We start from the raw sequence: 55,690 nt of genomic DNA on the forward strand, positions 1-55,690 counted from the left end.
GCGGACGAGTCGATCGTCCTGGACGGGATCCCGTCGCCCTGGCCTGGCCAGGGCGTGCGGATCGACGGCTCGATCACCTACGTCCGGCGTACCCCGGCCACCCGAGGGGGCGCCGAACCGGCGCTCTACGTGCACGGGCTGGGCGGCTCGGCGCAGAACTGGACCGACCTGGCCGGCCTGCTGTCCGACCGGCTCGACGGGCACGCCATCGACCTGCCCGGATTCGGGCTCAGCGACCCGGGGCGGAAGTACACGATCGCGGCCTTCGCCGACCGGGTCGTCCGGTACCTCGAGCACTCCGGCCGGGGGCCGGTGCACCTGTTCGGCAACTCCCTCGGCGGAGCGATCTCGGTACGGGTCGCCGGTCTCCGCCCCGACCTGGTCCGTACGCTTACCCTCATCTCCCCGGCGATGCCGTTCCTCGATCCGCGCCGCTCGTTGCAGGGCCGGGTGCTGCCGCTGCTCGCGGTGCCCCGGGCGGAGCGCCTGGCCGCCCGCTGGCTGACCCAGTTGCCACCGGAGGAGATGGCCCGGCAGGTGATGGAGGCGTGCGTGGCCGACACCCGCCGGATCTGTGACCAGCGGCGGATGGAGGCGATCGAGGAGATCCGGATCAGGTACACCGCCGAGCACTACGCGGCGGCCTACGTGCGTACGCTGCGCGGCCTGGTCGGCAGCTTCGTCCGGGCGTACCTGCCGGGCCCCGGTTCGCTGTGGCGGATCGCCGGGCAGATAACCGCGCCGACGCTGGTGATCGGCGGCGGGCTGGACCGGCTGGTCGACATCCGGGTGCCGGCCCAGGTGGCCCGGTTGGTCCCGGACAGCCGGCTCCTGCTGCTGGCCGGCGTCGGGCACGTCCCACAGTTGGAGGTGCCCCGCACGGTCGCCCGGGCGGTGCTCGCCCTGCTGGACGAGACCAGCCCGCAGCCGGCCGCCCGCTGATCTCCAGCCCGCAGCCGGCCGCCCGCTGATCTCCAGCCCGCAGCCGGCCGCTCGCTGATCTCCAGCCCGCCCTGTGCAAGCGTTGCCTGCTGATCTCACAGCCCGGCCCTCCGTGGGCGTTGCCTGCTGATCTCGTGACCCGCCCGCTGCGGGCGTTGCCAGCCGGGGCGTGGCGACACCTGTGGGGTGACCCCGGGGAGCGGATGCAACCAAATGATCGGGTCGGGCGTACTAAGTAAGCGTGCGTACCAACAGGCAGCGCCAACCTCAGGTAAGCGGCTCCGATGATCCGGAGCCCGGCACGCGGCCCCGGCGGCGGATGCGGTCGCTGCGGCACGCTCCGACGCTGGCGGTGCTGCTGTTGAGCGTGGCCGGCGCGGTAGCGGTGATCGGGTTGCTGGTGCCGCCCGCCGACCGGTTGGCGGCGGAGCAGTCGGTCGCCGCCCAGGCGGCCGGACCGACGACGCCGGCGACCGTCGCGCCGCCAACCCCCGCCACACCCACACCGAGCCGACCGCCCGCACCCGTGCTGCGGCTGGCCGGGCCGGTGCCGTCGACCGGGCCGGGCAGTTTCACGTACGCGAGCGGCCGGGGCGAGCTGGCGGGCCGGGCCGGAGCGGTACGACGCTACCGGGTGGCGGTGGAGCGGAACGTCGACGAGCACCTCCAGGAGTTCGTCGCCGAGGTCGACGCCGCGCTGGCCGACTCCCGGAGTTGGACCGGCAGCGGACGGTTGCGGCTGCAGCGGGTCCCGGACGGCACCGGCCACGACTTCACGATCTACCTGGTGACCGCCGGTACGGCCCGCACGATGTGCGCCGCCTCCGGCGTGGACATCCGAGTCGGCGGCAAGCCGTACACCTCCTGCCGGGGCTCCGGCCGGGTGATCATAAATCTGGACCGCTGGATGTTCTCGGTGCCGCACTACGTCGCCGGCAAGGTGCCGCTGGACCGCTACCGGACGTACGTGGTCAACCACGAGGTGGGGCACGAACTCGGCCACGGCCACGAGCGGTGTCCCCGGGACGACCGGCCCGCCCCGGTGATGATGCAGCAGACGCTCTTTCTCGACGGCTGCGTGGCGAACCCTTGGCCGTACCTGGACGGGAAGCGCTACGCCGGTCCGGCCCGGTAGCTCCCGGTCGTCGCCGTGGCCCCGACCCGGGCACACACCACCGCTGCCCGAGCTGCGCCGTTCCGTCTCCGGCGGTTATTCCCACTCCCGCATGTCGGGCAGGTGTTCCAGCTCATGGTCGAGCGCGGCTCCGGCGAGGAACAATGGCCGGACATGCCATTGTCGATGCGCTCAGCCGCCGGCTGAGCGGTGATCGGAACCGGGGAGTCCACCGTGTCACTGCCCCCGCTCGTCGAACCCGCCGCCGAGCTCTCCGTTGACGAGATTCGCCGCTACTCGCGCCACCTGATCATCCCGGACGTCGGGGTGGAGGGGCAGAAGCGGCTCAAGAACGCCCGGGTGCTCTGTGTCGGTGCCGGCGGTCTCGGCTCGCCCGCCCTGATGTACCTCGCCGCGGCCGGGGTCGGGACGCTCGGCATCATCGACTTCGACACCGTCGACGAGTCCAACCTCCAGCGGCAGATCATCCACGGCCAGTCGGACGTCGGCCGGTCGAAGGCCGAGTCCGCGGCGGCGAGCATCCGCGAGATCAACCCGCTGGTGCAGGTGGAGATTCACAACACCGCGCTGGACCGGGACAACGTGCTGGAGATTTTCGGCCAGTACGACCTGATCGTCGACGGTACGGACAACTTCGCCACCCGCTACATGGTCAACGACGCGGCGGTGCTGCTCGGCAAGCCGTACGTCTGGGGGTCGATCTACCGGTTCGACGGGCAGGCGTCGGTCTTCTGGGCCGAGCACGGCCCCTGCTACCGCTGCCTCTACCCGGAGCCGCCGCCGCCCGGCATGGTGCCGTCCTGCGCCGAGGGCGGCGTGCTCGGCGTGCTCTGCGCGTCGATCGGCTCGATCCAGGTCACCGAGGCGATCAAGCTGCTCACCGGGATCGGCGAGCCTCTGGTCGGGCGGCTGACGGTCTACGACGCGCTGGAGATGTCGTACCGGAAGATCAAGGTCCGCAAGGATCCGAACTGCGCGCTCTGCGGGGAGAACCCGACCGTCACGGAGCTGCTGGAGGACTACGAGGACTTCTGCGGTGCCGTCTCGCCGGAGGCGGAGGCGGCGGTGGCGGACGCCACCATCACGGCCCGCGAGCTGAAGGAGTGGCAGGACGCCGGCAAGGACATCTTCCTGGTCGACGTCCGGGAGCCGGCCGAGTACGAGATCGTCCGCATCCCCGGCGCGACGCTGATCCCGAAGGGCGACATCCTCTCCGGCGCCGCGCTCGCCTCGCTGCCGCAGGACAGGCAGATCGTGCTGCACTGCAAGTCCGGCGTACGCTCCGCCGAGGCACTGGCGGCGGTGAAGGCCGCCGGCTTCCGCGACGCGGTGCACGTGCAGGGCGGCGTGCTCTCCTGGATCAAGCAGATCGACCCGTCCCTGCCCGCCTACTGATCCGAGGTCGACGCCCGCGTCGACCGATCCCGCGTCGACGGCCGCGTCGACGTCCACTCCGACCCGATCTCCCGGCGCGGGGCGGCTCCATTCCGGAGCCGCCCCGCGCCGCGTCTCCGGCGGACCGCCCTCGCCCGGTGATCGTTCTTGCGCTAGCGTGATGTAGTAGATGTACTATCTGCTCGCGCAGGAGTTAGACGAGGGGGTGTAGATCTATGACCGTTGCCGAGACCCCGGGCCGGACCGCCGAGCCCGCCGGGACGCCGGTCGAGCGGCCGGTGCTGGAGGTCCGTGATCTGCGGATGCGCTACGGCAGCACCGACGTGCTGACCGGCGTCGACTTCACGGCCCGGGCCGGCGAGGTGCTGGCACTGCTCGGCCCCAACGGTGCCGGCAAGACGACCACCATCGAGATCCTGGAGGGGTTCCGGATGCGCTCGGCCGGCGAGGTGGCTGTGCTCGGGGTGGATCCGGCCCACGCTGACGAGCGGTGGCGCGCCCGGCTCGGCGTGGTGTTGCAGTCCTGGCGCGACCACGCCAAGTGGCGGGTCCGCGAGCTGCTCGAACACCTCGGCTCCTACTACCGCCCCTACTCGAGCGACCGGATCCGGCGGCCCTGGGACACCGACGACCTGATCGACGCCGTCGGGCTCAACCCGCACGCCGGCAAGCGGGTCGGCCAGCTCTCCGGCGGGCAGCGGCGGCGGCTGGACGTCGCGATCGGCATCGTCGGCCGCCCCGAGGTGCTCTTCCTCGACGAGCCCACCGCCGGCTTCGACCCGGAGGCGCGGCGCGAGTTCCACGACCTGGTGCACCGGCTCACCGACCTGGAGCAGACCACGATCCTGCTGACCACCCACGACCTGGACGAGGCCGAGAAGCTTGCCGACCGGATCCTGATCCTGGCCGGCGGGTCGATCATCGCCGACGGCTCGGCCGACGAACTCTCCCGGCGGATGTCCGGGGAGGCCGAGGTCAGGTGGAGCAGGGACGGCCAGCGCTTCGTACACGCCACCGCCGATGCCACCGGCTTCGTCCGGCAGTTGTTTCAGCAGTACGGCGACGGCATCGCCGACCTGGAGGTGCGGCGGGCCAGCCTGGAGGAGACCTACATGGCGTTGGTCCGGGAGTCCGAGTCCGGCCGGAGCCTGGCCGCGCTCCGCGAGTTCGAGGAGGCGAGCCGGTGAACCCGATCGTGATGGCGATGCGGGCCGGTCTGCGGCGGGGCGGGATCGAGGTGCGGCAGACCCTCACCAATCCGCAGGACCTGTGGAACTACCTCTTCCCCAACTTCTCGTTCCTGCTCGTGCTCTTCTTCATGCGTAACGCCACGGTGCCCGGCACGGACTTCTCGCTCGGCGCCCGTACGCTGCCCAGCGTGCTCGGTGGCGGCATGGCGTTCGGGGCCCTGACCACCATGATGATGACCCTGACGGTCGAGCGGGAGGACGGCACGCTACTGCGGGCCAAGGCGATCCCGAACGGCATGCTCGGCTATCTGGTCGGCAAGGTCGTGCAGGTCGCCGGGATGAGCCTGATCGGCGCGGCCATCCTGGTGGTGCCCGGGGCGCTCCTGGTGGGCGGCGTGGAGGTGGACGGTGCCCGCTCCTGGCTGACCCTGGCCTGGGTGGTGCCGTTGGGCCTCTTCGCCTGCCTGCCCCTCGGGGCGATCTTCGGCTCGATCTTCGACAACCCCCGCAACATCGGCATCATCATGCTGCCCATCATGGGCCTGGTCGCGACCTCGGGAATCTTCTATCCGATCACCAACTTCCCGGTGTGGTTGCAGTGGATCGGCCAGGCGTTCCCGATCTACTGGCTGGGTCTGGGCACGCGCTCGGCACTGTTGCCGGACGAGCTGGCGGCGGTGGAGATCGGTGGCTCCTGGCAGCATCTGGAGACGTTCGGCATGCTGGCCGGCTGGGCAGTACTGGGCCTGGTGGTGGCACCGATCGTGTTACGCCGGATGGCCCGCCGGGAGTCCGGCTCGAGCGTCGCCGCCCGGAAGGAGAAGGCGATGCAGAGGGTCACCTGATGAGCGAGGCCATATACAACCGCATCGCGGTGCTGCGGGCGGAGCGCGGGATCTCCCGGCGGGAGCTCGCCGACGCGCTCGGGGTGCACTACCAGACCGTCGGTTACCTGGAGCGGGGCGAATACAACCCGAGCCTGCACCTGGCGTTGCGGATAGCGCAGTACTTCGAGGTCTCGGTGGAGGTCGTCTTCTCCACCGAGCCCTTTCCCCGGATCGGCGCCCCTGAGCGCGCCAGCGCCTGAGCGCGCCAGCGCCTGAGCGCGCCAGCGCCTGAGCGCGCCAGCGCCTGAGCGCGCCAGCGCCTGAGCGCGCCGGCCGGGTCGGGATGCGCGTGGGGTGCCGTCGGGATCAGACCAGCAGGACCAGGTCGTCGCGGTGCACGACCTCCCGTTCGTAGCCGGGACCGAGGGCGGCGGCGAGCTCCGAGGTGGAGCGGCCGAGCAGGCCGGGCAGCTCCACCGCGTCATAGTTGACCAGCCCACGGGCGACCGCCGCGCCCGCGCCGTCCACCAGGTCCACCGGGTCGCCGGCGGTGAACGCGCCGTCGACGGCGGTGATCCCGGCCGGCAGCAGGGACTTGCGCCGGGCCACCACCGCCTGCACCGCGCCGGGGTCGAGGTGCAGCCGCCCCCGGGGCGAGGTGGCGTGGGCCAGCCAGAAGAGCCGGGCCGCCGGCCGCTGCCGTACCCGGTGGAAGAGCGTGCCGACCGGCTCGCCGGCGAGCGCCGCCGGAGCCAGCGGGGTCGCGGTCAGCACCACCGGGATGCCGAACCCGGTGGCGATCCGGGCCGCCTCGACCTTGGTGACCATGCCGCCGGTGCCGACCCCGGCCCGGCCGGCGCGCCCGATCGCCACGCCGGCCAGATCCTGCTCGTCGCGGACCTCCTCGATCCGTACGGTGCCGGGCCGGGCCGGGTCACCGGTGTAGAGGGCGTCCACGTCGGAGAGGAGCACCAGCAGGTCGGCGTGAACCAGCGCGGCCACCAGGGCGGCCAGCCGGTCGTTGTCGCCGAACCGGATCTCGTCGGTGGCGACCGTGTCGTTCTCGTTGACGATCGGCACCGCGCCCAGGTCGAGCAGCTTCCGCAGCGTCCGGTAGGCGTTGCGGTAGTGCGCCCGCCGGGTCACGTCGTCCACGGTCAGCAGCACCTGGCCGACCGTGCGGCCGTGCCGGGCGAACCCGGCCGAGTAGCGCCCGATCAGCAGCCCCTGCCCGACGCTGGCGGCGGCCTGCTGGGTGGCGAGGTCGCGGGGCCGGGCCGGCAACCCGAGCGGGGCGAGCCCGGCGGCGATCGCCCCGGACGAGACCAGCACCAGTTCCCGCCGCTCCGCCGCTGGGCCGCCCCGCCGGCGCCCCGCCCCGGACGGCCGCTGGCCGGGCTCGGTGGCGGGGCCGGCGGCCGGACCACCCGCCAGCCAGCCGGCGAGTACGTCGGCCAGCGCGTCGACCCGCTCCGCGTCGAGTCCACCGGCGGCGGTGGTCAGCGACGACGAGCCGACCTTGACCACGATCCGGTGTGCTGTGGTGACTGCTTCCCGCACCCGCCCATTCTGCTCGGCCGGCCCGTGTTGCCCCGCCCTGCCGCCCCGCCCTCCCATATCGTGGCAGCTCATGACACCTGAGGAGTACGTCGAAGAGGTGCTCGCGCTGGTCGAGCGGATCCCGCCCGGCCGGGTGATGTCGTACGGCTCGATCGCCGACCACCTCGCCGACCGCTCCGGCCGGTCGTCGGCCCGGCTGGTCGGCTCGATCATGGCCCGGCACGGTGGCGGGGTGCCGTGGTACCGGGTGGTCACCTCGGCGGGCCGGCTGCCACCAGGGCACGAAACCGAGGCACGGACCCGGCTGCGCGCCGAGGGCACCCCGCTGCGCGGCACCGGCGTCGACATGGCGGTCGCCGACTGGCATCCGGCCGACTGACTCACCAAGCGCCCAGCGGCCGTGCCGGCGGGTGTGTTCAGGTCGCCAGCGGAAACCGCTCGGCGCTGCGCCGCAGGACGCGCTCCCGGTCCGGACCGCCCGGCACGGTCACCAGCAGGCAACCCGAGCGCGGTGCGACCGAGGCCGCCGAGCCGAGCAGGTTGGCGCTGCGCACCAGCACGGCGGCGAGTTCGGTGTCGCGGATCCGTACCCCGAGGATGGTGGTGCGGACGTGCCGGCCGGCGGCGAGCAGCGCGGCGCGCCAGGCGGCGGCGGCCAGCGCCTGCCGACGGGCGTGCCGGGGCGCCGAGGCGCCGACGGCGGCCGGGTCGAGCAGGGCGGTACGCCCCTGCCGCCAGCCCATCGACAGCACGACCGGCTGCCCCGGCTCGGCCACGTGCAGGCGGTGCAGCTCGTAGCGGCGCCGGACACCGGCGGTGACCCGCTCCGACCGGGCGGGTGTGCCGAGCCGGGCCAGCAGTTCCGCGAGGCGGGTCGCGGCAGCCTCCGAGCTGAACTCGGCCACCAGGGTGGTCGGCTGCCGCACCTCCTCCGCTCGGATGCACCTGACCAGGCACGCCGCCTCGAAGGCATCCGCCAGCGAGGCTCGGTCCAGCAGGCTGGTTCTGCCGGACGGCCGTGGGGGCGGTGGCGTCAAGGCGTACGCCCCGGTGCTCCGGACCATCTGTCGCCCCCCGTACTCGCGACAACCAACTACCGTCAACGGTGGCCGTTGGCGCTGCGGGACGGTAGACATCGCTCGAAGGCTTGAGCAAAATTTGCGGTGAGTGTCGATCATCGCCGGGGTGGTGACGGGGTGGCCGGGAGAGCGCCGGGCCGGAGCGGACCCGGCTGGAGAGGAGCCCGCCGGCCGTTCGGCGTGCTCACCGTGGCGCTGGTCGCGGTCGCCACCGCCCTGCCGGCCGTCGCCGGCTGCACTCCGACGTCGGCGGAGCCGACCAGACTGCGCATCGCGACCGGCAGCGCGACCGCCGTCTACTATGCCGTCGGTCAGTCCCTGGCCACCATCCTCAACCGGGAGTTGCCGGACGTGACGGCCAGTGTCGTGGTGACCGCCGCCTCCGCGGAGAACGTCAGGCTGGTCCGCGCCGGCGAGGCCGAGCTGGCCTTCACCCAGGCCGACATCCTGGCCACCGAGCCGGTGCCCGGTGAGGGGCTGAGCGCGATCGCCCGGGTCTACGACGACCTGCTGCACCTGGTGACCCGGGCGCAGGGACCGATCCGCCACCTGGCGGACCTGAAGGGTCGGCGGGTGGCGATCGGCGCACCGGGGTCGGGGACGGCGATCACGGCGGAACGCCTGCTCAAGGTGGCCGAGGTCGACGACGACCTGGCCGAGCCGCTCCCACTCGGCATCGACGACTCGGTGGCCGCACTGCGGGCCGGCACCATCGACGCGTTCTTCTTCTCCGGCGGGCTGCCGGTGAAGGCGGTCGCCGACTTCGCCGCCGAGACCCCGGCCCGCTTCGTCGACCTGGGACAGTGGGTCGAGCCGCTGCGCCGATCCCATGAGGAGGTGTACGTCGCCCGGGACATCCCGGCCTCGGCGTACGGGACGGAGCCGGTGACCACCGTGGCTGTGCCCAACTACCTGGTCGTGGCGACGAGCATGCCGGAGCAGCTGGTCTACGACGTGACCCGGCTGTTGATGCAGCGCCGCGACGAGCTCAGCGGCGCGCATCCGGCCGCCGCCCGGCTGAACCCGCAGTCGGCGATCACCACCACCCCGCTCGCCCTGCACCCCGGCGCCGCCCGCTACTACCAGACCCACAAGCCCTGACCCGCCCGGTCCAGGGTGCAAGGCGGGGGCCCTTCTACAACAGAAAGCGATAAGCGGGGGCCCTTCCTTACGCCTCGGCTGCGCGGAACCAGGCTTCGGCGGTCAGTCCGGTCGGGGCGGCCGGGTGCATGGTGAGCCGGCCGCCGGAGGCGTCGACGAGAACCGCGACGATGGTCAGGCCCAGGCCGGCGCCGTCGATGTTCTGGGTGTCCGGGGCCCGCCAGAAGCGCTCGGTGGACGATTCGAGTTGTGCACCGGTCATTCCCGGACCGTCGTCGGTGACCCGGACGGCGACGCCGCCGTCGAGCCGGTGCACCGAGACCTCGACCCGGCCACCGGGGCGGCCGAACTTGATGGCGTTGTCGACGAGCGCGTCGAGGACCTGGTCGATCGCGGTACGAACCGCGTGCGCGTACGCCGGGCCGGCGGTCGGGGCCAGGGTCAGGGTGATGCCCCGGTGGTTCGCCAGCGGCTGCCACGCGGCGACCCGGGAGGCGGCCACCGCCGCCGCGTCGACCCGCACCATCGTGTGCCGGGCCCGCTCGGTACGGGCCAGCGTGAGCAGGCCGTCGAGGACCTGGGCCAGCCGGTCGGTCTCCTCCAGCGCCAGCCGGTGTTCGTCCCGGCCGGAGGAGTCGGTGAGGCTCGGGCCGAGTTCCTCGACCCGCAGCCGTAGCGCGGTCAGCGGGTTGCGGAGCTGGTGGCTGGCGTGTGCGACGAAGGCCCGCTGCCGGTCCAGGGCGTCGGCGACCGCGTCGGCCATCTCGTTGAAACTGGTGGCGAGCCGGCGCAGTTCCGGTGGCCCCTGCTGGGTCGGCACCCGGGCCTTGCCGTCGCCGGCCGCGATGTCGTGGGTCACCACGTCGAGTACGGTCACCGGGCGCAGCACCCAGCCGGCGAGCCGGAACGCCGTCATCACCCCGGCGGAGACGGCGAGCAGTCCGATGGCGGCCAGCGCCACCCACCAGACGGTGACGGTGCGGCGTACCCGGGTGGTGGCCGAGACCGTGACGACGGCGCCGATCACCTCGCCGCCGTCGTTCACCGGCACCGCCACCACCAGCGGGCCGGTCTGCCAGGGCCAGAGCACCTCCGGCACGGTCATCTGCCGGCCGGCGAGGGCGCCGAAGATCGCGGCGGCGGTCGGTTCGGAGTCCAGTGGGGTGCCGGCCGCTGCTACCACCGGACGTCGTTCCCGGTCGATGACCGCCGCGCCGATCCCGTACAGCTCGTGGTAGCGACGCAGTTCGTCGGTGATCGCGCTGACCGTGCCGGTCCGCAGTGCGGGCCCGGAGAGCGAGGCGAACCGGTTGGCGTCGGCGAGCCGGTCGGCCCGGATCCGCTCGGTCTCCCGGTTGGCGAGGGTCACCGCCAGCGGGGTTTCCAGGGCGAGCAGGACCAGGATCATGAGCAGCGAGTAGCTGAACACCAGGCGGCGGCGCACGGCGGGACTCCGGCTCTACTCGGCCCGGAGCCGGTAGCCGATGCCGCGTACCGTCTGCACCAGGTCGGGGTCGCCGAGCTTTCCGCGCAACGAGCCGACGTGCACCTCGACGGTGTGCCGGGCGGCGCCGGTGGTGGGCCAGACGTCGAGGACGATCCGCTCGTGCGGCACCACCACCCCGACCTGCCGGGCCAGCGAGACCAGGATGTCGAACTCCTTGCGGGTCAACGAGATCTCGGCACCGCGCACCGTGACCAGCCGGGCGGCGACGTCGATCCAGATCGGACCGACCTCGACGGACTCCGGGCGGGGCGCGCCGACCCGGGCCCGGCGCAGCACCGCGACGATCCGGGCCTCCAGCTCGGCCATGGAGAAGGGCTTCACCACGTAGTCGTCGGCGCCCATCCGTAGCCCGATGACCCGGTCGCGTTCCTCACCCCGGGCGGTGACCGCGATGATGCCGAGCTGCGCGCTGCGCTGCCGCAGGGCGCGGCAGACCTCGACCCCGTCGCCGTCGGGCAGCGTGAGGTCGAGCAGCACGAGGTCGCAGGGGGCGGCGGCGAGCGCCGCGGCGGCCGTGCCGGCCCGCTCCACGTCGTAGCCGCGCCGGGAGAGGGCGGCGGCCATCGCGCCGGCCACCCGGGCGTCGTCCTCGACCAACAGGATGCGCATGCCGGCCCGCTCCTCGTCTGTCGTAGGCAGCCGGTGCGATCATCCCGCATCGGCGCCACCGGACACAGCGGTGCGGAATGCCAGGATTCTCAAGATTGCCGCAAATTCGCACCGGCGTGGCGGTGGCCGATCGGTGGCAGGTAGCGCACGAAAGCGGGAGCCCAGAAACAAGATCGGGACCGCTACCATCCCAGCGCATGGACGCCGTGCCCGGCACCCACGCCGACAGGCCCGCCGGATCCCCTCTCCCGCCGGATTCCGCCACAGCGCCCTCCGGATCCGTGCTGCCGCGCCGGGTGCATGCCGGCTACGCGCTCGGCTCGCTCGCCACCGGCGCCTTCGGCACGGTGCCCGGCCTGGTGCTGCTGCCGTACCTGACCGACACCCTCGGGGTGGCCGCCGGGGTCGCCGCGCTGCTGGTGCTGCTGCCGAAGGCCTGGGACGTGCTGGTGAACCCGGTCGCCGGCCGGATCTCCGACCGGACCCGTTCGCGCTGGGGTGCCCGCCGGCCGTACCTGCTCGGCGGCGGGCTCGGCCTGGCCGTGCTCTTCGCCGGCATCTTCGCCGCGCCGTTTCCGCCCGGTCCGGCCGCCGCCGGCTACGTCGCGCTGGCCTTCCTGCTCACCGCGACCGCGTTCGCCTTCTTCCAGGTGCCGTACGTGGCGATGCCGGCCGAGCTGACCGACGACTACGCCGAGCGGACCCGCCTGATGACCTGGCGGATCGCGGTGCTGGCGCTCGCCATCCTGGTCTCCGGCGCGCTGGCCCCGATGGTGGTCCGGGCCGGTGGCGACGGGGTGGCCGGGCACCGCTGGCTGGGGCTCTTCGTGGCGGTGCTGATCGCGGTCGGCGCGGTCGGCACCTTCCTCGGCACCCGTTCCGCGCCGACCGGCGACGTGGTGGAGAGCGAGCCGAGCCTGCGGCGCCAGTTCGCCGTGGTGGCGGCCAACCGGCCGTTCCGGCTGCTGCTTGTCTGTTTCGTGGTCCAGGCCGCCGGCATCGCGACCGTGCTGGCCGGGGTCAACTACTTCGCCGAGCACGTGCTGCGGGACCGGCAGACCGGGCCGACGCTGCTCTTCGCCTGCTTCGTCGGGCCGGCGCTGCTGGTGATGCCGCTCTGGAGCCGGGCCGGCGCCCGGCTCGGCAAGCCCCGGGCCTTCGGGTACGCCTCGCTGCTCTTCGCCGGTGGCGCGCTGGCACTGGTCGCGGCGCCGGTGCTGCCGGCCCCGGCGGTCTACCTGGTGGTCGCGGCGATCGGCTGCGGCTACGCCGGCCAGCAGGTCTTCGGGATGGCGATGCTGCCGGACTGCATCGCCTACGACACCGCCCGCACCGGCCGGCGCCAGGCAGGCGTCTTCACCGGGGTCTGGACGGCCGGCGAGACGTTCGGGCTGGCGCTCGGGCCGGGCATCTACGGCCTGGTGCTGCAACTCTCCGGCTACGTCTCGTCGTCGACCGGTACGGCGGCGGCGCAGTCCGGCACCGCCCGGCTCGGGGTGCTGGTCGGCTTCAGCGTGCTCCCCGCCCTGCTGGTCGGGCTCGCCCTGCTGAGCATGCGCGGCTACGACCTCACCCCGGAGCGGCTGGCGGCGGCCTCCGCCGACGATCCGGAGCGCCGCGGGGCGCCGGCCGGCTGATCTCGGCCGGGCCGGCCGAGGGTACGCCGCCCGCCGCGCTCCGCCTTAACGGATCGAGGCGGGCGAGTTTCCGCCCGGCTCCAGATTGCCGAGCCGGCGGGAGCTGACCGAGCACTACGGCGTGACGGAGCCGGTGATCGACCGGGCCATGCAGAACCTCCGGGCCAAGGGCATCACGGAGACGCTGCCCGGCGTCGGGGTCTACGTCCGAGAGCGCTGATCCCGGCACCACGGCAGGGAATCGTGCCGTGGTGGCCGGTCGCGGGAGGGTCGACGGGGCGGTTCCGGCTGTTACGGTGGCCGCCATGATCGACGCGTTGCCGCCGGTGGGCGTACCTGCGGACAAGGTGCTGGCCGAGCTCGGCGACCTGCGCGCCGCGGACCTGCCGACGCACGGCGGCCGGCTCTTCGCCTACGTCTACGACCCGGCGGTGCCGGGCCTGGACGAGCTGGCGAATTCGGCGTACGCACTGGCGGCGCACGTCAACGGGCTGGACCCGACCGCCTTCCCCTCCCTGCTGGCGCTGGAGAACGCGCTGGTGGGCGCGGCCGCGCGGCTGCTCGGCGCCGGGCCGGGCACGGCGGCGCCGGAGGTCGTCGGCAGTGTCACCGGCGGCGGCACCGAGTCGCTGATCCTGGCCGTCAAGGCCGCCCGGGACGCCCGGCCCGAGGTGACCCGGCCCCGGCTGGTGGTGCCGGCCACCGGGCACGCCGCCTTCGCCAAGGCGGCCCACTATCTCGGGCTCGCCCTCGACCAGGTGCCGGTCTCGGCGGAGACGTTCCGGCCGGCGCCGGAGGAGGTGGCGGCGGCGATCGGCCCGGAGACGGTCCTGGTCGCCTGTTCGGCGCCGTCGTACCCGCACGGGGTGGTGGACCCGGTCGCCGAGATCGCCGAGGTCGCCGCCATCGCCGGGGTGCGCTGCCACGTGGACGCCTGTTTCGGCGGCTGGACCCTGCCCTACCTGCGCCGGCTCGGCGTGCCGGTGCCGCCGTTCGACTTCGCGCTGCCGGGGGTCACCTCGATCTCGGTGGACCTGCACAAGTACGCGTACGCCCCGAAGGGGGTCTCGGTGCTGCTGCACCGGGATGCCGGGCTGCGCCGCTCGCAGTACTACGCCTTCGCCGGCTGGCCCGGGTACACGCTGGTGAATCCGGTGCTCTCCTCGACCCGGTCGGGTGGGCCGATCGCCGCCGCGTACGCCACGCTGCGGCACCTCGGCGACGCCGGCTACCTGGCGCTGGCCGAGCGGACCCTGACGGCGGTACGGGGGCTCGCCGACGCGGTGTCCGCAGTGGATGGTCTGCGGCTGGTCGCCGAGGCGGAGTCGACGGTGGTCTGCTTCGCCGGTACCGAGCCGGGGCTCGACCTCTTCGTCCTCGCCGACGAGCTGACCCGACGCGGCTGGCACACCCAGCCCCAGCTCTCGTACGCCGGCCTGCCGGCCACCATCCACCTGTCGGTGACCGCCTCGGTGGCGCCGAGGGTGGCGGACTTCGCTGCCGACCTGGCGGCGGCGGTGGCGGACGCCCGGCTCGCCGGCCCGGTGCGGCTTCCGGCCGAGCTGCTGGGCATGCTCGACGCGCTGGCGCCGGAGCAGCTCACCCCGGAACTGGTTGCCCAGATGGCGGCTGGGCTGGGCCTGGATCCGACCGCCGCCGGACGGCCGCTGGAGCGGATGGCGCTGGTCAACACGCTGCTGGAGGCGTCGCCGGTCCCGGTCCGGGAACGGCTGCTCACCGAGTTTCTCGGCCTGCTCCAGCGCCCCGGTTGGTGAGTCCCGGTGGCGCCGGCCGGGAGCGTCCCGGTCGGGCCGCACCGGGGGCGATCCTCGCACCCATCGACGAATGTTGCCGTGCGGTATTTACTGTTAACAATCTTACCTTTATGTTGAGGAGACCTTCCCGTTGAAGTAAGGAGCCCACGATGCGAAGAACCGTGGTCCTGGCGGTCACGACGGTGGCGACCGTCCTCTCCGCCCTCCTCGTGGCCCCGCAGGCCGCCCAGGCACATGGCTACATCTCCTCACCGCCGAGCCGGCAGGCGCTCTGCGCCCAGCGGGCGGTGTCGTTCGACTGCGGTCAGATCCAGTGGGAGCCGCAGAGCGTCGAGGGTCCGAAGGGGCTGCGCAACTGCCACGCCAACATCGGACACTTCGCGATCCTCAACGACGACAGCCGGCCGTGGCCGGCCACCTCGGTCGGACAGTCGGTCAACTTCAACTGGGTCATCACCGCCCGGCACTCGACCAGCACCTGGGAGTACTACATCGGCGGCTCCAGGATCGCCGTCTTCAACGACGGCGGCCGGCAACCGGGCGCCACCGTCTCGCACAACGTCAACATGGGCGGCCGGAGCGGCCGGCAGAAGCTGCTGGCCATCTGGAACATCGCGGACACCGCGAACGCCTTCTACGTCTGCGTCGACCTCCAGATCGGCGGCGGGGGAGGCAACCCGCCTCCGCCGCCCACCACCGCCCCGCCGCCGCCGCCTCCGCCGCCCACCACCGCCCCGCCGCCGCCGGCCGGCGGCACCTGGCGGGCCGGCACGGCATACCAGGTCGGCAGCCAGGTGACCTACGGCGGAGCGACGTACCGCTGCCTCCAGGCGCACACCGCGATCGCCGGCTGGGAGCCGCCGAACGTCCCGGCGCTCTGGCAGCGCATCTGACCGCCCCCGGCGGGACGTTCCCCGTCGCGGATACGGACCCGTACCCCCTGCGGGTCCGTATCCGCCGCCGGAGCGCTCGCGCCGCCCGCACCTGGAGACGGAGAGCATGAGTCGCTGTCGCCGTACCCTGATCGTCACCAGCCTGGTGTTGCTCGGCGGCTGCGGGCCGGCTCCGGCCGGGACCGGTGCCCCGGTCGCGGCGCCCGCACCGGGCCCGAATGGATCCCCGTCCGCCCAGGCCGCCCCGGCCGCTTCCCGGCCGGCACAGGCCGCGCTGAGCGGCGCTTTCAACGAGACCGACGTCATGTTCCTGCAGATGATGGTGACCTCCCATGGCCAGGGGTTGGCGCTGGTCCGGCTGGCCTCCGGGCGGGCGGAGCGTGAAGAACTCAAGATCCTGGCTGCCGCGATAGACGTCACCCAGGAGGCCGAGCAGCAGAGCATGCGGGACTGGCTGCGCGGCTGGGGGCGGGCCACCGCGGCAGACCCGGACTCCGACGTGCACGCCGAACACGGCGGACTGCCGGTGCTCGGACCGGGGCAGCTTGCGGCGCTGGCCAAGACCCGAGGGACGGCGTTCGAGACCGATTTCCTCAACCTGCTGATCGGCCACCAGCACAACGCCGTGGAGCTGGCCCGAATGGAGACGAAGTCCGGCGCCCACCCGGAGGTGCGCGAACTCGCCCGGCGGATCGACCTTTCCCGGACCGCCCAGATCGACCAGATGTTGAAGATGCTGTCCCGGCCCGGCTAGTGCGTTGTCCATGAACGTTCACCGGATCGGCGACACACCGGGACATGTCCGTCGGTAGTCGTCTTCGAAGCCTCACTCTCAACGGCGGTGATATTGGCTGTTGAGAGTGAGGTGACGGCTTGGCTGAGCCGGTCAGGGCACGGCGGCTGACGCAGGAAGAGGGCCGCAAGCTGCAACAACTGGTCCGCCGGGGTAAGCATGATTCGGTCCGGGTGCGCCGGGCGCTGATCATCATGGCGTCGGCGTCCGGGACACCGGTGCCGGCGATCGCGAACCTGATCGCCGGGCACGAGGACACCGTCCGTGACGTGATCCACGCGTTCAACGAGATCGGTCTTCGCGCACTGGACCCTCAGTGGGCGGGAGGCCGTCCCCGCCTGATCAGTGACGACGACATCGCGTTCATCGTCGCGACGGCCAAGGCCCGCCCGAGCACGCTCGGGCGGCCCTTCACCTGCTGGAGCCTGCGCAAACTCGCCGACTACCTCGCCACCGACGCTGCCCGGACCGTGAACGTAGGCAGGGAACGGCTGCGGCAGATCCTGCGCCGTAACGAGGTCAGCTGGCAGCGGACCCGCACCTGGAAGGAATCCAAGGACCCGGACTTCGATGCCAAACTCGACCGGATCGAGGAAGTGACCACCAGGTTCCCGAACCGGTGTTTCGCCTTCGACCAGTTCGGGCCGCTGTCGATCCGCCCGCACCACGGCCGCGGCTGGGCACGGCGGTCGCATCCGGACCGGCTGCCGGCGACCTACCACCGCACGCACGGCATCCGCTACTTCCACGGCTGTTACAGCCTCGGCGACGACCAGCTCTGGGGTGTGAACCGGCGACGCAAAGGCGCCGATCACACCCTGTCCGCGCTGAAATCGATCCGCAGGACGCGGCCGGACGGCGCACCGATCTACGTCATCCTGGACAACCTGTCGGCGAACAAGACCCCGACGATCCGGGCCTGGGCGGCCCGGAACAAGGTCGAGCTGTGTCTCACGCCGACCAGCGCGTCCTGGGCCAACCCGATCGAGGCGCAGTTCGGACCGCTGCGCACGTTCACCATGGCGAACTCGAACCACCCCAACCACACCGTCCTGACCCGCAAGCTGCAGCAATACCTGCGCTGGCGCAACGCCAACGCCCGCCACCCCGACGTCCTCGCCGCCCAACGCCGCGAACGAGCCCGCGTCCGCAGCGAACGACAACACCGCTGGGGACGGCCCCGGCTCAAGGCCGCCTGACCCACTCAGACCCGGCAAACGTTCATGGACAACGCACTAGCCGGCGCCGGCCGCAGACGAGCCCGGGCTGCCGCCGGCGTCCAATCGGCCGGCGCGGCGCGCAATCGGCCGGCGCGCGGTCTGCCGGGCCGGGGTGGACGGTGCCCGGGTGGACGGTGCGCGGGCTGCGTCGCCCTTGCCCGGTTGCAGAGCGGATGCGCATATCCATCAAATTGGCTTGATCTATCAGCTCAGTTTGATGTATCTTTCGTGGTGATGTCGAGTCGAGCGGTCCCAGCGTTTGCGCGTCTCGCCGCACATCCTCTGCGGTGGCGGTTGCTGACCGAGCTCACGGCCGGCGACTACCGGGTCCGAGAACTGGTGACACTGGTGGGTGAGCCGCAGAATCTGGTCTCCTACCACCTGCGGCTACTGCGCGACAGCGGGCTGGTCACCGTCACACGCAGCAGCTTCGACGGCCGCGACAGCTACTACCATCTGGACCTGGAGCGTTGCGCGGAAGCGCTGGCAGACACCGCTGCGGCGCTACACCCCGGGCTGCGCCCCGCACCCGGCGAGCCGCGCGTGCCCCCGGTGGACCTGCGACGTTCGCCCCGCATCGGGGTGCTCTTTCTCTGCACCGGCAACAGCGCCCGCTCGCCGATCGCCGAGGCGCTGCTGCGCCAGCACGCCAATGGGCAGGTCATGACGGCCAGTGCCGGCAGCCGGCCAAGGCCCGACCTGCACCCCAACGCCGTGCGGGTGATGCGAGAAGGCTTTGGCATCGACATCTCCGGTCAGCGTCCCCGGCCCTGGGGCACGCTGACCGGTCGCCGGTTCGACTATGTCGTCACCCTCTGCGACAAGGCTCGCGAGGTGTGCCCCGACTTTCCGGACCACCCGCGGCGAGTGCACTGGAGCGTCCCCGACCCGGACGCGTTCGGCGACACCGACCAGGCCAGCTTCCCCGCCTTCCAACGCACCGCAGCCGACATCGACACCCGGGTCAGACACCTGCTGCCCGTCCTCGGCAGCACACGATACTGAAGGAGATCCAGCCGTGACAGCGTCCGACCGGTACGCCAGTGTCCGCTACATCGTCGACGACGTGGCGGCGGCCGTCGACTTCTACACCACGCATCTCGGGTTCGTCCTGAACACCAGCGCCTCACCTGCCTTCGCCGACGTCGTGCGGGGCCCGCTGCGGCTGTTGCTGTCGGGGGCGGCCAGTTCCGGTGCCCGCGCCACTCCCGACGACGCCACCGCCGCCGGGCGTAACCGTGTCCATCTCACCGTCGATGATCTGGATGCCGAGATCGACCGGCTGCGGCGGGCCGGATTGCCGTTCCGCAGCGATGTGGTCGTCGGCCCGGGAGGACGCCAGATTCTCCTCGCCGATCCCGCCGGCAACCTCGTCGAGTTGTTCCAACCCGCGACGGCCAGTCGGTGAGCAGGGGGCGCTGATGGCTCGACGGCCGAGCCCGGGACTCCGGTCCTGTGGTTCACTGTCGGGTGGGCGACGGGAAGGAGGCCGGCCGTGCAGCTACCCGGGGTGCTCGGAGAGCCGATCCGGTTCGTGCTCAACTGGGGCCGGCGCTATTCCCTGTGGGTCTTCAACTTCGGGCTGGCCTGCTGCGCCATCGAGTTCATCGCGACCAGCATGGGCCGGCACGACTTCATCCGGCTCGGCGTGATCCCGTTCGCGCACGGCCCGCGCCAGGCCGACCTGATGGTGGTCTCCGGCACGGTCACCGACAAGATGGCCCCGGCGATCAAGCGCCTCTACGACCAGATGCCCGAGCCGAAGTACGTCATCTCGTTCGGCGCCTGCTCGAACTGCGGCGGGCCGTACTGGGACTCGTACTCGGTCACCAAGGGCGTCGACCAGATCGTTCCGGTCGACGTCTACGTCCCCGGCTGCCCGCCGCGCCCCGAGGCGCTGCTGCACGGCATCCTGCGGTTGCAGGACAAGATCGCGGCCGAGCGGTCCGGCATCGGCGGTGTCTCCCGACCCGACGACCTGGCGTCACCGGCCGACCGGGCCGGCGCGGCGGACCGGGCGGGCGAGCCGGCCGTCCGCACGGTCGAGTCGCTGACCGCCCCGCCGGTGCCACCACCGACCGGAGATCGCTGATTCCGTCGGGCAGCGGTCCGGTCTCGGGTACCCGTGGCGCGGGTGCCCGCGTCTGCTCCTGGCTCGTGGTCAGTGCGGAAACTCCAGCACCACCTTGATGTCGTCTGGCTCCGAGTGATACGCCGCCGCGTACCGGTCCACCGGGACCCGGCGGGTGATCATCCGGGCCAGCCAGTCCCGGTCGGCGGCGGCCAGCGCCTCGGCGGCGCGTTCCCAGTGCCGTCGGTTGGCGTTGACCGTGCCGAAGACCACGTTGTTCTCCAGCACCAGTGCCCGGTTGAGCGCGCCCGCGTCGAAGTCGATCATTCGTCCTGAGGAGACGCCGGTCAGGCAGACGATGCCGTTCGGCGCCGCCTGGCACATCGCGTCCAGCACCACCGTCGGGGCGCCGGTGCATTCCAGCACGATGTCGAACTCCATGCCGAGCTCGGGGAGGCTGCCGGTGTGGAACGTCCCACCGAGCGCCTCGACCAGGCCGGGCTTCTCTCCGTTCGCCGACCGGTTCAGCACGTGCAGTTCGTAGCCGCGCTGCGCGGCCAGCAGCGAGGCGAGCAGACCGATCGGCCCGGCCCCGGCGACCAGGACCCGCTTCGGTTCCCAGGCGGCCCGGGCACCGATCCGCTCGATGTGCTCCCATGCCTTCGCCAGCACGCTGGTCGGCTCGAGCAGCACTCCCAGCTCGGCCAGGGACGGGTCGAGACGTACGGCGAACTTCGGTGAGACCCGCCAGCGGTCCCGGGCGAAGCCCTGGAGGCACTTGATGCCGTGCTCGGTGTATTGGCCGTTGCGGCACATGTCCCACTCGCCGACGGCACAGTTGGCGCAGGGCACCGGATCCGGATGTCGGACGATCCCGGCCACCAGGTCGCCGGGGGAAAGCGAACCGGACGGATCGTCGAGCACCCGGCCGAGTGATTCGTGCCCGATGACCAGATCGGTGGCGCCGGGAGGCGCCTCGCCGTAGTCGCCGTCGATGATCTCGTGATCGGTGCCGCAGATGCCGACGGCCACGGCCTCCACCAGCACCGAACCTTCGTCAGGGATCGGCTCCGGGAAGTCGTCGACCAACCGCAGGGAATCCGCCCGGCCCGGGGTCACGGTAATCGCGCGCATTCGATGATTCTTCCCCGGGACGTCGCGGATAAGCCCCGGAGTTGCCGAAACCGGTCCACGACCGCCGGACCGGCCGGAGATGGCCCTAGGATCGCGGACATGACCCCGGAACAGGTCGGTGCCCGGCTACGCACGCTGCTCGCGGAAGCGGAACCCGGATCGGTGGCGGAGACCGGATCGGCGGTCGAGGCCGGATCGAAAGCGGAGGCCGAGACGGTGGTCGAGGCCGGATCGGTGGTCGAGACAGAGGCGGAGGTGACCGTCGGGCAGTCCGGCGGCCAGACGTACGCCCGGGCGACCGTTGACGTGCCGGTCGGCAGGTGGCGGGACGCGGTCCGGGCAGCCCGGGACGACACCGAGCTGGCCTGCGACTTCTTCGACTGGCTCTCCGCCGTTGACGAGCTGACCGACGGCTTCGACGTGGTGGCGCACCTCTGGTCGACGACACACCGGCACGGGCTGCTGCTCCGGACCCGGGTGCCCCGGGACGTCGCGGCCGTCGAATCCGTGGTGGACCTCTTCCCCGGCGCGGCCTGGCACGAGCGCGAGACCCACGAGATGTTCGGCATCGACTTCGCCGGGCATCCGGATCTGGCGCCGCTGCTGCTGCCGCCCGAGTTCGAGGGGCATCCGCTGCGCAAGGAATTCGTGCTCGCCTCCCGGGTGGCGAAGGCATGGCCCGGCGCCAAGGAGCCGGGCGAGTCCGAGGCCGGCACGTCGCGGCGGCAGGCGGTCCGGCCGCCGGGCGTGCCGGCGCCGGGGGAATGGGGGCCGCCGGCCGGAGAGTCCGGAGCGACCGGCGACGGAGGTGCCTGATGCCGCTCTGGCTGGAACTGCTGGTCCGGGTCGTCGGGGTGGTCGCCGCGTTTCTGCTGCTGCCGCTGATCGTCGGCCAGGCCGAGCACAAGGTGATGGCGCACATGCAGGGCCGGCTCGGCCCGATGTACGCGGGCGCCTTCCACGGCTGGGCACAGCTCGTCGCCGACGGCGTCAAGTTCGTGCAGAAGGAGGACGTGACGCCGCGCGAGGCGGACCGGGCGGTGTTCCGGCTCGCCCCGGTGGTGGCGCTGGTGCCATACCTGCTGGCCCTGCTGGTCATTCCGCTCGGCCCGAACGACCTGGTCGGACAGCCGCTGGACATCGGGTTGTTCTTCGTACTCGCGGTGGTCGGCGTCGGCGTGGTCGCGGTGCTGATGTCGGCGTGGGCGTCGGCCAACAAGTACAGCCTGCTCGGCGGGATCCGGGGCGCGGCCCAGTTGCTCGGCTACGAGCTGCCGCTGGTGCTGGCGGCGGCGAGCGTGGCGATGGCGGCCGGCACGCTGAGCCTGCCCGGCATCGTGGAAGCCTGGCAGCCGTGGTGGCTGGCGTGGCAGGCACCGGCGATGGTGGTCTTCTTCGTCGCCGGGCTCGCCGAGATCCGCCGCCCGCCGTTCGACATGCCGATCGCCGACTCGGAGCTGGTCTTCGGCTATCTGACGGAGTACACCGGGCTCCGGTTCGCCTTCTTCCTCCTCGCCGAGTACGTCGGCATCGTGGTGATCGCCGCCCTGACCACCGTGCTCTTCCTCGGCGGCTGGCAGGGGCCGTTCGGCGACGAGTACCTCGGCTGGCTCTGGACGCTGCTCAAGGTCTTCGCCGTCTCGTTCGTGATCATCTGGTTCCGAGTGACCTATCCTCGGCTCCGGGAGGACCAGTTGCAGCGGCTCTGCTGGCTGGTGCTGGTGCCGGTGGCGCTCGGCCAGCTCGTGCTGACCGCCGGGGTCAGGCTGGCGATCGCCTGACCGCCCGGCCGGCACACTCCGGTGTTCCGGCGCGCTGGAGTCGGGCCGTCGTTGCCGCGACGGTCCGACTCCACCGTGCCGGGAGGCGAACGGGGCCGAAAACGGGGCCGAGAGCGGAGGGGACAGGCACCATTCCACCCGCTATCGCGCCTTTGCCGCACCCGCCCTCCGGGCCGGCCCGTCCGACACCCGAACGACACACCTCGCCGATCATCCGAGCCGGCCGGACCGTTGCGCCGAGAGGAACGTCGCCCGGACGAGACGTCGACCGGTGTCGCTCGTCGATCGAGTGATGTCGACCTTTGCTAGAGGTGGCGCGGGGTCAGGCGGCTCACCGCGAGATTGATCGGCCAGGGCTCGCCGGTGTCGACGAACGTCGTCCACCGGCCCGTCTCGACGTAGATCTCCTCGACCGGGTCGAGCCGGTGGGTGTGCACGACCAGCCCGCCCCTGGTCTCGATCCGCCAGTAGTGGGGGATGCCGGCCCTGGCGTAGAGGGCGGGCTTGGTGAAGCGGTCCATGCTCTCCGAGCTCTCCGAGACGATCTCGACGGCGAGCACCACCTCGTGCGGCTCGTACCTCGCGGTCCGCCGGGCCGCCGCCTGCGCGGTGGTGACCAGCACGTCCGGGATGAACGACCGGCGCTGGTTGAGCCGCACCTCGACGGCCTGGGTGACGTCGTACTGCTCGGGGCAGTCCTCGTCCAACGCGGCGGCGAGCCGCCAGGCGATGGTCTGGTGCGCGGCGGTGGGGGAGGGCGACATGATCAGGACTCCGTCGAGAAGTTCGCGGCGGTGGCCGTCGTCGGGCATCGCGTCGAGGTCGTCCGTCGTCCACCCGCCGGCCGGCGGGTACGGATCGTTCAAGGCCGCGGTCATGGCTTCCCTCTCGCGGATGGCGGGCATGCGTCACCCCACGCCACCATACCGCCCATCTGGCCGGGGGTGGTCGCGCCGAAACCGCCGACACGGCAGGATATGGCGCATGAGTGCGCGCAGCGGAGTGCCGGCATGAGCATCCCGGGCGAAGGGTTGGCGAAAGGGCTCGCCGTCACCCTCAAGACCATGACCCGCCGCTCGCACACCCAGCAGTACCCGGACGTCGCCCCGGAGCTGCCGCCGCGCTCCCGGGGCGTGATCGCGCTGCTGGAGGAGAACTGCACGGTCTGCATGCTCTGCGCCCGGGAGTGCCCGGACTGGTGCATCTACATCGACTCCCACAAGGAGGAGGTGGCGATGCCGGGGGCGGCCCGGCCGCGCCAGCGCAACGTCCTGGACCGCTTCGACATCGACTTCTCGCTCTGCATGTACTGCGGCATCTGCATCGAGGTCTGCCCCTTCGACGCGCTCTACTGGTCGCCCGAGTTCGAATACGCCGAGTACGACATCCGGGACCTGCTGCACGACAAGGAGCACCTCGGGGAGTGGATGGCGACCGTGCCGCCGCCGCCCGCGCACGACCCGCGGGGCGAGCCGGCCAAGGAGGAGACCGCCGCCCGCAGGGCCGCCGAGGCGGGCCCGGCCGGGGAGCGGTCGTCCGGCCCGGCGGTACGCACCCGCCGCCCCACCCGTCCCACGACCGCCGAGCGCCCCGCCTCCGCCCCGCCCGCCGCCGAGCGCCCCGCCTCCGCCCCGCCCGCCGCCGAGCGTCCCGCCTCGGCCCCGCCCGCCGCCGAGCGTCCCGTCTCGGCCCCGCCCGCCGAGCCGGACCGGCCCGCTTCCGCGCCGCCGTCCGCGGAGGAGTCGACGTGAGCGGGGCCGACGTGCTGATGCTGGCCCTCGGGGCGGTGGCGGTCGGCTCCGGCGTGCTGGTGGTCTCCACCCGGCACCTCGTCCGGGCCGGCCTCTACCTGGTGGTCTGCCTCGGCGCGGTCGCCGGGCTCTATCTGGTGCTCACCGCCGAGCTGGTGGCCTGGGTGCAGTTGCTGATCTACGTCGGCGCGGTCGTCGTGCTGCTGCTCTTCGCGGTGATGCTGACCCGGGCACCGATCGGCGCCGCCGACGACCTCGACCGGCCCGGCTGGCCGGCCGCGCTGATCGGCGGCGGGACCGGCCTGGGGCTGGCCGCGCTGCTCGTCGACGCGTACCGCTGGTCCAGGGTGGAGCTGCCGGTGCCCGGCACCGCCGAGCGGATCGGCACGGAGATCTTCCGCTCCTGGGTGCTTCCCTTCGAGGTGCTCTCGGTGCTGCTCCTCTCCGCCCTGGTCGGGGCGATCGCGGTGAGCGTACGGCTCCCGGGGCGGCGGCAGTGAGGCCCGCCATCCCGTACGTCGTCGCCGCCCTCCTCTTCGGCCTGGGCGTCTACGGCGTGCTGCGCCGCCGCAACGCGGTGCTGGTGCTGATGGCCGTCGAGCTGATGCTGAACGCGGTCAACCTGCTGCTGGTCACCGCCGACGCCGCCCCGCTGCACGCCGCGCTCGGCCAGCCGCCCCCGGTCGCCGGCAGCGCCGACGGGCTACCGCTCACCGGACAGGTCTTCACCCTCTTCGTCATCGTGATCGCCGCTGCCGAGGTGGGAGTGGGGCTGGCAATCGTGCTCCAGCTCTACCGGCTGCGCGGCACCGTCACCGTCGACGACGTACGCCTCGACTCGCACGTGCCGGACGCCGGACCGGTGGCGATCCTGGCGGCACCGGCTCGCATCGGGTCGGCTGCACCGGGACCGGTGACGCGGGCAGCGACGGCACCGGAGACACCACCGGCACCTGACGCACCGGGAGCGCCCCGATGACCGGCACTGTCACGCTCGGCGCGCTGCTGCCGGCCGTACCGTTCGGGTTGGCCCTGGTCGGGCTGCTGCTGCCGCAGCGGTCCCGGACCGGTGCGGCGCTGCTCGGCATCGGTGGCGCGGCGGTGGCGCTGGCGGCGGCGGTCGGGCTGGTCGTCGCCCTCGACGGCCGGAGCACCGAGGCCGCAGCCGAGTGGGTCGACGTCGGCGGGCTCCCGGTCACCCTCACCCTCCGGCTGGACCCGGCCGCCGCGCTGGTCGCGGTCGCGGTGGCGGCGGTGGCGCTGGCCGTGCAGGTCTACTCGGTCGGCTACCTGCACGACGACGACCGGTACGCCCCCTACGCCGCCCAGATCAGCCTCTTCACCGCCGCGATGCTACTGGTGGTGGTGGCCGGTGACCTGATCATGCTGCTGGTCGGCTGGGAGGTGATGGGCATCTGCTCCTACCTCCTCATCGGCCACGACCGGCGGCTGCCGGAGGCGCCGGCCGCCGCCGTGAAGGCGTTCCTGGTGACCCGGGTCGGCGACGTCGGCTTCCTGCTCGGCATCGTGATCCTCGGCGTCGGGGCCGGCAGTTTCCGGATATCCGACGTGCTCGCCCACGACTTCACCCCCGGTACGCTCACCGCCGCCTGCCTGCTGCTGCTCGCCGGGGTGGCCGGAAAGAGCGCCCAGTTCCCGCTGCACACCTGGCTGCCGGACGCGATGGCCGGCCCGACCCCGATCTCGGCGCTGATCCACGCCGCGACGATGGTGGCGGCCGGGATCTACGCGGTGACCAGGCTCTTCCCGCTCTTCGCACGGGCGCCGGCCGCGCTCGCCGTGCTCGGCGTGATGTCGGCGGTGACCCTGCTGCTCGGCGCGCTCGCCGCCACCGCACAGGACGACATCAAGCGGGTACTGGCCTGGTCGACGGTCTCGCAGCTCGGTTACATGGCGGGGGCGCTGGCGGTCGGCTCGCCACCGGCAGCCCTCTTCCACCTGCTCAGCCACGCCGCCTTCAAGGCACTGCTCTTCCTCGCCGCCGGTGCGGTGATCCACGCGGTCGGCAGCAACCTGATGTCCGCGATGGGCGGGCTGCGCCGGCCGATGCCGGTGACCTTCTGGTGCACCGCGATCGGGCTCGCCGCGCTGGCCGGGGTGCCGCCGCTGGCCGGGTTCTGGAGCAAGGACGGCATCCTGGTCGTCGCCGAGCGGGCCGCCCGGCACCACGCCGGCCCGGCCGCCGCCTGGGTCGGCTGGCTGGTCTGGCTCGCCGGCCTGGCCGGGGTCGGGCTGACCGCCTGGTACGCCACCCGGCTGCTGCTGCGCACCTTCCTCGGCACCGCCCGCGCCCAGCCGCATCCGGTGGACACCCCGGTCGACACCCCGGCCGCCCCCGCCAGCCCGGCGAGCCCGGACTCGTCACCCGCCGAGCGGGGCACGTCCGCGATCGACGCGCCGGCCGGTGCGCCCGCGCACACCCCGGCCGGGGCCCCGCACGACCCACCCGGCCTGCTGCGCTGGCCGATCCTGCTGCTCGCGGTGCCGAGCGCGGCGCTCGGCCTCGCGCTCCTCGCCGCACCGTTCCGCGCCGCGCTGGCGCTGGACGAGACACACCTGGACAGCTTCGTGGTGATCCCGGTCGCGCTGCTGCTGGCCGGGGCCGGGCTCGCCTGGTGGCGCTGGCGCGCCGACCCGGCCGCCGACCCGGCGACCGCGCTGGGTCCGCTCCGCCCGGCCTTCGCCCGCGCCTTCTGGCTCGACGATCTCCAGCACGCCATCGTCGTACGCCCGGTGCGGGCGCTCGGCCGGCTCGCCCGGCGGGCCGACGAGACGGTGGTGGACGGGGCGGTCGAGGGGACCGGCCGGGGCACCGGTGGGCTCGGCGGCGGGCTGGAGCTGCTGCACCGGGCCGGGGTGCCCCGGGCGGTGGTGGCGGTGCTCGGCGGCGCCCTGCTGCTCGGTCTCGCCGCCGCCCTGGCCCTCGGGGGTACGACGTGACCCTCGGCGGGGCGGGTCTGGTCGCCACCCTGGCGTTGCCGGCGCTCGGCGCGGTGGTGCTGGCCCTGCTGCCGGGCCGCCTCGACCGGGCCGCCCGGATCACCGGCACGGCGTTCGCGGCAGCCACCCTGGCGCTGGCCGCCCTGCTGACGGTCGACGCCACCGACACCTGGGCCGTCTACCAGCCGGACCCGGCCGGCACCTCCGGGACCGGCCCGCCCGGGATCTGGCCGTGGCACGAGGTCGACCTGCCCTGGGTGCCCGGTCTCGACCTGCGGTTCCAGCTCGGCGTCGACGGGGTCTCCTACCCGCTCGTGGTGCTGACCGCGCTGCTGACGCTGCTCTGCTGCGCGTACACCTGGTGGCGGGTGCCGGCGCCGGGCCGGGGTCGTACCCTGGTGGCCCTGCTGCTGGTGGTCGAGGTCGGCATCCTCGGCACCTTCCTCGCCCTCGACCTGGTGCTCTTCTTCCTCTTCTTCGAGGTCGTCCTCCTGCCGATGTACGCGATCATCGCGGTCTGGGGCGGCGAGGAGCGGCGGCACGCGGCCCGGAAGTTCGCCCTCTACACCCTCTTCGGCTCGGTGCTGTTGCTGGTCGGGGTCTTCACGGTGGTCACCGCCGCCGGCACCGCCGACCTGACCGAGCTGACCGGCGGCACCGAGCTGTCCCGGGGCACCCAGCTCGCCGCCTTCACGCTGCTGGCGATCGCGTTCGCGGTGAAGAGCCCGCTCTGGCCGTTGCACACCTGGCTGCCGGACGCGCACACCCAGGCGCCGACGGTCGGCAGCGTGATCCTGGCCGGGGTGCTGCTCAAGATGGGCACCTACGGGCTGATCCGGGTGGCGGTCGGGGTGGCGCCGGAGGGGGCCCGGTGGGCCGCCCCGGTGCTCGGAGTGCTGGCGGTGGCGGCGATCATCGTCGGCTCGCTGGTCTGCCTGGCGCAGAGCGAGCTGAAACGGCTGATCGCCTACTCCAGCGTCGGGCACATGGGGTTCGTGCTGCTCGGCATCGCCACGCTCACCGCCACCGGCATCCAGGCGGCGCTGATCGGCAACATCGCGCACGGCGTCATCACCGGCCTGCTCTTCTTCCTCGCCGGGGCGGTCAAGGACCGGGCGCACACCGGGGCCCTGGCCGAGCTGGGCGGGCTGCGGGAGAGCACCCCGCGCCTCGCCGGCCTGCTCGGCTTCGCCGCGATCGCCTCGCTCGGACTCCCCGGCCTCGCCGGCTTCTGGGGCGAGTCGTTCGCCATCGTCGCCGCCTGGCGGGTCGGCGGCCCGCTCTGGATCAGCCTGGCGGTGCTCGCCGCGCTCGGCGGGGCGCTGACCGCCGCGTACCTGCTGCGGCTGCTGCGCCGGGTCACGCACGGTCCGGCGAGCCCACGGGTGCTGACCCTGACCCCGGGACTGGCCGGGGCCGAGCTGCTCGCCTGGGGCCCGCTGGTGCTGCTCGCCCTCGCGCTCGGGCTCGCCCCGGCCCTGGTGCTCGACTACGCCGAGGTGCCGGTCGGGGCACTCCTGGAGGCGATCCGATGAATCCGGGCACCGTCGGCTCCGCGCCTTCCGGCTGCTTCTCCGTGGACGGGTCTTCCGTGGACGGGCGGGCGTCGTGATCCAGAGTGTGGACAACGTGGCGCTGCTGCCGGCGTACCTGGCGGCCGGCACCGCCGTACTCGTGCTCCTGGCCGACCTGCTGGTCGCCCGGCGCGGCGCCACGGTCGCCGTCTTCGCCGCCGGCGCCGCCGCCACCGCCCTCGGCGCGGTGCTGGTCGGCGCCGCCGGCCCTCGGTCGACCTTCTGCGCCGGCAACGACTGCTCCTATCTCGCCAACGGCCGGGCGGCGCTGGTCGGCTGCCTCTTCGCGCTGCTCACCCTCGGGGTGCTGGGGCTCTCCGCGCCGCTGCTGCGCTCCGGGCAGGTGCCGCCGGGGGAATACTGCTTCCTGCTCGCCTGCTCGATGACCGGCGGCGTCGTACTCGGCGCGGCCGGCGACCTGATCACCCTGGTCGTCGCGCTGGAGACGCTTACCCTGCCGCTCTACGTGCTGGTCGGGCTCAGGCAGCGCAGCGTGGCCGGCGCCGAGGCGGCGTTGACCTTCTTCGTGGTCAGCGTGGTCGCCACCGCGATCACCCTGCTCGGCGCGGCGCTGCTCTACGCGGTCACCGGGGCGGTGCACCTGAGCCGGCTCGACGCGGTCTTCACCGCCGAGGCGGCCCGGCCGGTCCCGGTCGGTGAGGGCTTCCCGGCCGGCCCGGCGCTGCTGAACCTGCCGCTGACCGTGGTCGCGGTCGCCCTGGTCGTGCTCGGGCTGGCCTTCAAGGTGGCGGCGGTGCCGTTCCACGCCTGGGCGCCGGCCACCTACGACGGGGCGCCGGTGCCGGTGGCGGCGTACCTCTCGACCGCCTCCAAGCTCGGCGGCGTGATCGCGCTGCTCGTGGTCACCGCGACCGCGCTGCCGGCCCAGGTCACCGGCCCGCTGCTGGCCACGGTGGCGGTGCTGACGATGACCGTCGGCAACCTGGTGGCGCTCCGGCAGCGCCGGATGGTGCGGCTGCTGGCCTGGTCGTCGGTGGCCCAGGCCGGCTACATCGTCGCCCCGCTCGGCGCGCTGGCGCTCTCGTCCGGGCGGGGCGCCGAGGCGCTGGCGACGGCGGTCGCCGCCGCGGTGGCGTACACGGTCTTCTTCGTGGTGCTGGAGCTGGCCGCCTTCGGATCGGTGGTGGCGCTGCGCCCGGGGGCGGCCGACGGCGGCGAGATCGCCGACTACCGGGGCGCGGCCCGACGCCGGCCCTGGGTCGGTGCGGCGTTCGTGCTGGCGCTGATCGGGCTGGCCGGGCTGCCACCCGGGCTGGCCGGGCTCTTCGCCAAGGTCACCGTCGTGCGGTCGCTGCTGGCCGGTGGCGCCGGCTGGCTCGCCGTGGTGGTGGCACTGAACGCGGTGGTCGGACTCGCCTACTATGTCCGGGTCGCCGCCACCCTCTACGCCCCGGAGCCGGCCGCCGACCGGGCCGGTGACGCCGCCGCCGCTCCCGTCGCCCCGACCGAGCCGGGCGCCCCGGCCGCCCCCGCCACGGCCCCGGTGCCGGAACCCGGGCCGGTCCGGCCCGCCTGGGCGGTTGTGGCCGCGCTGGCCCTCGCCACCGCCGTCGCGATCGTCGCCGGCTTCGCCCCACAACTCATCCTGGACGTCGCCGCCCTGTGAGGTCGGCCGCTCCAGCGCCCAATTGAGGCTTACCGCACCTGGTTGAGGGGCTTTCCCAGGCAACTCACAGTCATATCCGGATTGTTGACGGGGTACCCCGGTGTTGTACCGGTCAACGGGCCCACCCACCCGTCGCACCGAAGGAGTCAACGTGCACAGCCATTACAACGGGCTCAAAACAGCCGCGCTTCTTGGCCTGCTCACCGCTTTGATCATCGGCGTCGGCTACTGGCTCGGCGGCAGCGGCGGTCTGGTGATCGCCGTCTTGCTCTCGCTGGTCATGAACGCCGTCAGTTACTTCTGGTCCGACAAGCTCGCGTTGCGCGCGATGCGGGCGAAACCGGTCAGCGAGGCCGAGTTCCCCGCGCTCTACCAGATGGTCCGGGAGCTGGCGACCGAGGCCGGGCAGCCGATGCCCCGGCTCTACGTCAGCCCCACCATGCAGCCCAACGCGTTCGCCACCGGTCGTAACCCGAAGAACGCGGCGGTCGCGGTCACCCAGGGCATCACCCAGATCCTGGACTACCGGGAGCTGCGGGGCGTCATCGGTCACGAGCTGTCCCACGTCTACAACCGGGACATCCTGATCTCCAGCGTGGCGGCCGGCCTCGCCGGCATCATCACCATGCTGGCCTACTTCGCCTGGTTCATCCCGCTTGGCGGCGGGGACGACGAGGACTCGCCGAACCCGCTGGTCCTGCTGCTGACGATCGTGCTCGGCCCGATCGCGGCCTCGCTGATCCAGCTCGCGATCAGCCGTAACCGCGAGTTCCAGGCGGACGCCTCGGGTGCCGCGCTGACCCGGGACCCGCTGGCACTGGCCAGCGCGCTCCGGAAGATCCACGCCGGCACGCAGCGGCTCCCGCTGCCGGCCGACAACCGGCTGACCAGCACCGCCCACCTGATGATCGACAACCCGTTCAAGGGCGGCGGCATGGCGAACCTCTTCTCCACCCACCCCAACATGGCGGAGCGGGTACGCCGCCTGGAGCAGATGGCCACCCGCAACGTCGGCCCCGTCCAGTACAGGTGAGTGCAAGGAAGGGCGTGCAAGGAAGGGCCCCCGCTTATCGCTTTCTGTTGTAGAAGGGCCCCCTCCTAACACCTCTGACCGAGAACCTGCGCCCACGGCAATGACGCCGAGCGGGCGCAGGTTCTCTGCTGTGTGGGGTGTGCTCGTGCTCGTCCAGCGGCGGGACGGGACGTGACCGGGAGCGCACGGTGGGAATCCGGTACTGCGGCAGGCCGGACGCAGGTTAGGGTCGGTTGGCTGTTCACCCGTTACACACCACCACCGACCCGTGAGGGAGTTCCGACCGTGACCGCGCTGCGCCAGTACCTGGGAGTGTGGCGGATCCCGGGTGCGCCGATGCTGTTCGTCGCCGGCCTGGTCGGCCGGCTCGGCATCGGCATGACCCCGCTGGCGCTGCTGCTCGTCGTCGAGCAGGTCACCGGCCGGTATTCGCTGGCCGCCGTGGCCGGCGGCGTCTACGCACTCTCCGGTGCCGCGCTCAGCCCGGTCGCCGGCCGGATCGCCGACCGGATCGGGCCGAGCCCGGTGCTGCTGGTCACCGCCGTCGCCCACCCGGTGGCGCTGGTCGGCCTGCTGCTCGCCAGCCGCGTCGGCTCCCACGCGCTGGCGTTGATCCTCACCGCCTCGGCGGTGGCCGGCGCGACGTTCCCACCGCTGACCGCCGCCATCCGGGGCGCCTGGAACGACCTCACCGACCCCGCCTCCGGCCGGTACGCCCTGCGCAACACCGCGCTCGCCGCCGAGACCACCCTCTTCGAGGTCGTCTTCGTGGTCGGCCCGCTGCTGGTCGCGGCCTTCGTCCTGCTCGCCGACGCCGGGGCCGCCCTGCTCGGCGCCGCCGTGGTGACCCTGGTCGGCACCGCGGTCGTGGCGCTCGGCCCGGTGATGCGCGGCTGGCGGCCACATCCCAGGGAGAACCACGCCAAGGGCCTCGGCCCGCTGCGGGTGCAGGGCTTCCCCGCCCTGCTCTTCTGCGTCGCCGGGCTCGGCATCGCGTTCGGCGCCGCCGGGGTGGCCGTGCCGGCGTACGCCTCCGCACACGATCCGGTCAACGCGGAGAGCGTGGCCGGCGTCCTGCTCGCCATGTGGGGCACGGGCAGCGCGCTCGGCGGCCTCTGGTTCGGCACCCGCAAGCCGGCCCGGAACGCCGCCCGCCAGTTCGCGCAGTTCCTCGGCCTGCTCGCGGCGACCTTCGCCGTCTTCGCGGTGATGCCCGGCCCGATCGCGCTCGGCATCGCCCTGGTGCTCGGCGGCGCGACCATCGCCCCCGCGCTGACCGTGGAGAACACCATGGTCGGCCGGATCTCCCCGGTGAGCATGCTGAACGAGTCGTACACCTGGGTGGTCACCGTGGCCGTCGCGGCGAGCGCGGCCGGCGGCGCGGTGGCCGGGGTGTTGGCCGACCAGGTCGGCGTACCGTGGGCGTTCGTCTTCGCCGGCGCGGCGGTCGCGGCCGCCGCCGTGGTCGCGGCCCTGCCGACCGGCTCGATCGCCCGCGCCGAGGCAAATGCCGAGGTACGCCTGGAGCAGGCCCTCGCCCCCGAGGGATAACGGCGGCCGTACGGCGACGAACACTCGCCGGGATGTTGCGTGTACTGTCCGAAGTGGTAAAGAGGTGCCTGCCGGATTGGCAGCCGGCGGAGCGCAGCCCACTTCGCTAGCCGGGAGCACGCATGCCGCGACCCGTGGCCGTCGACCCGAGATTCGGTGTCGAACTGAGACGCCTGCGCGGGCAGCGTGGCCTGTCGCTGCGCCAGTTGGCGGACGCCACGTGCTACTCGCACACCTACCTGTGGGAGCTGGAGAGCGGCCGGAAGCAGCCGGGTGGAGTCGACGTCGCCGAGCGCCTCGACGCCGCCCTGGACAGCGGCGGCACCCTGACGGCGCTGGTCACCGACACCGCGTTGGACCCGGACACCGCCGGGCGCCTCGACTGGATGGCCGCCCGGCCGCGCACCATCGACGCCCCGGCGGTCGACGCCCTGCACGCCATCCTCGACCAGCAGCGCCGGCTCGACGACGCGATCGGCGCTGTCCCACTCATCGATCCGACCATGTGCCACCTCGACATCGTCCGGGCAGCCCTCGGTCAGGTCCGGGGCGAGCTGCGTGACGACGTACTCGACCTGGCCGCGCAGTGGGCACAGTTCGCCGCCTGGCTGCACCTGGCAGCCGGGTCGCTGGAGCCGGCCGGTCGACTGCTCGACCAGGCGTGCGGGTGGGCGATCGAGACCGACGACTACGAGATGCTGACGACCCTGCTCAGCTATCAGGGACACCGAGCCTGGCTGTCGGGCGACGTCGGGGCGCTGGTCGGGCTCACCCGAGCCGCGCTGCGGGACCGCCGCGCCTACGTCGGGCAGCGCGCGTACGACCACTACCAGCTCGCGCGGGGTCTTGCGCTGGCAGGCGAGGACCGGGCCGCCGACGAGGTGCTGCGGATCGGTGCCGACCTGGCGGAGGAGGCGGTCGAGGACCGTGGCCCGGTTCCCGCCTGGCACTACTACCGCACCGCTGCCTTCTTCCGGCTGGAACGCGGCCTGGCGCTCCAGGTCGGTGGTCGGCATGACGAGGCGGTCGAACACCTGAGGGATGGGCTGGACGACCTGGATTCGGGTTCTCGCCGGGCGGAGTGGGTCGGCGACTATCTCGTACACCTGGGACTGGCACACGAGGCGACCGGAGACCGCGACCATGCCGGTGCTGCCGTGATCGAGGCGGCGAGCATCGCCGAGGCCACCCATTCGGTACGGCTGGCCCGCCGGGCAACGGAGCTGGAACGCCGGCTCGGCCTCTGAGAGTCACCGTCAGCAAACACGTCTGCTGACGGCCGCCTCCTGTCGCCCACGCCCTTGTCCGGACGACGCTGTACCCCGGGACGTGTTGATCGGCTCGCCGGAACTCTGGTCGGGGAGCCGCAGCCACGTCCGGTCGGTCGACGCCTGGTCCTGCGAGGGCGGGCTCGGCCGGCACCGGTGGGAGTAGAGAGTGGCGCTCCGCGATCGGTGATCCGGGGCGCCGCGACCGGGAGGAGGGGTGAGGATGGACAGCTCCCCGGACCAGCAGGTGACGGACCAGCGGATCTTCGATGCGCACGCGGATGGCGGGCGGTGCGCGGAGTGCGCGCCCAGGGGCGGATGCATCGTGCTGCTCGCCGCAGTCCGCCGACGGGTCGAGCGGGAGGAGACCGGCGTCCGACCCGGGCTGGAACGGCTGTGGTAGTTCGGATGGTGCGGCGCTGGCTGGCAGTGGAGTGGCCGGTTCCGGTCGAGTGCGCCTTCGCGCGACTCGTCCTCGGCAGTCACGCGCTGCGGGAGTGCGGCAGGTGCGGCCCGGACGGCTGCCCGCTCTGGTCGTGGGCGGTCGAGGTCCACCGGCGGGAGCACGCCGTCAGGGTGCTGTTGGGCGGGACGCTGCCGGCGGCGGTGACGGCCGGAGACGTGCGGGCGGCGTTGGAGCGTCGGAGACCATGAGCGCGCTGCCACGCGTCGGGGATCTGGTTCGGGTCGACGGCCGGGCTTCGGTCCAGTTCGCTGGCGACCGGGCACTGCTGCTGCGCATACTGCGCGTGGACCGGCGGCCGACGTACTACGGCTGGTGCTGGCTGACCGGCTACGTCCTGAATCGGAACGGCGAGGCGACGGAACGGCGTGAGGTCTACGTGCAGGTCGCCGGGCTGCGCCGGGTGGCGGACCTGCGGAAGCGGGCGGCTACGCGCGGCGCGCGTGATCAGGCGTTCGTCGCCAGAGCGTCCGGTTATCCACGGATCGGCTGCCTGCCCTGGCGTCGCGGCAACGATCCAGGGCAGGCAGCCGTCCGCACACCGTGCGGAAGGTGCCGCCTGCCCTGGATGCCGTGGCGCCGACGGAGAGAGTAGGGACGCGATCATGGCCAGCAATCCCCGCGACATCGAAGTCGTGGAGCTGAATGCGGAGGAAGAGCACGACCGCATCCGCTCCGAGCGCACCCGCCTGCTCGGGATGGATCTCGATGAGTTCGCCCGACGGTGGTACGCGGGGGAGTACCGCGACGATGCCGACCCGAGGGGGCACGCAGGTAGCCATGCTGCTGCCCGATGCCAGGTGGTGCGGCCCCGGCCGTCTCGTAAGAGGATGGCCGGGACCGCGTCGGGTCTGCCGGAAGTCGGCGGAGCCAGCACGCCGGAGGGTTGGGAACCTCGCGTGGTGGGGCGGTCCGTTCGGGAACGGCCAGTCTCAGCGGTAGTTGGTGAACTGGAGCGCGACGCCGAAGTCCTCACCCTTGAGCAGGGAGATCACGCTCTGCAGGTCGTCCTTCTTCTTGCCGGTCACCCGGAGCTGGTCGCCCTGGATCTGCGCCTGTACGCCCTTCGGCCCCTCGTCGCGGATCTTCTTGCTGATCGCCTTGGCCTTGTCGGAGTCGATGCCCTGGATGACCTTGCAGTCGACCTTGTACGCCTTGCCGGACTGGCGCGGCTCGCCGGCATCCAGCGACTTGAGCGAGATGTTCCGCTTGACCAGCTTCTCCTTGAAGACGTCCAGGGCCGCCCTGACCCGCTCCTCCGTCTCGGCCTGGAGGCTGATCCCCTCCTCGCCCGACCAGGAGATCTCGGCACCGGTGCCCCGGAAGTCGAAGCGGGTGGAGAGCTCCTTCTCCGTCTGTCGGAGGGCGTTGTCGATCTCCTGCCGGTCGACCTTGCTGACGATGTCGAACGACGGGTTGGCTGCCATGATTTCGCTCCTGCTGTATGCGACTGTAGGTGTGCCGGGCCGCACCCGGCGGTGGTACGACATGCCGACGGTACCCGGTTGCACGATCCCCCAACGTAGCCGCTATCCTTGCTTCCGCTGCCGCGCCACGCGTGGCGGCACGCCCTGGCGGGTTGCCCGAGCGGCCAATGGGAGCGGACTGTAAATCCGTCGCGAAAGCTACAGAGGTTCGAATCCTCTACCCGCCACACGGTGCGAAATCAGCCCCTGACCTGGGACAACCGGGTGAGGGGCTGATCTTGTTCGGTCCCGCCCCGTCCAGCCGAGTCCAGCCCTCCACAGCAAGTTGTGGGCAGATGGTGGGCAGGTCGATCTTGGTTCCTCTGGACCTCGCTCGGGTGGCTCGGCGCTGTCTGGGCCCGTCTTGGTGCCGGTGTCCGCCGTCCGGCTGAGGGCTGCGCCGGTTCGGGGCCGCAGCGAGAGATACGGCGGCCGTAGGGGCGCACGGTGCCCAGTGGGTGCGGCGGGACGGATGACGGTGCGGACGTAGACCGGTGGCAAGCCAGTCCCGGGGTTGGACTGGCGCGGCAGCCGGAAGCCAAGAGTTCGACGGCGGCCAGCCACGCCGGCTTCCGTACCGCCGTGCTCGGCGTCCTGGCCGTGGTCGACGAGCTGGCCCGCGTGCACCTTCGCACTGGCCTTCGCCCGGGAGCGGCGTCCGTCGGGTGTCGGTGGCCTCCGCCCCGGCCGCGTAGCGAGCCGGGGCGGCTTGCCACCGGACGGCCTACCGCTCCCGCCCGCCGCGCGGAGCGCGGCGGCTTGATCTAACAGAGAACGTTTCGGCAGCGCGTGACGTGTAGGGGTGTGACGTGTAGGGCTGGTTTGTGGACATAAGCGTCTTAGGGGAGATCCATCTCAGCGTGTCGTAGCCGAAGCGACACCCTCCGTTCGGTCGGAGCCTTCCGCCAAACAGGTACTACGGAAGCCTCTAACAAGCTAATACGAAGTGCTGTTTCTCACACAGAAAGACAAGGACGGCTTGCGCCAGTCGCTTGACGCGCGGGGAAAGGGCGTCGGCCCGTCATCGACGGCTCATCCGCAAGAGTCCAAGGATGCGGATATAAACCCTTAAGTCGCCCTCACGGACAGCGCCGAGTCTGGGGACTCAGCTCTCGGCTTTGCGGTCGTGGCGAGCGGTGCGGCCGAGCGCCGGTGTACCCCCGGGTCATGACGCCGTCTTCGCTGCTAAGGTCTACAAGTAAGACCGATATTTGATAGCTGAACAGCACCAAGATCCAACGTCCTGCGCGGGCGTACGGACGACCGGTAGCAGCCGGTCCAAGATCCACAAGGCCTTCTCAACACCACCGTCAGAAGGGTGTCTCACTATGGACGAGGCATATCAGGATGATCAGGCCAAGGGGTGCCCCAGTTGCCGCCTCCACTCATTGATCATCCGCTACATCATCATCGGGGTCGATGCCATGTCGACCGTGGTGGTCGCGATCGAGCTCGCATCTAAGCTCTTCGCTGGCTGACAACAAGCGATCCATAGGCCACTAGCTCAGGGGGCGCCACGCTGTGGTGCCCCCTGAAGAGGTTGATGGCACCCGGTAGCAGCCGGATGCCATCGTCCAGTCGGCCTTCTCAACGCCAACCGGGTGTTCCTAAGGCGAGGCTAAGCCTCAGGTGCAAGTCTAGACGAAGGCACGCCATGTTACCACCCAATCTGCCCGAACCGTAGCCACTGCGCCCCTGTGGGCGGCCGGTTGTAGGTGCATACGTCCGCGGCCCTAGAATTGGGCCGTGATGCCCTTTTTGGCGCATTCTGTCCTCTTTGCCTCAACGGTCGAGGTGCGGTCCTTGCTACTGATGCAACACCCACCTTGTCGCTACTGGGGGTTAGCCATACTACCGAGCGGTATGGCGACAACACTGATAGCGACGTGCTCAAAGTGTCGATAAGGTTTCGAGTGCTCTTCAAACCCCTACAGGAGCACGGAAGGCTCGCCTGTGCCGACGACCTGGCATCTCTATCGTGACGAGGATGGGCGCCCTGTTTTCCGTCGAGAGCTTGACGGTCTGGGGCAAAAGGCACAGGTCGTGATCCGATCGTTGATTCGCCGACAGACTGAGCTCAGTCAATTCATCGATGACACTACCGTCCAGGACTGCCCCCTGGACCACATCGCGCTGGGCGGCGGTCTGCAACTCATGCGGACGCGCGTCGATGGACAGGTGCACGGCCTCATCTGGGGCTACCAGGGGCGGCGCCGCCTGTTGAACGCCGATCAGGTTGCCATAGCGCTGGTCCCGTACGTCTCGGCCGATCGCACGCCCCCTGACCAGGCCATACGGGTGGCCAGAGTCAGGATGCGATCATGGAGCAGACTATGGCGGCTTGGTCAAGTGTAGGCAAAGTTGTCAGGGCGAAACCCTTCCATCGCACGGTCGTTGATGAGTATTATCGGTAACACCGATGCCCGACGTGGGGTATGCCTTGGCGACGGCGGAGGGAGTGGCGATGCCTAGGTTCGGTCGACGTAGGACCCTGTCCATGGACTCCACCCAGATCCAGCATCCGAGCGGCAGCGAGCTCGAAGATCCTGACTTCCGAGCTGCATGGGAGGATCAAGAGCTTCGAGACTCCTTGATCCTTCTCTTCTATCGTCTGCGGAAGGAGCGAGGTTGGTCCCAGGCGGAGGTTGCTCGGCGCCTAGAAACCACTCAGTCGGCGGTATCTGAATTTGAGAAGAGTATTAGCGAACCGCGGCTGCCCACATTGCAGCGCTGGGCGCGGGCATTTGGTTACAAATTGGATATTCAGCTTAAGGAGGGCCCTCTATCTCTATCCGGCTCCTGGGTTGAAAGGACTCTTTCTTATGAAACTGTCCTCGGCGATATTAAAGTTAACAACGAGATCGTCGATGAGTGGGTTTGTCCGTCCGGAGTTGATGCTACAGGACAGGCGATTTCGGTCCCATCGGGGAATGTGACGGTAGGAAACATTCACTATCGCGATCCAGGCGATCAAGCCGGCTACATGCAGCGGTTGACCAGCGAGCTTGTTGCGACAGGGACTAAATGACCCGCCCTAATGTCGAGCTGAGGCGCATGTCGGATCGCGTGTCTAGCCTCGTTTCGTTAGTAGATCTGCGCCTACGCGACATACAGGCAAAACTGTTAGGTGCTCTCAGTAGTCCACCCCTAACCCCAACCGTATCAGTCGAGCCTAATGTTGGCCGTGCTGGGGATTACGTGCTTTATGACTTCATCTACACCTTCTCGGCTAAGGATCGTACTGGGCAGGCGATATTTGAAGCGAATTTTGCGCTCAATCTAGTCTTTAGATTAGGGCAGCCAGACGAACTTTCTGCAGATGAGCTCAACGCATTTGGAAGTCTGGGGGTCGTCGAGATTGCTCATCCTTATGTCCGAGAGCTAGTTCACAATCTTACTTTTCGTATGGGGCTACCCGCCTTTATCATCGATGTGGCGCCGCCCATCGTTGGCAGAAAAGGCAAGTCCTAGGCTCAGCGACGAAGTGCGCCCGCTTGCCGTCGACCCACCGGATGCCGGATGGCTGCGGGGATCAGCCGGTCACCGGCCCACCGTGATGGATCAACAGTTCCAGGTTGAGGCGCCCGACGGGCCTGCGGTAATCACGCGAGACGCGCCGGACATCAGGAGCCTCGCAGAGTGAGTTCCGCAGCGGTCGCCGTGCGTCTTGGCGCGGATGCGACCCCTTTCGGTCAGCATCGCCGACGTAGAAAAGATTCGACAGTGAAAAGTTGAGAAGGACCGGCTCTTCAAGTCGGGCGGCATTCGCCGGAATGGGAGTGGTAGAGGGGACAGCGGGTTCCGTTGGGAAGTGGCCGATCACAGATGACACGATAGTGGTTGACCTGGTCGCCTTCGTATGTGACGGTGCTTTCGCCTCGGTCGAAGTCGGGGAGAAACAGGAAGATGTCGGCGACCAATCCCGCTCTTTCGAAGGCTGCGCCTACGTCTGCGGCCCGGAAGGGTATGTGAAGGACGAACCGTTCTTCCGGCTCGGCCGGCTCCGTCACCCATGATGGATGTTGGCTTGCCCCCGGGGTGATCGAGTTTCGGGGTGGCCACTCTCTGGGGCGTCGGCGTCCGGACACGTCCCGTTCTCCTATCGGTCCCGAAGTCGGGGCGCGGGCTAGAGGGTGATGACCCGCACCCCGACCGTTGGTGTCGTACTCACCTACCCTCGCGGCCATGGCGGCGAGCACGGAGACAGGGACAATTTCGTACGACGGTGTGTAGTCAACGGCTGGTGGCGGGTACGGCGCATCCGCCCTAGTGGACTGTCGGTCGACGTCTGGGGGCGTTGGGAAACGTCCTGTGACGGGCTTGAAACGTCCGGTGGAGGAAACGTCCAATAGAGAGATGAATGAACGTCTGCGGACGGTGATGGTTCGTCGTGGGGTGCGTGTTGAGGACCTGGCCGATGAGTGCGGTGTAGATCCGAAGACGGTGGAGCGGTGGATCAGTCTGGGTCGGGTTCCGCATCGGCGGCATCGGTGGGCGACGGCGCGGCGGTTGGGTGCGGAAGAGGCGTACCTGTGGCCGGCTGTGCTCGCGTCGGTCGCTGGTAAGCGTGAGGAAGCCAGCCGCGCGGAATTGATCGAGGTTTTCCCGGATCGGGCGTCGGTGCCGCGTGAGACGTGGCTACGGCTGCTCACTGAGGCCCAGGAGCGCATCGACGTGTTGGTGTTCTCCGGGACGTTCTTCGCGCAGACGCAGCCTCGGGTGGCGCGCATGCTCGCTGAGCGGCTGTCGGCCGGGGTGCAGGTCCGGTTGTGCTTCGGCGACCCGGCGAGCGAGGCGGTAGCGGTTCGGGACCGGGAGGAGGGGCTTGGCGGCACGCTGGCGGCGAAGATCCGGGCGTCGTTGACGTACTACCGGGAGCTGGCCGGCGTGGAGGGGTGTGAGGTTCGGCTTCATCCGACGACGCTGTACGCGAGTCTGTTCCGGTACGACGACGAGATCCTGACGAACCCGCATGCGTATGGTGAGCCGGCGTCGGCGAATCCGACGTTCCATCTCCGTAAGGTCGACGGTGGCGGGCTGTTCGAGCACTACGCGGCCAGCTTCGACCGGGTGTGGGCTACGGCGGTGCCGTGGCTGGGGACGGAGGTCTGAGGATGGGTCGTGTCGAGCACTGGAACGATCCGGACGCGCCGAAGGCGAACACGCTCGTTCCTGCCTGCGGGGTGTTGGCGGTCGACGACCAGGGCGCGATCCTGCTGCAACGGCGGCGCGACACCGACCAGTGGGCGTTGCCGATGGGCAAGATGGAGATCGGCGAGACTCCGTCAGAGTGCGCGGTCCGGGAAACTCTGGAAGAGACCGGAGTCGAGGTCGAGGTGATTGGCATCGTTGGCGTCTACTCCGACCCGGGGCACATCGTGGCGTACTCCGATGGTGAGGTCCGGCAGGAATACGAGGTGACGTTGCTGGCCCGGCCGGTGGGTGGTGCTCCGGCGGCGAACGACGAGGCGAGTGACGTTGCCTGGTTCCTGCCGGACGAGCTGGCGGAGCTGGACATCCATCCGACGATGCGGCGGCAGATCGCGGACTACCTCGCGGGTCGGGTGCCGCACGTCGACTGAGGCACGAGAAACGCCCCGGGAATGATCGTCCGGGGCGCTCGTGTGCGGGGGTGGATGCTGCTACAGCTCGTCGACGGCGAAGGCGGCTACCAGGTCGGCCATGCTGTCGATGACCGCGTCCGCTGCGGCGAGCCGTTCGCGTTTGCCGGGCTTGTTGGCGTACCCGATGGCGGCGACTCCGGCGGCGTGAGCGGCTTCGATGTCGCTGGCCGAGTCGCCGACCAGGACGCAATCCCGTGGGTCGGCGTGCAGCTCGCGGACGGCGTCCAGGACCGGTGCCGGGTTCGGCTTCATCCGGTCGGGGTTGGCGTGGGCGCGGCCGATGACCGGGTGTACGTAGCTGGTGAGCCGGCGACCGGTCAGGTAGGCGTGGACGGCGTCGGCGGAGTTGTTCGAAACCACGGCGACCCGGCGGCCGGTCTGGTGTGCGGCGACGATGACCTCCCGGCCGTACGGGGTCGGTTCGGCGGTACGGGCCGCGGTGACCTCTTCGCGGGTCAGCGCCTCGTCGACCTGGCGGACGACGGCGGGCCGTCCGAGTGTGGCGGTGAATCGCAGGACGGCCAGCGGATCGGGCTCGTGCAGGATCTCGGCGGGCAGCGTCACGCCCTGGTCGACGAGCAGGCGGCGCAGCTCGTGGGCGACGGTCGACGCGGGGCGCTGGGCGAAGATGTTGCACACCGGTCCGTCGAAGTCGAGCAGGATGACGCGGGCGCGGTCCACGACGGCGGCGAGGTCGGCGCGGCTCACGAGGCGTACTCGCGGGCGATCGTGGTCCACATGCTGTCGAACCAGGCGCGGGCCTGCTCGACGTAGAGGGCGTCATTGGAGGAGTCTTCATCGCTCGGGGTGAACGGGAACAGGATCGCGTCCTTGCCCATCGCGTCGTAGATCGCCATCGGCTTGCCGTCGACCATCACCGTGTGCTCGACCACGGGGTAGAAGCCGAAGAATGCTTCCTGCTCGTTGATGATGAACAGCTTGAACAGCGGGGCTGCCTTGTGGACCCGTACCTCTGCGGTGGCGGTCTTGACCAGGCCCAGGTCTGCGAGTTCCTGTACGGCGTCGGTCACGGCGTGGATCGACCGGTCGGTGATCCGGCGGGCGCGGTCGCGGATGGCGGGGTCGTCGGCCTGGTCCTCGGCGCGGCAGGGGATCGCCATCGGTGCGGTCATGTCGGAGATCAGCACCCGTAGCCGGATCGACTCCGGGGTGAGCCGGCCGATGCGTACCTTGTCCAGGGTTTCCTGAATCGCGTTGTAGAGCGTCTCTCCGGAGAAGCCGGCGAAGTCGATCGTGACGTTCGTGGCCTCGAAGGCACGTTCGACGTGCGGCCGTAGTCCGACCGGGCGCTCGGTGTTGGCGCGGACGAAGGTGCCGCTGCCCTGCCGGGTGACGATCAGCCGTTCCTCTTGCAGCTTCCGAAGCGCTGCCTTGATCGTCTCGCGGGCGACGCTGAACCGCTCGACGAGGTCGTGTTGGGACGGCAGTTTCTCGCCGGGGGCGAACCTGCCGGTCTTGATCTCGGCGCGGAGTACGGCGGCGATCTGCTGCGACGGTGTGCGCGGGTCATCAGGGTCAAGACTCATGGCCGGACACTACCGCTGACTAGCCAAGCTAGGAAAGTTCTCCAACTGTCGTTGACATGACTAGCCAAGCCGACCTACCTTTGATCCACACAACCTGGCTAGTCAAGCCAGCCAGGGCAACGGGTGGAGGTATTGGGCGATGGCTCTGCGTGGCGGTACGAGGTTCGCCGTGCGTTGTGAGGACGTGTTCCCGGCGGGGTGCGCGTTGGTGCCCGAGTCGCTGGGTGAGGTGGAGGACTACGACGAGAAGACGGGCCGGCGGTCTCCGGCGAAGGACAAGCTGACTGGTCAGCGGGTGTGGCAGGTCCGGGTGATGGACCTCGACCCGGAACTCGGGAAGCGGTCGCGGGAGACGACGGTCAAGATCTCGGCCGACTACCAGCCGGTCCCTCCGACCGGTGCGCCGTTCGAGGCGGTGGAGTTCGAGGGGATGACGGTCACGCCGTACGTGGCGAGCAATGGCCGGATGGCGTACTCCCTGCGGGCTACCGCGTTGCGTGCCCCGGCCGGTGTGGCCGGCAAGCAGAAGGCGGCTGCGTAGCCGCTTCAAGCGTGGGCGGGGCTGTCTGATCTTGGCGGAACGGCAGCCCCGCCCCTCTCTGTCTTCCCCCTGCTCGTGACGAGAGAGGTAGCGACGTGTCCAAGCGTAGGCGTCCGGCTGGCCAGAACCGGCCCCGGTGCAACGTGTGTCAGTCCCGATTCGACCCCGCCACCGGCGGTGAGGGCCAGTGCGGTAGCTGTGCGAATCAGCTCGTCCTTCCGCTGCCTCCGGTGCGTGACGCATCGGGCCGGTTCGTGTCCCTGCGGGGTGCCAAGTGATCGGGCGGCCTCGCGGTGAAGTGGTGACAACCTCGGCCGGTGACCTCCTGATCGCCCGGCCAAAGCGGTTCGAACTGCCGGTCTGGGCGGTGCTGCTCGGCCTGCTGCTGCGCTGGTCTTGGCGGGCGGCCTGGTGGTGCCTGCGTCACCCGGTCGCCACCGGCACGGCGACCCTGACTGTCTGGCTCTACGTCGAGTACGGCTGGCCCGGCCTGGTGGTGCCGGCGGTCCTGCTGTCGGCGGCGTCGGCGGTGTGGCGGTGGCGGCACGAGTCGTCGTGGTGGACCTGGTTGGCGGGTCCGCTGCTGGGCTCGTTCCGGCGGGTGTTCGTCTACCGCCGGGTCTGGCGTGAGGCGATGACCCTGTGCGGGCTGTCCGCGAAATACGACCATCGGACCGTCCTGCCGGAACTGCTGGCCGTCCGCTCAGATCCGGCGCTCGACGTGCTGACCATCCGGATGGTCCGGGGCCAGACACCGGAGGAGTTCCAGGCGGTCACGGCAAACCTGGCGTACGCCTTCGGCCGGCGGCATGCCCGCGTCTACTCCGAGCGTCCCGACGATCCGCCGATCCGTACCGGCCGGGCCGGGTGGCTGCTGCGGGCGGTCGACCGGGTCCGCTTCCGGGACCGTCCGACGGTCGTCTACCTGGCCCTGGTACGAACCGACGCGCTGCGTACCGTCGTCCCACCCTTCCCGGTCCCGACGGTGCCGGACTTCACCGCGCTTCCGCTGGCTCGGCGGGAAGACCTGCGTACCTGGTCGCTTCACCTGCTGGCGACACACGTCCTGGTCGGCGGCGCGACCCGGCGCGGCAAGGGCTCCGTCCTCTGGTCCCTGGTCCGGGCACTCGGCGGCGGAGTCGCCTCCGGCCTGGTGCGGCTGTGGGTCATCGACCCCAAGGGCGGGATGGAGTTCGCCATCGGCCGGCCGATGTTCGCCCGGTTCGCATGCAAGTCCTTCGAAGCGATGGCGGACCTGCTCGACGAGGCCGTAGCGGTACTGCGGGAACGTCAAGCCCGGCTGGCCGGCGTCGTCCGGGTACACACCCCGACAGAAGCCGACCCCCTGGTCGTAGTCGTCATCGACGAGATGGCCGCGCTCACGGCGTACCTGCAAGACGCCGACCTGCGCAAACGGATCGCGTCGTCGCTGGGCGTGCTGCTCTCCCAGGGGGCCGGCGTCGGGGTCCTGGTCGTCGCCGCGTTGCAGGACCCGCGCAAAGAGGTACTGCCGTTCCGGGACCTGTTCCCGACCCGGATCGCGCTCGGCCTGACCGAAGCGTCACAGGTCGACATGGTCCTCGGCGACGGTGCCCGCAACCGGGGTGCGCTCGCCGACCAGATGCCCCGATGGGCCAAGGGCGTCGGGTACGTGATCCTCGACGGCACCCCAGAACCGATGCGGGTCCGCTTCTCCTACGTCACCGACGACGACATCCGGACCATGGCCAGCCAGTACCCGGCACCGGTCGACGCGGCGGACATCCTCGCCCAGGTCGGCCGGGAAACCGCCACCGAACCGACCCGCGTGCCGCTGCCCCGACACCCATCCGGGCCGCTGCTGCCCGAATCGCTGCGGAACCTGCTCGACCGGGACAACGGCGGTGAACGCCGATGACCGCCCCGTCCGGACGACGGTTCTACCGGCTCCGCACCCCGGAACCCACCACGGCGGTATCCGTCCGGGTCGACCCCGACCGGCCCGACCCGTACCCGATCTATCTCGCCGTCGGTGCCGGCCGGCGCCGGATGTCCCTGACCCCCGACGAGGCGTGGGCGCTATGGCGCTGCCTCTCCGAAGCCGTCGCCTCCCTCGGTGACCCGCCCGACCACATCCGCACCGACGTTCGCCCGCACCGGAGGTAGCCGCCGTGAACCCCTTCACCCGACTCGCCAACAGACTCCGTCGGCCGATGCGCGTGCAGATCACCGGACCGGCTGACCAGGTCGCCGCCGCGTTGCACGGGATCGCGGAACTCGTCAAGCGCCGTGGCGACATGGTCGGTCCGCGCTTCCGTATCGACCTGACCATTCGGGAGAAGTCGAACGGAGGTCAGCAGTGACGCGCCACCGGGCCGAATCCGTCGCACGGGTGCTGATCCTGCTCGCCATCGGCGGGATGGCCGGCGCCGCCGCCTTCACCCATGTCCACGACCTCACCGTCGCGCACGGCCAACCCGACTGGATCGGCTGGGCCAACGCGGTAGCCGTCGAGCTGATGGCCATCTACCTCGGCCTGGAAATCCGCGCCCGGCGCCGCAACGGCCGACCCGTCGGCCTGGTCGGCGTGCTCCTGGTCGGGTTCGCGCTGCTGTCTCTGGCGGCCCAGGTGGCGGAAGCCGAACCGTCGGTGTGGGGATGGATCGTTGCCGCCGTTCCCTCACTGGCGTTCCTCGCCCTGGTCAAAGTCGTCCTGTCCAGCGCACCCGCCACCCCGGAAGCTGCTGACCCCGTGGCCGTCGAGCAGGTGACGGCCGTCAACGAGCAACCCGAGCCGACCAGTCATGTAGCCGTCCCTGTCGTCGCGTCCGAACCGGTCCCGTCGGCGGTCCGGCCTCCGCTGGGTGTGGTCCGTCCGGACCGGCCTCAGGTCGTCGGGATTGTGCGATGACCGCTCCGACGTTGCCCGGCCTCGCCCCGCCCGCCCCGGTCGTCGAGCCTCCCCGGCCGGGTTCCCGGGCGGCACGGATGGGCCTGCCCCGTGCAGTGGACGTGCTGCGGGACATCGCCACCGAGTACGGCGTCTGCATCCGCCCCCTGGCCATGCGCCGGACCGACCTCGCCACCGGGTTGACCGAGGTGATCGACCTACCGTGCGGCGCGACCCGGGAGGACAAGTGCCCGCCGTGCGCGAAGAAGAACCGCCGGCTGCGGCAGGCACAGATCCGGGAGGGCTGGCACCGCGACGACGAACCGCTACCCCCACCGGCACCCACGACCGAGGAGCAGAAGGCGCTGATCCTCCTGCGGGCTCACTTCGAGTTCGCCCGGGACGAAGCCTCCCGAGCCTCGGAAGCCGACCAGGTCGCCGACCTCGACGATGCGATCCGCGAGGTGGAGGAGGCCATCGCGGCGGAAGGGCTACGCGGGCGCGTCGGTCCGCCACATCACAGCGACGACGACCAGGGCGACGAGGACACCGGCCGGCGGCGGAAGCGTTCGACCCGGCGGCGGCAGGACGCACCCGAGCTGCCCCGGCGCAAGGTCGAACGGCGCACGGTCGGCAAGACTTACACCGCGCCGGACGGCTCGACCTACCGGCCGTCGATGTGGCTGACCCTCACCCTCGACTCCTACGGCCCGGTCCGTCCTGACGGCAGCCCGGTCAACCCCGGTCGGTACGACTACCAGCGGGCGGCCTGGGACGCAGTCCACTTTCCGCGACTCCTCGACCGGTTCTGGCAGAACCTCCGGCGCTGCGAGGGCTGGAACGTCCAATACGCCGGCTGCGTCGAGCCGCAACGGCGCCTCGCCCCTCACGCGCACTTCGCCATCCGGGGCACCATCCCCCGGGAGGTGCTGCGCACCGTGGCGGCGGCCACCTATCACCAGGTCTGGTGGCCCTCGACCGAGGTCCAGCGCTACACCCGCGACCATCCGCCCGTCTGGGACGAACAAGCGTCGGCATGGGTCGACCCGGCCACCGGGCAGCCGTTGGCCACCTGGACGGAAGCGCTCGACGCCATCGACCAGGACCCGGACGCCGAACCCGTCCATGTCGTCCGCTTCGGCGCCCAGGTTGACGCGCGCGGCGTCATGCCTGGCACCACCGACGCCGAACGCACCATCCGGTACGTCACGAAGTACATCACCAAGGCCACCGGCGACTGCCACAAGATCGCCACCGAGCGGCAGCAACGCCACCTCGACCGGCTCTGGCAGCAACTCCAGGTCACCCCCTGCACCGACCGTTGCGCGAACTGGCTGCTGTACGGCGTTCAGCCGAAGAAGGCGCACGCCAAGCTCAAGCCCGGACGGTGTCGGGGGAAGGTGCACCAGCGGGAAACCCTCGGCATCGGCGGCCGGCGCATCCTCATCTCCCGCGACTGGTCCGGCAAGACCCTCGCCGACCACAAACACGACGCCCGTGCCTGGGTGCGAGCACTCCTCGGCGTCACCACCGATCTAGCCAGCGTCGACGACGCCCAGGGCGAGGCGGCCGAACCGATCCGGCACGCCTGGGAACTCGCCCGGCCCGACGACGCGGACGTACCGCCGTTGGCGCACCGGCTCATGCGCTCCATCTCTGAGCGTGCCCGATGGCGCTCCGAACTGCTGGCCGCGAAGGATCGGGCTGCCCAGGGCGCCACGGTCGATCTTTCGGCAACCGACCACGCTAGGAACGTCCACGGGGAGGAACAGTGAAGGGCGACGAGTTGCTGACTGTGCCGGAGGTGCTGGCGGAACTGCGAGTTCCTCGGTCGACCTGGTACCACTGGCGGCAGGTCGGCAAGGCGCCTCGCGTGATCAAGCTTCCGAACGGGGAGCTTCGGATACGTCGTTCGGCCCTCGGCCAGTGGCTCGGCGATCTTGAGTGTGATGCCGCGTGAAGAGCTACGAGGTCCAGATTTGGGAGATCGGCAAGCGGGCGGATCGGAAGGCTCGGCCGTGGCGGGTCCGGTGGGCGGTCGGGGGCCGGCGGTTCGAGGACCTGTTCCGGACGAAGGCACTGGCGCACTCGTTCCGCGCCGAGCTGGTCCAGGCGGCCAACGCGGGGGAGCCCTTCGATCCGGCCACCGGCCGCCCGGTCTCCGAGGCAAGGACCAAGAACCCCACCACCTGGTACGCGCACAGCCGCGCGTACGTCGAGATGAAGTGGCCCCGGGCGGCGGCCAAGACCCGGCGCTCGATCGTCGAAGCGCTGACTACCATCACGGTGACCCTGACCCGGCCGACACGCCGGGGACGCCCGGATGACGCCCTGCTCCGTGAGGCGCTGTACCTCTACGGCCTCAATCCACGCCGCTGGTCCGAGGAGATTCCCACCGAACACGCGGCGGTGCTGGCTTGGCTGGAGACCGCGTCTCTCCGGGTCATCGAGCTGGACTCGCCCGCGATGGTGCGCCGGGTCCTCGACAGCCTCTGCGTACGCCTTGACGGCAAGCCCGCGGCTGCCTCCACCGTCCAGCGCAAGCGCGCCACCTTCTACAACGCCCTCGGGTACGCCGTTGAGCTGGACCTGATCGACTCCAACCCGGTCGACCGTGTCCAGTGGACCGCCCCGGAGGTCGCGCAGTCCATCGACCGCCGGGTGGTGGCGAGCCCGGCCCAGGTCGCCGCGCTGTTGGAGGCGGTCAGATCTCTCGGCAAACGCGCCGACAAGGTGACCGCTTTCCTCGGCTGCCTCTACTACGCGGGCATGCGCCCCTCCGAGGCCGCCGACCTCCGTCGTGACGACTGCGACTTGTCCTGCCGCTGCGCCGACTGCGGCGCCGACTTCGACGACCTGGCGGCCGTCAAGCCCTCAAAGGCCTGCGACCACCAGAAGATCGAATACCGTTGGGGCCGCCTGGTCCTCGCCGGCACCTCTCCGCGCGCCGGCTCTCACTGGACCGATGACGGTGGCTCCCACGAGCGGCGCGGCCTCAAGCACCGGGGGAGGGCCGAGACTCGTACCGTCCCGATCCCGCCCCGCCTCGTCGAGCTGCTCTGCGCCCACGTCGAGAATCACGGCATCGCCCCGGACGGTCGCTTCTTCCGGGGCCTGCACGGCGGCCCGCTCTCCGAATCGGTGTACGACCGCTGGTGGAAACTCGCCCGAGAGAAGGCGCTGACTGAATCGCAGGTCGCCTCGCCGCTGGCTCGCCGCCCGTACGACCTCCGCCACGCCGCAGCCTCGCTCTGGCTGAATGCCGGCGTCCCACCGACCGAGGTCGCTCGCCGCCTCGGCCACGGCGTCGCCGTCCTGCTCCGCGTCTACGCCAACTGCATCGACGGCGGCGACGACACCATGAACGACAAGATCGGCGACGCCCTCGGATGAAGCGGCCGATCAGCGCGGCGGTGGAAGTCTTGGGGCGATCCAGCCGAAGAGTGCGTGGGTCGCGCCTGCTGGCGGTAAACGTGCGTCTGTCTTGCTGACTGCTGAGGTGGACGGGTTGAGGTACAAGTTGGACATGAAGTTGCCCGCAGCAGACAAGCCGGCCCGATCTGGTGCCCATGTCGCGCCCAGCCCGGTCCTGCCTACCCAAGATCAGGTGCCGGCACTACGGCTCTCGGGCATCGGGTGGGCGATGGCTCTACCTGCTGTGAGTGCCTTGGTAGTCGCCTTCGGGCTATTCTTCGGCGCGCTTTGGTACGCGGACTGGCCAGACATTCAGCAGGATGGGAGCGTCAAGGTAACGACGCTTTTCGAATTGGTCAAACTTATATTTGCCGTTGTGGCGGGTGTTGGTGGCGTTGCGGCCTTGGTAGTCGCCTACCGCCGGCAGCGGGTCGCAGAGCACCAGAACGCGCTGGCGCATGCTGACGGCCGACGTGCTGAGAACGCCGACAAGCGGGCAAAGATCGAGACTGATCGTAACGGCGCCCGGCTGTTCAACGAACGTTTCACCAAGGCGTCCGAGCAGCTCGGGTCGGAGAAGGCAGCCGTCCGTCTGGCAGGCGTCTATGCTATGGCCGGCCTTGCTGATGACTGGCGGGAGGGCCGACAGACCTGCATTGACGTCCTCTGCGCCTACCTCCGCATGCCCTACATCCCAACCCCGGACGCCCCGGATGAAGCGCCGGCGCAGGCGGACGACCAGGTGCCGATCGTGGCCGTGGACCCGGTTCGAGCCGCTCGCGAAGAGCGGGAGGTGCGTCATACCGTCATCCGCCTCGTCGGCAGGCACTTACGCCTTAGCGAAGACGATGCAACCTCATGGCGTGGCTATGACTTTGACTTCACCGGCGCAGTCTTCGACGGCGGGAATTTCTCGGATGCAATGTTCGATGGTGGGCAGGTGTCTTTCGCGGAAGCGCTGTTCATCGGCGGGAATGTGTCTTTCGTCGGGGCGAGGTTCACTGGCGGCTGGGTGTCCTTCGACAGGGCGATGTTTACTGGCGCGGAGGTGGACTTCGTCGGGGCGCTGTTCAGCGGCGGGCGGGTGTCTTTCGTTAGGGCTGTGTTCAGCGGCGGTGCGGTGTCCTTCGACGGGGCGCAGGTCACTGGGGGACGGGTGCACTTTGGCAAGGCTGTGTTCAGTGGCGGTGCGGTGTCCTTCGACGGGGCGGAGTTCAGCGGCGGAGCGGTGCACTTTGCTAGGGCCGTGTTCAGTGGCGGAGCGGTATCCTTCAACAGTTCGGTGTTCGGTGGCGGGCTGGTGTCCCTCCAAGGGGCAGCGTTCCAAACCCCGCCCACGTTCGACGACTGGCCCGGCGGGCATCCTCCGGGCCGTCTGATCCTGCCAGGAGCGTGATGTCGGTGGGCGTGGGCAGATGGTGGGCGGCATGTCGGACAGCGTCGGCCTGGCAGTGAGAACCGCCAGATCAGAGCAGCTGACCGAGGCAAGATCGCCGACGCCCTGTAAATCCGTCGCGAAAGCTACAGAGGTTCGAATCCTCTACCCGCCACACGGTGCGAAATCAGCCCCTGACCTGCGACAAACAGGTGAGGGGCTGATCTTGTTGTGGTCCCGGCCTGTACAGCCGAGTCCGACTCTCCACGGCGACAGGTAAAGCTCGGCACCCGAGCCCAACTTTTGTCCGGTCCCGGCCGATGCTTGACACTCGCGTCCCACCAGACGCTTGACATGATCCCGGAAGCTAGGCGGTACGTTCTGACGCCGGGTGCCGATCGCGCATTCGGTGCAGCGTCTTCAGGCCCCTCTTCGCGGCCGTGCTGACGTGAGCACCGGTGGCGGTGGTGGCGTGGTCGCGGGCCGCCAGCCGGGTGAGTACGGGCTCGGCCCGGTCATCGCCCGTGGCCCCGAGGGCTCTGGCCGCCCAGTATCGAATTTCGGGATCCTCGTGCGCGGTGGCCTCCACGAGCCGCTGGCAGACTCTCGGGCCGAGCTGGGCCAGCGCCGAGGCCAGATGGCCGGCGCGGCGGTAGCGCCGGACCAGAAAGGCTGCCCAGAGCGTGTCGACCGCATCGTCGGTGCCGACATTGGCCAACGCCTTGCTGGCTGCGGCGCGGACGAACTCAGCCGGGTCGTCCAATCGGCGTGTCAGGGCATCGATTGCGGCGCTGCTGGCGATGCGGCCGAGAGCGTCGCAGGCGCTCTCGCGGACCAGTCCTTCCGGATGCTCCAGTAGTTGAATCAGCAGCGGCTCGGCGGCATGTATCCCCAGCCGCCCACATGCGGTAGCAGCCCACATCTGGCAGCCGTAGTCCGCGTCAGCCAGCGCCGCGAACAGCGACTCGGCCAACCGCTCATCGCCGAACGCCCACACCTGGTTCAGTGCCCGGCCGTAGATCTCGGAATCGAAGTCGCGGTAGTTCATCACGATCTCGCGAAGCAACTGCCGCGCTTCTTCGTCGTCGTGGCTGGCGCGCGAGAGCAATCCGTCCAGAGCTTCGACCCGCCCGGCCCGGTTCGAGGCGGTGAGCTGAGCGCGGATCGCGAGCACGGCGGCAGTCTACGGCGGCCGACTTCCGTCGCCAAGGTCAACTGTCGAGCATCGCCTGGGACGGAAACGCCGAGCATGAGGTGGGACAAGACGCCCGAGCGTGACTCTCCTGCGCGGACGGTGCTCTCTTCCCCTTCTCGTCTCCGCCTCCATCGCGACGGTCGATATGGCTGCGGGCGACCCCCGCGCTGTCACACGCTCAATGGAGCCGGTGCAGCCGCGTCCGCCCGACAGAAACGGAGAGACCATGCCATACGTGACGGTAGGGAACGAGAACTCCGCCCCCATCGACCTCTACTACGAGGACCACGGGTCGGGCCAGCCGGTCGTGTTGATCTCCGGCTACCCGTACGGAGGATCGTCCTGGGACAAGCAGTTGCGCCCGTTGCTCTCCGCCGGATACCGGACGATCACCTACGACCGGCGGGGTTTCGCCAACTCCAGCCAGCCCGCCAGCGGGTACGACTACGACACCTTCGCCGCCGACCTCGACGTGCTGATGCGCGAGCTGGACCTGCGGGACGCCGTCCTGATCGGTCACTCGATGGGGACCGGCGAAGTGATCCGCTACCTCGGCAGCTACGGCTCGGAACGGGTCAGCCGGGCGGTGGTGATGAGTCCGCTCGCGCCGTTCCTGCTCAAGACCTCGGACAACCCCGAAGGGGTGGATCAGAAGCTCTTCGACGGCTTCAAGAAGGCCGTGGTCGAGGACCGCTTCGCCTACCTGACCAGCTTCGTGACGTCGTTCTTCAACTGGGACGAGAATAAGGGTAAGCGGGTCAGCGAGGAGGCGTTCCGGGCACACTGGGACATCGGCGCCCGCGCGTCAGGCATCGCGACCCTGGACTGCATCGACGCCTGGCTCACCGACTTCCGTCCGGACCTGCCCCGCATCGACGTACCGCTGCTGATCATCCAGGGTGACAAGGACGCCGTCCTGCCCTTCCCGGCCACGGGGCAGCGGTTGGCGCCGATGGTGCCGGGCAGCCAACTCGTCGCCCTGAAGGGTGCGCCGCACGGGATCGCGTGGACCCACGCGGACGAGGTGAACAAGGCGATCATGGAGTTCATCGCCGCCAGGACGCCTGCGATGTCGCGCAACCGATGACGGCCACGCGCCACCGGAGCACCGCCCCGCCACCCGCCGACGAGGTGCCGGACCGGAGACGGACACCCGGGCCAGGGATCGACCCGGACGTCAGCGGCGGGCGAGCCGGGCCACGGTCGCGGCTCCCGGGTTGACCAGCCACTCGCCGGCCACGTGCACGGTCGGCACCGTCTCGTTGCCGTCGGCCACCGCGCCCGTACCGCCGCCGCGCCCCCGGCTTGGGCCATTTGGTGCGTGCCGTTTACGGCGTGCGGGCCGGCGGGCCTGTAACGCGTCTTGGAACGTGACTGGGCTTGTGTCGCTGCCCGGACGCTGAACCTCCACCGCCCCCTGCCCACCTCGCAGCGCCCACAATCTGGAACAGCCCTCAAGATTCTCGGTAACTTGTGGTTCGCCGCGAACCGCAGGTTACCAAGATTATGAAAATCCGCCGCAGGCAGCTCGCGCCCTGTGCCGCCCTCACCCGGGAACCGTCTTCATCCCCTGCGCCTACGCCGACAGAACCGCCCGTTAGTGCGTGCCATCTGACCCAACACCCCAGGTCACAGTCCTACCAGCCCGGAGATCAGCCAACCGTGGCCCAAGTCGGGTCAGCGGCGGGCGAGCCGGGCCACGGTCGCGGCTCCCGGGTTGACCAGCCACTCGCCGGCCACGTGCACCGTCGGCACCGTCTCGTTGCCGTCGGCCACCGCCCGTACCGCCGCCGCGGCCTCCGGATCGGTCCAGATGTTGATCTCATTGAACGCGATCCGGCGCCGCCGCAGCCCGAAGCGCAGCCGGAAGCAGTACGGGCAGCCGGGCCGGGTGTAGAGGGTGACCGGCACCTGCCCGGCAGCCGGATCGCCGCTGGTCCCCGCACCGCCGCCGGTCCCCGCACCGCCGCTGGTCCCCGCACCGCCGCTGGTCCCCGCACCGCCGCTGGTCATCGCGTCGCCTCCTCGCTCGGGCGGGTCGCCCTGCCCAGGATGTGCGGCGTGGCCGGAGTGAGCACGCCTCCGTCGGGGAACCGGAAGCGCCGCAACTCCTCCACCCGGAATCCGGCCTCGGCGATCGCGGCGGCGGTGTCACGGCCGCTGTGGCACCCTCCGCACAGCCACGGCCACACCGTCGCGTCGAGGATCCGCTGCGTCCGGCGCAGCGCACCGGGCCGCTCGGCCGCCACGTGCTCGTAGAAACGTAGCTCTCCGCCGGGGCGCAGCACCCGCCGGATCTCCGCCAGCGCGCTGGCCTGGTCCGGCACCGTGCAGAGCACCAGAGCCACCACGGCCGCATCGAACTCACCGTCTGCGCCCGGCAGGGCGTCCGCGGTCCCGTCCACCACCCTCACCGGTACGCCGGCAGCCGTCGCCGCCTCCGTCGCGGAGGCACGCAGCCGGGGCTCCGGTTCGACCGCCAGCACCTCGTCGACGGTGCCCGGATAGTGCGCGAACATCCGGCCGTTTCCGGCGCCCACCTCGATGATCCTGCCGTGCAGTCCGGCCACCACGGTCTGCCGGTGCTCCGCGACACCGGCACGGTCCATCACCACGCTCATCCGCTCGTACATCCGAGCGAAGATCGGATGCGACCTACCTGCCATTGTTTTCTCTCCTGGCGCTCGCCGGTGCCGCCGTCACCAAGCTTCGTGTCCGACGGCGTCGCGCCGCTCGCCACCAGCAACTCGCCACCAGAGCGGGCACGTCGCCACCGGCACCG

59 protein-coding genes and 1 tRNA gene (1 of these 60 running past the window's edge) are annotated in these 55,690 nt (G+C 70.8%); 48 read left to right on the forward strand and 12 right to left on the reverse strand.

Annotated elements, in window-relative coordinates:
* The 6 genes from ACN28C_RS09040 to ACN28C_RS09065 all read left to right on the forward strand — a co-directional run.
* A protein-coding gene (locus ACN28C_RS09040; protein WP_422773074.1) for an alpha/beta fold hydrolase crosses the window boundary here: on the forward strand, positions 1-942 show its 3' portion. It extends 21 nt beyond the left edge of the window; only the last 942 of its 963 coding nucleotides appear in the window; its start codon lies off the left edge, out of view; the stop codon is at positions 940-942.
* 241 nt (positions 943-1,183) lie between these two features.
* A complete protein-coding gene (locus tag ACN28C_RS09045; protein ID WP_422773075.1) occupies positions 1,184-2,077 on the forward strand; it encodes a DUF3152 domain-containing protein in 894 nt (297 codons plus the stop codon).
* Positions 2,078-2,266: 189 nt separating this feature from the next.
* Entirely contained in the window at positions 2,267-3,472 is a 1,206-nt protein-coding gene (moeZ, locus tag ACN28C_RS09050) for an adenylyltransferase/sulfurtransferase MoeZ (RefSeq protein ID WP_422773076.1), read from the forward strand.
* A gap of 215 nt (positions 3,473-3,687) precedes the next feature.
* Complete coding sequence (locus ACN28C_RS09055; protein ID WP_422773077.1) at positions 3,688-4,659, forward strand: ABC transporter ATP-binding protein; 972 nt, start codon at positions 3,688-3,690, stop codon at positions 4,657-4,659.
* Positions 4,656-5,507, forward strand: coding sequence for an ABC transporter permease (locus ACN28C_RS09060; RefSeq protein WP_422773078.1), 852 nt, complete (start codon positions 4,656-4,658; stop codon positions 5,505-5,507). The genes ACN28C_RS09055 and ACN28C_RS09060 overlap by 4 nt, the downstream gene beginning before the upstream one ends.
* Positions 5,507-5,749 (forward strand): helix-turn-helix transcriptional regulator, encoded by a 243-nt coding sequence (locus tag ACN28C_RS09065; protein ID WP_422773079.1) that lies wholly within the window; start codon positions 5,507-5,509, stop codon positions 5,747-5,749. Before ACN28C_RS09060 ends, ACN28C_RS09065 begins: the two co-directional genes overlap by 1 nt.
* A 106-nt stretch (positions 5,750-5,855) precedes the next feature.
* Here the strand turns inward: ACN28C_RS09065 and proB are convergent, their stop codons facing one another.
* Positions 5,856-7,049, reverse strand: coding sequence for a glutamate 5-kinase (gene proB / locus ACN28C_RS09070; RefSeq protein ID WP_422773080.1), 1,194 nt, complete (start codon positions 7,047-7,049; stop codon positions 5,856-5,858).
* Between the two features lie 70 nt (positions 7,050-7,119).
* Here proB and ACN28C_RS09075 point away from each other — a divergent pair, with 70 nt between their 5' ends.
* A complete protein-coding gene (locus ACN28C_RS09075) occupies positions 7,120-7,428 on the forward strand; it encodes an MGMT family protein (protein ID WP_422773081.1) in 309 nt (102 codons plus the stop codon).
* A 37-nt stretch (positions 7,429-7,465) separates the two neighbouring features.
* Here ACN28C_RS09075 and ACN28C_RS09080 read toward each other — a convergent pair whose 3' ends face one another.
* Positions 7,466-8,113: a hypothetical protein gene (locus tag ACN28C_RS09080; RefSeq protein WP_422773082.1), complete on the reverse strand. Its 648-nt coding sequence runs from the start codon at positions 8,111-8,113 to the stop codon at positions 7,466-7,468.
* A gap of 195 nt (positions 8,114-8,308) precedes the next feature.
* Between ACN28C_RS09080 and ACN28C_RS09085 the strand changes: the two genes are divergently transcribed.
* A complete protein-coding gene (locus tag ACN28C_RS09085; RefSeq protein ID WP_422774592.1) occupies positions 8,309-9,229 on the forward strand; it encodes a TAXI family TRAP transporter solute-binding subunit in 921 nt (306 codons plus the stop codon).
* 67 nt (positions 9,230-9,296) lie between these two features.
* Here ACN28C_RS09085 and ACN28C_RS09090 read toward each other — a convergent pair whose 3' ends face one another.
* On the reverse strand, positions 9,297-10,673 hold the full coding sequence (locus ACN28C_RS09090; protein ID WP_422773083.1) for an ATP-binding protein: 1,377 nt from the start codon (positions 10,671-10,673) through the stop codon (positions 9,297-9,299).
* Between the two features lie 15 nt (positions 10,674-10,688).
* Positions 10,689-11,345, reverse strand: a complete 657-nt coding sequence (locus ACN28C_RS09095; protein ID WP_422773084.1) for a response regulator transcription factor — start codon at positions 11,343-11,345, stop codon at positions 10,689-10,691.
* Positions 11,346-11,542: 197 nt separating this feature from the next.
* Here ACN28C_RS09095 and ACN28C_RS09100 point away from each other — a divergent pair, with 197 nt between their 5' ends.
* The 9 genes from ACN28C_RS09100 (at position 11,543) to ACN28C_RS09140 (ending at position 19,755) form a co-directional block, all read left to right on the forward strand.
* Positions 11,543-12,982: an MFS transporter gene (locus ACN28C_RS09100; RefSeq protein ID WP_422773085.1), complete on the forward strand. Its 1,440-nt coding sequence runs from the start codon at positions 11,543-11,545 to the stop codon at positions 12,980-12,982.
* 52 nt (positions 12,983-13,034) lie between these two features.
* On the forward strand, positions 13,035-13,202 hold the full coding sequence (locus ACN28C_RS09105; protein ID WP_422774593.1) for a GntR family transcriptional regulator: 168 nt from the start codon (positions 13,035-13,037) through the stop codon (positions 13,200-13,202).
* 85 nt (positions 13,203-13,287) lie between these two features.
* Positions 13,288-14,757, forward strand: coding sequence for a pyridoxal phosphate-dependent decarboxylase family protein (locus tag ACN28C_RS09110; RefSeq protein WP_422773086.1), 1,470 nt, complete (start codon positions 13,288-13,290; stop codon positions 14,755-14,757).
* Between the two features lie 149 nt (positions 14,758-14,906).
* The gene (locus tag ACN28C_RS09115; protein WP_422773087.1) at positions 14,907-15,650 is read left to right on the forward strand and encodes a lytic polysaccharide monooxygenase; all 744 of its coding nucleotides are present in this window, start codon (positions 14,907-14,909) and stop codon (positions 15,648-15,650) included.
* A gap of 106 nt (positions 15,651-15,756) precedes the next feature.
* Positions 15,757-16,404 carry a DUF305 domain-containing protein gene (locus ACN28C_RS09120; protein WP_422773088.1) on the forward strand — a complete coding sequence of 216 codons (648 nt, stop codon included), beginning with the start codon at positions 15,757-15,759 and terminating at the stop codon, positions 16,402-16,404.
* 119 nt (positions 16,405-16,523) lie between these two features.
* Complete coding sequence (locus ACN28C_RS09125) at positions 16,524-17,642, forward strand: IS630 family transposase (protein ID WP_422771730.1); 1,119 nt, start codon at positions 16,524-16,526, stop codon at positions 17,640-17,642.
* 255 nt (positions 17,643-17,897) lie between these two features.
* Positions 17,898-18,668: an ArsR family transcriptional regulator gene (locus ACN28C_RS09130; protein ID WP_422773089.1), complete on the forward strand. Its 771-nt coding sequence runs from the start codon at positions 17,898-17,900 to the stop codon at positions 18,666-18,668.
* Between the two features lie 13 nt (positions 18,669-18,681).
* Positions 18,682-19,071: a VOC family protein gene (locus tag ACN28C_RS09135; RefSeq protein WP_422773090.1), complete on the forward strand. Its 390-nt coding sequence runs from the start codon at positions 18,682-18,684 to the stop codon at positions 19,069-19,071.
* 87 nt (positions 19,072-19,158) lie between these two features.
* Positions 19,159-19,755, forward strand: coding sequence for an NADH-quinone oxidoreductase subunit B (locus ACN28C_RS09140; RefSeq protein WP_422773091.1), 597 nt, complete (start codon positions 19,159-19,161; stop codon positions 19,753-19,755).
* Between the two features lie 69 nt (positions 19,756-19,824).
* On the opposite strand, the gene ACN28C_RS09145 is transcribed toward ACN28C_RS09140, so the two are convergent.
* The gene (locus ACN28C_RS09145) at positions 19,825-20,868 is read right to left on the reverse strand and encodes a glucose 1-dehydrogenase (protein ID WP_422773092.1); all 1,044 of its coding nucleotides are present in this window, start codon (positions 20,866-20,868) and stop codon (positions 19,825-19,827) included.
* A 99-nt stretch (positions 20,869-20,967) separates the two neighbouring features.
* Between ACN28C_RS09145 and ACN28C_RS09150 the strand changes: the two genes are divergently transcribed.
* Positions 20,968-21,684: an NADH-quinone oxidoreductase subunit C gene (locus ACN28C_RS09150; RefSeq protein WP_422773093.1), complete on the forward strand. Its 717-nt coding sequence runs from the start codon at positions 20,968-20,970 to the stop codon at positions 21,682-21,684.
* On the forward strand, positions 21,684-22,649 hold the full coding sequence (locus ACN28C_RS09155; protein WP_422773094.1) for a complex I subunit 1/NuoH family protein: 966 nt from the start codon (positions 21,684-21,686) through the stop codon (positions 22,647-22,649). The genes ACN28C_RS09150 and ACN28C_RS09155 overlap by 1 nt, the downstream gene beginning before the upstream one ends.
* A 305-nt stretch (positions 22,650-22,954) precedes the next feature.
* On the opposite strand, the gene ACN28C_RS09160 is transcribed toward ACN28C_RS09155, so the two are convergent.
* Positions 22,955-23,527: a Uma2 family endonuclease gene (locus ACN28C_RS09160; RefSeq protein ID WP_422773095.1), complete on the reverse strand. Its 573-nt coding sequence runs from the start codon at positions 23,525-23,527 to the stop codon at positions 22,955-22,957.
* A gap of 99 nt (positions 23,528-23,626) precedes the next feature.
* On the opposite strand from ACN28C_RS09160, the gene ACN28C_RS09165 reads away from it, so the two are divergent.
* The 12 genes from ACN28C_RS09165 to ACN28C_RS09220 all read left to right on the forward strand — a co-directional run bounded on the left by ACN28C_RS09165 (position 23,627) and on the right by ACN28C_RS09220 (position 35,472).
* Positions 23,627-24,400: a 4Fe-4S binding protein gene (locus ACN28C_RS09165; protein WP_422773096.1), complete on the forward strand. Its 774-nt coding sequence runs from the start codon at positions 23,627-23,629 to the stop codon at positions 24,398-24,400.
* Entirely contained in the window at positions 24,397-24,900 is a 504-nt protein-coding gene (locus tag ACN28C_RS09170) for an NADH-quinone oxidoreductase subunit J (protein ID WP_422773097.1), read from the forward strand. Before ACN28C_RS09165 ends, ACN28C_RS09170 begins: the two co-directional genes overlap by 4 nt.
* Positions 24,897-25,379 carry an NADH-quinone oxidoreductase subunit NuoK gene (gene nuoK / locus ACN28C_RS09175; protein ID WP_422773098.1) on the forward strand — a complete coding sequence of 161 codons (483 nt, stop codon included), beginning with the start codon at positions 24,897-24,899 and terminating at the stop codon, positions 25,377-25,379. The genes ACN28C_RS09170 and nuoK overlap by 4 nt, the downstream gene beginning before the upstream one ends.
* Complete coding sequence (locus ACN28C_RS09180) at positions 25,376-27,361, forward strand: NADH-quinone oxidoreductase subunit L (protein ID WP_422773099.1); 1,986 nt, start codon at positions 25,376-25,378, stop codon at positions 27,359-27,361. Before nuoK ends, ACN28C_RS09180 begins: the two co-directional genes overlap by 4 nt.
* On the forward strand, positions 27,358-28,896 hold the full coding sequence (locus ACN28C_RS09185) for a complex I subunit 4 family protein (RefSeq protein WP_422773100.1): 1,539 nt from the start codon (positions 27,358-27,360) through the stop codon (positions 28,894-28,896). The genes ACN28C_RS09180 and ACN28C_RS09185 overlap by 4 nt, the downstream gene beginning before the upstream one ends.
* Before the next feature lie 73 nt (positions 28,897-28,969).
* On the forward strand, positions 28,970-30,562 hold the full coding sequence (locus ACN28C_RS09190) for an NADH-quinone oxidoreductase subunit N (protein ID WP_422773101.1): 1,593 nt from the start codon (positions 28,970-28,972) through the stop codon (positions 30,560-30,562).
* 151 nt (positions 30,563-30,713) lie between these two features.
* Positions 30,714-31,595 carry a zinc metalloprotease HtpX gene (gene htpX / locus ACN28C_RS09195; protein ID WP_422773102.1) on the forward strand — a complete coding sequence of 294 codons (882 nt, stop codon included), beginning with the start codon at positions 30,714-30,716 and terminating at the stop codon, positions 31,593-31,595.
* 285 nt (positions 31,596-31,880) lie between these two features.
* Positions 31,881-33,146: an MFS transporter gene (locus ACN28C_RS09200; RefSeq protein WP_422773103.1), complete on the forward strand. Its 1,266-nt coding sequence runs from the start codon at positions 31,881-31,883 to the stop codon at positions 33,144-33,146.
* A 122-nt stretch (positions 33,147-33,268) separates the two neighbouring features.
* Complete coding sequence (locus ACN28C_RS09205) at positions 33,269-34,393, forward strand: helix-turn-helix domain-containing protein (protein WP_422773104.1); 1,125 nt, start codon at positions 33,269-33,271, stop codon at positions 34,391-34,393.
* A gap of 244 nt (positions 34,394-34,637) precedes the next feature.
* A complete protein-coding gene (locus ACN28C_RS09210) occupies positions 34,638-34,817 on the forward strand; it encodes a hypothetical protein (RefSeq protein ID WP_422773105.1) in 180 nt (59 codons plus the stop codon).
* Between the two features lie 5 nt (positions 34,818-34,822).
* Entirely contained in the window at positions 34,823-35,068 is a 246-nt protein-coding gene (locus ACN28C_RS09215; protein WP_422773106.1) for a hypothetical protein, read from the forward strand.
* The gene (locus tag ACN28C_RS09220; RefSeq protein WP_422773107.1) at positions 35,065-35,472 is read left to right on the forward strand and encodes a hypothetical protein; all 408 of its coding nucleotides are present in this window, start codon (positions 35,065-35,067) and stop codon (positions 35,470-35,472) included. The genes ACN28C_RS09215 and ACN28C_RS09220 overlap by 4 nt, the downstream gene beginning before the upstream one ends.
* A gap of 337 nt (positions 35,473-35,809) precedes the next feature.
* On the opposite strand, the gene ACN28C_RS09225 is transcribed toward ACN28C_RS09220, so the two are convergent.
* Positions 35,810-36,304: a YajQ family cyclic di-GMP-binding protein gene (locus ACN28C_RS09225; protein WP_421495354.1), complete on the reverse strand. Its 495-nt coding sequence runs from the start codon at positions 36,302-36,304 to the stop codon at positions 35,810-35,812.
* A 146-nt stretch (positions 36,305-36,450) separates the two neighbouring features.
* Between ACN28C_RS09225 and ACN28C_RS09230 the strand changes: the two genes are divergently transcribed.
* The 7 genes from ACN28C_RS09230 to ACN28C_RS09260 all read left to right on the forward strand — a co-directional run bounded on the left by ACN28C_RS09230 (position 36,451) and on the right by ACN28C_RS09260 (position 41,925).
* Positions 36,451-36,531, forward strand: a tRNA-Tyr gene (locus ACN28C_RS09230).
* A 1,140-nt stretch (positions 36,532-37,671) separates the two neighbouring features.
* Positions 37,672-37,821 carry a hypothetical protein gene (locus ACN28C_RS09235; RefSeq protein ID WP_422773108.1) on the forward strand — a complete coding sequence of 50 codons (150 nt, stop codon included), beginning with the start codon at positions 37,672-37,674 and terminating at the stop codon, positions 37,819-37,821.
* Positions 37,822-38,840: 1,019 nt separating this feature from the next.
* Entirely contained in the window at positions 38,841-39,371 is a 531-nt protein-coding gene (locus ACN28C_RS09240) for a helix-turn-helix domain-containing protein (protein ID WP_422773109.1), read from the forward strand.
* Positions 39,372-39,541: 170 nt separating this feature from the next.
* Positions 39,542-39,814, forward strand: a complete 273-nt coding sequence (locus ACN28C_RS09245; RefSeq protein ID WP_422773110.1) for a hypothetical protein — start codon at positions 39,542-39,544, stop codon at positions 39,812-39,814.
* A 365-nt stretch (positions 39,815-40,179) separates the two neighbouring features.
* Positions 40,180-40,359: a hypothetical protein gene (locus ACN28C_RS09250; RefSeq protein WP_422773111.1), complete on the forward strand. Its 180-nt coding sequence runs from the start codon at positions 40,180-40,182 to the stop codon at positions 40,357-40,359.
* Positions 40,360-40,699: 340 nt separating this feature from the next.
* Entirely contained in the window at positions 40,700-41,455 is a 756-nt protein-coding gene (locus ACN28C_RS09255; protein ID WP_422773112.1) for an XRE family transcriptional regulator, read from the forward strand.
* Positions 41,456-41,457: 2 nt separating this feature from the next.
* Positions 41,458-41,925: an NUDIX domain-containing protein gene (locus ACN28C_RS09260; RefSeq protein WP_422773113.1), complete on the forward strand. Its 468-nt coding sequence runs from the start codon at positions 41,458-41,460 to the stop codon at positions 41,923-41,925.
* Positions 41,926-41,985: 60 nt separating this feature from the next.
* Here the strand turns inward: ACN28C_RS09260 and ACN28C_RS09265 are convergent, their stop codons facing one another.
* Positions 41,986-42,675, reverse strand: a complete 690-nt coding sequence (locus ACN28C_RS09265; RefSeq protein WP_422773114.1) for an HAD family hydrolase — start codon at positions 42,673-42,675, stop codon at positions 41,986-41,988.
* Positions 42,672-43,514 (reverse strand): GntR family transcriptional regulator, encoded by an 843-nt coding sequence (locus ACN28C_RS09270; protein ID WP_422773115.1) that lies wholly within the window; start codon positions 43,512-43,514, stop codon positions 42,672-42,674. The genes ACN28C_RS09265 and ACN28C_RS09270 overlap by 4 nt, the downstream gene beginning before the upstream one ends.
* 139 nt (positions 43,515-43,653) lie before the next feature.
* Between ACN28C_RS09270 and ACN28C_RS09275 the strand changes: the two genes are divergently transcribed.
* The 9 genes from ACN28C_RS09275 (at position 43,654) to ACN28C_RS09315 (ending at position 51,734) form a co-directional block, all read left to right on the forward strand.
* On the forward strand, positions 43,654-44,055 hold the full coding sequence (locus tag ACN28C_RS09275; RefSeq protein ID WP_422773116.1) for a transcriptional regulator: 402 nt from the start codon (positions 43,654-43,656) through the stop codon (positions 44,053-44,055).
* A gap of 298 nt (positions 44,056-44,353) precedes the next feature.
* On the forward strand, positions 44,354-45,952 hold the full coding sequence (locus ACN28C_RS09280; protein ID WP_422773117.1) for an FtsK/SpoIIIE domain-containing protein: 1,599 nt from the start codon (positions 44,354-44,356) through the stop codon (positions 45,950-45,952).
* A complete protein-coding gene (locus tag ACN28C_RS09285; RefSeq protein WP_422773118.1) occupies positions 45,949-46,200 on the forward strand; it encodes a hypothetical protein in 252 nt (83 codons plus the stop codon). The genes ACN28C_RS09280 and ACN28C_RS09285 overlap by 4 nt, the downstream gene beginning before the upstream one ends.
* A 47-nt stretch (positions 46,201-46,247) precedes the next feature.
* On the forward strand, positions 46,248-46,397 hold the full coding sequence (locus ACN28C_RS09290) for a hypothetical protein (protein ID WP_422773119.1): 150 nt from the start codon (positions 46,248-46,250) through the stop codon (positions 46,395-46,397).
* A gap of 29 nt (positions 46,398-46,426) precedes the next feature.
* Positions 46,427-46,945: a DUF2637 domain-containing protein gene (locus ACN28C_RS09295; RefSeq protein WP_422773120.1), complete on the forward strand. Its 519-nt coding sequence runs from the start codon at positions 46,427-46,429 to the stop codon at positions 46,943-46,945.
* On the forward strand, positions 46,942-48,699 hold the full coding sequence (locus ACN28C_RS09300) for a replication initiator (protein ID WP_422773121.1): 1,758 nt from the start codon (positions 46,942-46,944) through the stop codon (positions 48,697-48,699). The genes ACN28C_RS09295 and ACN28C_RS09300 overlap by 4 nt, the downstream gene beginning before the upstream one ends.
* A complete protein-coding gene (locus tag ACN28C_RS09305; RefSeq protein ID WP_422773122.1) occupies positions 48,696-48,884 on the forward strand; it encodes a helix-turn-helix transcriptional regulator in 189 nt (62 codons plus the stop codon). Before ACN28C_RS09300 ends, ACN28C_RS09305 begins: the two co-directional genes overlap by 4 nt.
* The gene (locus ACN28C_RS09310; protein ID WP_422773123.1) at positions 48,881-50,317 is read left to right on the forward strand and encodes a tyrosine-type recombinase/integrase; all 1,437 of its coding nucleotides are present in this window, start codon (positions 48,881-48,883) and stop codon (positions 50,315-50,317) included. The genes ACN28C_RS09305 and ACN28C_RS09310 overlap by 4 nt, the downstream gene beginning before the upstream one ends.
* A gap of 133 nt (positions 50,318-50,450) precedes the next feature.
* The gene (locus tag ACN28C_RS09315; RefSeq protein ID WP_422773124.1) at positions 50,451-51,734 is read left to right on the forward strand and encodes a pentapeptide repeat-containing protein; all 1,284 of its coding nucleotides are present in this window, start codon (positions 50,451-50,453) and stop codon (positions 51,732-51,734) included.
* 346 nt (positions 51,735-52,080) lie between these two features.
* Here ACN28C_RS09315 and ACN28C_RS09320 read toward each other — a convergent pair whose 3' ends face one another.
* The gene (locus tag ACN28C_RS09320) at positions 52,081-52,887 is read right to left on the reverse strand and encodes a HEAT repeat domain-containing protein (protein ID WP_422773125.1); all 807 of its coding nucleotides are present in this window, start codon (positions 52,885-52,887) and stop codon (positions 52,081-52,083) included.
* Positions 52,888-53,134: 247 nt separating this feature from the next.
* Here ACN28C_RS09320 and ACN28C_RS09325 point away from each other — a divergent pair, with 247 nt between their 5' ends.
* Entirely contained in the window at positions 53,135-53,995 is an 861-nt protein-coding gene (locus tag ACN28C_RS09325) for an alpha/beta fold hydrolase (protein ID WP_422773126.1), read from the forward strand.
* 590 nt (positions 53,996-54,585) lie between these two features.
* Here ACN28C_RS09325 and ACN28C_RS09330 read toward each other — a convergent pair.
* Together ACN28C_RS09330 and ACN28C_RS09335 are read right to left on the reverse strand one after the other, a co-directional pair.
* The gene (locus ACN28C_RS09330; protein ID WP_422773127.1) at positions 54,586-54,921 is read right to left on the reverse strand and encodes a glutaredoxin family protein; all 336 of its coding nucleotides are present in this window, start codon (positions 54,919-54,921) and stop codon (positions 54,586-54,588) included.
* Positions 54,918-55,574 carry a class I SAM-dependent methyltransferase gene (locus tag ACN28C_RS09335; RefSeq protein ID WP_422773128.1) on the reverse strand — a complete coding sequence of 219 codons (657 nt, stop codon included), beginning with the start codon at positions 55,572-55,574 and terminating at the stop codon, positions 54,918-54,920. The genes ACN28C_RS09330 and ACN28C_RS09335 overlap by 4 nt, the downstream gene beginning before the upstream one ends.
* Positions 55,575-55,690: the final 116 nt, after the last annotated feature.

Origin of the sequence: Plantactinospora sp. WMMC1484, from assembly GCF_049315195.1 — a bacterium.
Lineage (GTDB): Bacteria > Actinomycetota > Actinomycetes > Mycobacteriales > Micromonosporaceae > Plantactinospora.

What these genes read in the sequence shown, in the direction of transcription:
- ACN28C_RS09180 (WP_422773099.1), top strand. Translation starts at nt 25,376, where the DNA reads ATGACCGGCACTGTCACGCTCGGCGCGCTGCTGCCGGCCGTACCGTTC.
- ACN28C_RS09225 (WP_421495354.1), bottom strand. Translation starts at nt 36,304, where the DNA reads ATGGCAGCCAACCCGTCGTTCGACATCGTCAGCAAGGTCGACCGGCAG.
- ACN28C_RS09145 (WP_422773092.1), bottom strand. Translation starts at nt 20,868, where the DNA reads ATGCGCGCGATTACCGTGACCCCGGGCCGGGCGGATTCCCTGCGGTTG.
- ACN28C_RS09215 (WP_422773106.1), top strand. Translation starts at nt 34,823, where the DNA reads ATGGTGCGGCGCTGGCTGGCAGTGGAGTGGCCGGTTCCGGTCGAGTGC.
- ACN28C_RS09160 (WP_422773095.1), bottom strand. Translation starts at nt 23,527, where the DNA reads ATGACCGCGGCCTTGAACGATCCGTACCCGCCGGCCGGCGGGTGGACG.
- ACN28C_RS09130 (WP_422773089.1), top strand. Translation starts at nt 17,898, where the DNA reads ATGTCGAGTCGAGCGGTCCCAGCGTTTGCGCGTCTCGCCGCACATCCT.
- ACN28C_RS09285 (WP_422773118.1), top strand. Translation starts at nt 45,949, where the DNA reads ATGACCGCCCCGTCCGGACGACGGTTCTACCGGCTCCGCACCCCGGAA.
- ACN28C_RS09110 (WP_422773086.1), top strand. Translation starts at nt 13,288, where the DNA reads ATGATCGACGCGTTGCCGCCGGTGGGCGTACCTGCGGACAAGGTGCTG.
- ACN28C_RS09260 (WP_422773113.1), top strand. Translation starts at nt 41,458, where the DNA reads ATGGGTCGTGTCGAGCACTGGAACGATCCGGACGCGCCGAAGGCGAAC.
- ACN28C_RS09115 (WP_422773087.1), top strand. Translation starts at nt 14,907, where the DNA reads ATGCGAAGAACCGTGGTCCTGGCGGTCACGACGGTGGCGACCGTCCTC.
- ACN28C_RS09155 (WP_422773094.1), top strand. Translation starts at nt 21,684, where the DNA reads ATGCCGCTCTGGCTGGAACTGCTGGTCCGGGTCGTCGGGGTGGTCGCC.
- ACN28C_RS09335 (WP_422773128.1), bottom strand. Translation starts at nt 55,574, where the DNA reads ATGGCAGGTAGGTCGCATCCGATCTTCGCTCGGATGTACGAGCGGATG.
- ACN28C_RS09290 (WP_422773119.1), top strand. Translation starts at nt 46,248, where the DNA reads ATGCGCGTGCAGATCACCGGACCGGCTGACCAGGTCGCCGCCGCGTTG.
- ACN28C_RS09075 (WP_422773081.1), top strand. Translation starts at nt 7,120, where the DNA reads ATGACACCTGAGGAGTACGTCGAAGAGGTGCTCGCGCTGGTCGAGCGG.
- ACN28C_RS09100 (WP_422773085.1), top strand. Translation starts at nt 11,543, where the DNA reads ATGGACGCCGTGCCCGGCACCCACGCCGACAGGCCCGCCGGATCCCCT.
- ACN28C_RS09255 (WP_422773112.1), top strand. Translation starts at nt 40,700, where the DNA reads ATGAATGAACGTCTGCGGACGGTGATGGTTCGTCGTGGGGTGCGTGTT.
- ACN28C_RS09270 (WP_422773115.1), bottom strand. Translation starts at nt 43,514, where the DNA reads ATGAGTCTTGACCCTGATGACCCGCGCACACCGTCGCAGCAGATCGCC.
- ACN28C_RS09055 (WP_422773077.1), top strand. Translation starts at nt 3,688, where the DNA reads ATGACCGTTGCCGAGACCCCGGGCCGGACCGCCGAGCCCGCCGGGACG.
- ACN28C_RS09080 (WP_422773082.1), bottom strand. Translation starts at nt 8,113, where the DNA reads ATGGTCCGGAGCACCGGGGCGTACGCCTTGACGCCACCGCCCCCACGG.
- ACN28C_RS09315 (WP_422773124.1), top strand. Translation starts at nt 50,451, where the DNA reads ATGAAGTTGCCCGCAGCAGACAAGCCGGCCCGATCTGGTGCCCATGTC.
- ACN28C_RS09205 (WP_422773104.1), top strand. Translation starts at nt 33,269, where the DNA reads ATGCCGCGACCCGTGGCCGTCGACCCGAGATTCGGTGTCGAACTGAGA.
- ACN28C_RS09220 (WP_422773107.1), top strand. Translation starts at nt 35,065, where the DNA reads ATGAGCGCGCTGCCACGCGTCGGGGATCTGGTTCGGGTCGACGGCCGG.
- ACN28C_RS09325 (WP_422773126.1), top strand. Translation starts at nt 53,135, where the DNA reads ATGCCATACGTGACGGTAGGGAACGAGAACTCCGCCCCCATCGACCTC.
- ACN28C_RS09165 (WP_422773096.1), top strand. Translation starts at nt 23,627, where the DNA reads ATGGCGCATGAGTGCGCGCAGCGGAGTGCCGGCATGAGCATCCCGGGC.
- ACN28C_RS09210 (WP_422773105.1), top strand. Translation starts at nt 34,638, where the DNA reads ATGGACAGCTCCCCGGACCAGCAGGTGACGGACCAGCGGATCTTCGAT.
- ACN28C_RS09065 (WP_422773079.1), top strand. Translation starts at nt 5,507, where the DNA reads ATGAGCGAGGCCATATACAACCGCATCGCGGTGCTGCGGGCGGAGCGC.
- ACN28C_RS09120 (WP_422773088.1), top strand. Translation starts at nt 15,757, where the DNA reads ATGAGTCGCTGTCGCCGTACCCTGATCGTCACCAGCCTGGTGTTGCTC.
- ACN28C_RS09330 (WP_422773127.1), bottom strand. Translation starts at nt 54,921, where the DNA reads ATGACCAGCGGCGGTGCGGGGACCAGCGGCGGTGCGGGGACCAGCGGC.
- ACN28C_RS09095 (WP_422773084.1), bottom strand. Translation starts at nt 11,345, where the DNA reads ATGCGCATCCTGTTGGTCGAGGACGACGCCCGGGTGGCCGGCGCGATG.
- ACN28C_RS09235 (WP_422773108.1), top strand. Translation starts at nt 37,672, where the DNA reads ATGGACGAGGCATATCAGGATGATCAGGCCAAGGGGTGCCCCAGTTGC.
- ACN28C_RS09275 (WP_422773116.1), top strand. Translation starts at nt 43,654, where the DNA reads ATGGCTCTGCGTGGCGGTACGAGGTTCGCCGTGCGTTGTGAGGACGTG.
- ACN28C_RS09240 (WP_422773109.1), top strand. Translation starts at nt 38,841, where the DNA reads ATGGACTCCACCCAGATCCAGCATCCGAGCGGCAGCGAGCTCGAAGAT.
- ACN28C_RS09150 (WP_422773093.1), top strand. Translation starts at nt 20,968, where the DNA reads ATGACCCCGGAACAGGTCGGTGCCCGGCTACGCACGCTGCTCGCGGAA.
- ACN28C_RS09300 (WP_422773121.1), top strand. Translation starts at nt 46,942, where the DNA reads ATGACCGCTCCGACGTTGCCCGGCCTCGCCCCGCCCGCCCCGGTCGTC.